We start from the raw sequence: 57128 nt of genomic DNA on the forward strand, positions 1-57128 counted from the left end.
GGCGCTCTCGCGGATGACACTGGCGGCCCGCACGACCTCCTGCCGGGGCGCGTCGGGCCGGAACTCCAGGGCTCCGGCGTGCACGCTGAGCAGGGTGAGCCGGTGGGCGAGCACGTCGTGCATCTCGCGGGCGATGTCCTCGCGCGCGAGGCGCTGCGCCTGCTCGGCGCGCAGCCGTGCCTCGGTCTCCGCCCGGTGGGCCCGGTCCCTCAGGCTCAGCATCAGCAGCCGCTTGGAGCGGACGAACATGCCCCAGCCGACGACGCAGACGGTGAGCAGCAGCGCGAAGACGAGGGAGGCCGAGTACGGCAGGCCCTTGTCGGGGCGCAGCCAGTAGTACAGGGGTGCGAGGGCGAGGCTGGTGCCCGCGATCCAGGCCACGTACCGGAACGGCCGGTGCACGGCGACGGTGAACACGGCCGCCAGGAAGGCCCAGCCGGAGGTCGAGGAGACGAGGCCGACCGCGAGCAGCGCGACGGCCAGGCCGACCGGCCGGCGGCGGCGCAGCCAGACGGCGAGGCAGGACAGGGCGCCCAGCAGCACGTCCGCGACGATGAGGCCCTCGGGCACGTCCGGGTGCTGAACCAGGGGCACGGCGGTCACCAGGTACAGCAGGACGACCAGCAGGAAACAGCAGATGTCCACGGCCCAGTCCCGGGCCGTCCGCCGCGCAGGGCGGCCCTCGGGGGCCGCGTCCGGGTCCAGTTCCCTGACCACGGCCGAGGGGAGCATCCAGCGGCGCAGCCCGTCCCCGGGGGCGGGGGCCGGCTGGGGTCGGTCTTCACTCACGGTCGTCAAATCTACGCAGCGTCCGCTGCCGTGACGGTCCTTCACGCGCGATCGGCCACCGGATTCGCGGCCCGTGGGCCGAAGTCCCGGGCCGTCGGCTCTCGTACGCCCTTCGGACGTCCTTCGTGCGTGGCGGCACCTCGCCGGGCCGCCCGTTCGTACGCGGCCGGGGCGCCGGATTCCCGTGCGCCGCGGGCCCGCCGGCCCGCGGCGGCTGTCGTGCGGCGAGCGCCGGTGTCCGGGCCGGTGCCGGCCCGGACGCCGCTCGCCCTGCGGCCCTGGGTGGGGGGCCGGCCGCGGGGCGAGGGGCCGCGTGTCACACCTGTCGCGCTGTTCCCTCGGGTCCTGGTCTCCGGCTCAGCAGCCGAAGTCGACCAGGTTGAACGTGGCGTAGTGGTCGGAGGTGTAGTAGTCCTCCTGGGACGCCTCTCCGGTGACGATGCGCCGGGCGCCGCGCGTGGAGGAGCCCGGGGTGATCACCGTGTACTCGTGGTAGTACCCGCTGGGCTCGCTGGGCAGGACGCCTTCACGGTTGGAGAAGACGGTGCCGTCCTGCGAGTACGGGTACGGGCCGCCCTTGGCGATCAGGTCCAGCGTGTCGTGGGCCTGCGACGGCAGGGCGCTGTAGCAGATGCTGCCGGCCGAGTCGGCGGCGGCGTTCGCCGTGGTGGCGGACACGGTGCCGCCGACGACGAGGGCGGACAGGAGCGCGGCTGCGGCGCTGATACGAGTTGCGCGTGGGGGGAATCTCATGTCCCCCATGATGACGCGCGTAGACGTTGGCATGTCAACGACAACGTTGAAGATTTTCCCTTCAAGTCCGATGAGTTTTCAGGAAGTTAACCTGCCGTCCTGCGCCCCCACGCGGTCCCCGCAAGCACCAGGACGCCACCCGCGAGACCGGGTGCGCCGAGCCGTTCCCCGCCCAGTGCCATGCCGGCCGCGGCGGCCCACAGCGGTTCGGTGCCGAGCAGCAGACCGACGCGGGACGGGGACGTGCGGCGCACCGCCCACATCTGCACGAAGAACGCGAACACCGTGCACAGCACGGCCAGGAAGAGCAGCCCGGCCCAGTCCCGCACGCCGAGGCCGGCCGCGACCGTCCAGGGCGCCGGGGTGCCCGGGAGGGCGGACAGCAGGGCGAAGACGGCGACGCACGCGCCGAGTTGGACCGTGGTGAGCGGCAGCGCGGCGGCACCCTGGACGGCCCTGATCCGGGACATGGCGAGGACGTGCGCGGTGCGGGCGAGCGCGGCGAGCAGCATCAGCAGGTCGCCGGCCGAGGGCCGGGTGAAGCCGCCGCCCTGGGTGAGCAGGACGACGCCGAGCACCGACAGCAGGGCCGCGCCGAGGAAGGCCGGGGTGGGCCGGGTGCGGGTGACGGCGGCCTCGGCGAGCGGCGTGAAGATCATGGTGAGGCTGATGATCAGGCCGGCGTCGGTCGCGCAGGTGTGGACCACGCCGTAGGTCTCCAGCAGGAAGATCCCGCTGAGGATCAGCCCGAGCAGGGCCGCGCCGCGCCACTGGGCGCCGGTGAGCGAGCGCAGCGCGCGGCGTCCGGCGACCGCCAGGACGGGCACGGCGAGCGCGAACCGCAGCACCAGGACGGCGAGCACCGTAGGGGCGGTGGTGATGTCCTTGGCGGCGAGGTAGCTGGCGCCCCAGCACACCGCGACGAGCAGGACGGGCAGGTCGGTGTGCCAGGCGCGGCGGGGCAGGGCGGCGGCGCCCGGTACGGCGAGCGAGGACATACGAGCGGCTCTCCCGGTCTCCGGAAGGAGTGCGGAGACATCGGCGGCTCGCACGGGGCGCGCTCACCGTACCGGCGAAGACGATCTTCGGCCAGGGTTTTGCGTGCGCCTCAGACGTCCTCGGGGAGTTCGTACGACCCGTACTCCGGGTCGCCCGCGAGGTCGTAGGTCTGCAGGCTGACGCCCGCGCCGGTGATCCGGCCGCCGGTGTGCCGGAAGCGGGTGGGGAGCGTGCCCTCGGTGAACAGGCGGTGGCCGGTGCCGAGGACGACCGGGAAGGTCAACAGGTGCAGGGTGTCGAGGAGGCGCAGGTCGATCAGGGAGCGGACCAGGGCGCCGCTGCCGTGCACCTGGAGTTCGCCGTCCGTGCGCTCCTTGAGGGCCTGGACCTCCTTGGCGAGGTCGCCGCCGATCACCGTCGTGCCGGACCACCCGGGCGCCTGGAGAGTGGCGGAGACGACGTACTTCGGCAGGGCGTTGAGCCGGGAGGCGATGGGGTCGGCCGGGTCGGTCACCCTCGGCCAGTGCGCGGCGAAGATGTCGTACGTACGGCGGCCGAGCAGGAAGGCGCCGGCGCGGTCGAAGACCTCGGTCACGAACGCGCCGAAGCCCTCGTCGCCGTAGCGGAAGCTCCAGCCGCCGTGGGTGAAGCCGCCCCTGGTGTCCTCCTTGGGGCCGCCTGGTGCCTGGTACACGCCGTCGAGAGTGACGAAGACGGTGGAGACGAGCTTGCCCATGGCGGGTGCCTTCTTCCGGGTGCGGGATCTGCTGTCATCAGCTCAGACCCCGCACACACCCGCAACTCATCGGTTCAGCCGGCGTGGGTCGAGAACAGGCCGCCGGTCGGGCCCTGCTTGTCGCCGCCCTGGGCCTTCTTCAGGGCGTTGGCGAGGCTCTCGATGGTGAGGGACTGCAGGATCACCCGGCCGTTGCCCTCCAGGGTGGCCAGGGACAGGCCCTCGCCGCCGAAGACGGCGTTCATGATCCCCTGGCGGTTGAGGCCACCGATGCGCTGGACGCCGTACTCGATGCCCTCCTCGAAGGCGACCACACAGCCGGTGTCCACCTCGATACGGCCGCCGAAGTCGGCCGGGTTGAGGTCGATGAAGTTGCCCGCGCCGGCGATGATCACCGTGCCGTGCCCGGTGAACTTCTCCAGGATGAAGCCCTCGCCGCCGCTCATGCCGGTGCGGCCGCCGGCGAAGGCGATGCCGAAGTCGACGGTGGACTCGGCGGCCACGAAGGCGTCCTTCTCGGCGAACCACGCGCGCCTGCCGTCGAGTTCCAGCGCGCGCATCTCGCCCGGGAGCACGCCCGCGAAGCCGACCGTGCCCGCACCGCCCTGGCAGGTGAAGTACTGGAACGCCAGCGACTCGCCCGCGAGCATGCGCTGGCCGACCTGCACGGCGGTGCCCATGGCCTGGCGCAGCAGGCCGCCCATGCCGCCGCCCGGGCCGCCCTGCGCCTGCTGGCCGCCGCCGTTCGCGGACGGGCCGGACAGCCGCGTCTCCATGGTCACGTTCGTCGTCTTGAACAGGAACTTCCCGGCCTCGCAGTACACGGTCTGGCCGGGCTGCAGGCTGACGACCGCCATCTGCATGGCGTTGCCGACGATCTCTTGCTGAAGGGTCACGCGGGAAGAACGCGGGAGAGCCAGCGTTGAGTTCCTGGCGGCCGCGAACCGGGTCCGCACGGGTGACACGCGGGGCGCCCGGTGCTGTCCAGGCCGGGGCGCCCCGCGCGCGTGCGGGGGTGGGTCAGCCGCCCAGTTCCTGGTGGCGGGCGGCGAGGCCTGCCGCGCCCTGCCCGGTCAGGGAGCCGAACAGCCTGAGGCGGGAGATGCCGCCGTCGGGGAAGATGTCCACGCGCGCGTGCGTGCCGACGGCGGGCTCCGGGAGCACGAACCGGTGGTTGGTGTCGGGCTGGAGGCGGGTGCGCGGCAGGATCTCGGTCCACTCGCCGTCCTCGCCGTCCTTGACCGAGACCGAGGCCCAGCCCGCGCTGTTGCCCTTCAGGTAGGCCGTGTCGATCTCGATCGCGCGGATCTGCGCCTGGGCGGCCAGCCGGTAGCGGATCCAGTCGTTGCCCTGGTCACGGCGGCGGCGGGTCTCCCAGCCGTCGTCCATCTTGCGGGAGCGGCCCGGCTGGACGGTGTTGGTGGCCGGGGAGTAGAAGAGGTCGGAGGCGTCCTCGACCCGGCCGCCGTTCTCCAGGGCGACCACGTCGAAGGTGCCGAGGGCCGCGAGCCACTCGGGGTCCGGGACGACGTCGCCGTACACGCGCAGGCGGGCGATTCCGCCGTCGGGGTGCTGGTTGACGCGCAGGTGCGTGAAGCGCTGCTCGACCGATACGCAGAAGCCGTTCGCCGCGTGGCCGCCGACCGGGGTGCGCGGGACGAGGGTCGTCCACTTCACGTCGCCGGCGAGCAGTTCCTCCGGCGCGGGCGAGCCCGTTACCGAGGCGGCCTCGATGGAGACGGCCTGCGGGTAGTTGCCGCGGAAGTGGGCGGTGTCGACGACGATGCCGCGGATCACGCCGGGCGCGCCGAGGCGGACCAGCGCCCAGTCGTGGTCCTCGGCGGCCGGCCAGGGGTGTTCGGCCGAGGCGCCGCGCCGGCGGCGGGTCTCCCAGCCGTCCATGATCTTGCCCTTGTGCCCGAAGTGCTCGGGGTCGAACTCGGCGCGCTCGGGCACCAGGAGGTTCTCGCGCTGGGCGAAGAACTCGTCGTTGGCGGCGACGACACCGGCGCCGAGCTGCCGGTCGGCGAGGTTGGCGTACTGGGTGAAGGGAAAGTCGGCGGTGCGGTAGTCCGCGTACGGGTCGCCGCCTTTGTAGGGGTTCGCGTCGCCGGTGAAGCCTGGTGTCGCCGTCACGGTGATCAGGGGGTCCTTTCTGGAGTCGGCCGGGTGCGGGTGCGGGGGGCTTACTGGGGGCGGGCGAGCAGCGTGCCCTTCGGCTCGGTGAACTCGCCTTCCGCGACGATGCGTTCGCCGCGCAGCCAGGTGGACTTCACGACGCCGTACAGGGTCTTGCCGGCGTACGCGGTGACCCGGTTGCGGTGCTGGAGGGCGGCCGGGTCGACGGTGAAGGTCTCGTCCGGGGCGAGGACGGCGAAGTCGGCGTCACGGCCGGGGGCGATGGCGCCCTTGCGCGCGTCGAGGCCGACCAGGGCGGCGGTCTTCGTGGACATCCAGCGCACGACGTCCTCCAGACCGTGGCCGCGCTTGCGGGCCTCGGTCCATACGGCGGACAGGCTGAGCTGCAGGCCGGAGATGCCGCCCCAGGCGGTGGCGAAGTCGTCGGTCTTCAGGTCGGCGGTGGAGGGCGAGTGGTCGGTGACGACGCAGTCGACGGTGCCGTCGGCCAGCGCCTGCCAGAGCAGGTCCTGGTTGGCGGCCTCGCGGATGGGCGGGCAGCACTTGAACTCGCTGGCGCCGTCCGGGACTTCCTCGGCGGTGAGGGTGAGGTAGTGCGGACAGGTCTCCACGGTGATCTTGACGCCGTCCGCGCGGGCGGCGCGGATCAGCGGCAGCGCGTCACTGGAGGACAGGTGCAGGATGTGCACGCGCCCGCCCAGCCGCTTGGCCTGCGTGATCAGGGCGGCGATGGCGGTGTCCTCGGCGTCGCGCGGGCGGGAGGCGAGGAAGTCGGCGTACCTGGGGCCGCCGTGCTGCGGGGCGGCGGCGAGGTGGTGCGGGTCCTCGGCGTGCACGATCAGCAGGCCGTCGAAGCCGGCGATCTCCGCCATGGACCGGGCGAGCCGGTCCTGGTCGAGGTGCGGGAACTCCTCCACGCCGGACGGGGACAGGAACGCCTTGAAGCCGAAGACGCCGGCGTCGTGCAGCGGGCGCAGGTCCTTGACGTTGTCCGGCAGGGCGCCGCCCCAGAAGCCGACGTCGATGTGCGCCTTGTCGGCGGCGACCTGCTGCTTGACCCGCAGGTTCGCCACGGTCGTGGTCGGCGGGAGGGAGTTGAGCGGCATGTCGACCAGCGTGGTGATGCCGCCGGCCGCCGCCGCGCGGGTGGCGGTCCAAAAGCCCTCCCACTCGGTGCGGCCGGGGTCGTTGACGTGCACGTGGGTGTCGACCAGGCCGGGCAGCAGGGCGTGGTCGCCGACGTCCTCCAGCCGGGCGCCGGCCGGGACCTCGGCATCGTACGGCAGGACGGCGGTGATCCTCCCGGCGGACACGGCGACCGAGGCGGCCCGTGTCCCTTCCGGAGTGATGACGCGCCTCGAGCGCAGGACCAGTTCAGCGTCGGACACCCGAACCCCTCTCTGTACCGCCGTTTTACGCCCAGGAAAACGGGATTTACACCCACGTAACGGAATTCAACGTTCTGTTGAAGGAGTCTTCACTCCCGCTCCCCCGCCGTCAAGGGGCACACTTCTGGGCAGCAGGCGACCCGCATCCACTCTGGACGTTTCCACAAAGCGGAATTAGAATTCCAGCAAGCAGAACGTAGCTACGTACAAGCGGGGAGTCAACCGACTGCCGGGTAGGCTTCTGCCCTCCTGCCAGCCCCGAAAGGAACGCGCCGTGCCGACGTCCAGCGCCAGCACCACCGACTCCGCCAAGTCCGCCGCCGGCGGCGGTGTCCAGTCCCTCGAGCGCGCCTTCGACCTGCTCGAGCGGATGGCGGACGCGGGCGGCGAGGTGGGCCTGAGCGAGCTGTCCGCGACCAGCGGGCTGCCGCTGCCGACCATCCACCGGCTGATGCGCACCCTGGTCGCCTGCGGTTACGTCCGCCAGCAGCCGAACCGGCGCTATGCGCTCGGCCCCCGGCTGATCCGGCTCGGCGAGTCGGCGTCCCGGCTGCTGGGCACCTGGGCACGGCCGTATCTGGCCAGGCTGGTCGAGGAGACCGGCGAGACGGCGAACATGGCACTGCTGGACGGCGACGAGATCGTGTACGTGGCACAGGTGCCGTCGAAGCACTCGATGCGGATGTTCACGGAAGTGGGCCGGCGGGTGCTGCCGCACTCGACCGGGGTCGGCAAGGCGCTGCTGGCGGGCGTTCCCGACGAGGAGGTGCGGGCGCTGCTCTCGCGCACCGGGATGCCGGCCGCCACCGAGAAGACGATCACCACGCCCGAGGGCTTCCTGGCCGCGCTCGACGACGTACGGCGACTGGGGTACGCGGTCGACGACAACGAGCAGGAGATCGGGGTGCGGTGCCTTGCGGTGTCCGTGCCGGAGTCTCCGACGGCCGCGGCGATCTCGATCTCCGGGCCCGCCGGGCGGGTGACGGAGGCGGCGACCGACAAGATCGTGCCGGTACTGCAGGAGATCGCCCTCGAGCTGTCCCAGGCTTTGGCGAGTTCGGGCGCCTAGCCGGGCGCCTGGCCGGGTGCCGCCGGGCAGGACGGCCCGGACCCCCCTTTCACGGCCGCGGTGATTCCCCGAAGAGATCCACTGCCGCGCGCACGTCCTTGAGGCCCCGCGCCAGGGCGCTCACCGATCCGATCGCGCCTGCGATCAGTAACAGGGAGCTGCGCAGGCGGGGGATCTCCGGGTGGCCGCCGGTGGCCATCGCCGCCAGGGCCGCCAGTTCGTCCTCGGCTATGGCGCGATCGGGGAACTCGGACGGAAGCGTGGCGAGTTCGCGGCGCAGCCGGGACACGGCGGTCCGCAGTTCCGCCACCCTCGGGTCCTCGTCGCTGCCGATCACCGGTGTCTGCCCCAAGCTCCGCAACACAGCCCTCCCCCTCACACGCCGTCGTGCGCGGGTCAGTAAACGCCACCGCGTCCGGGAGCGCCACAGCGTGGACCGAAATTCAGCCCAAGGGAACGCCCCGGGGAACGCGCCGTTGCCGTCCGCGTCAGGTATGCAGGACACATGACGGACATGCATCACGAGGAGCACACGGAGGTCGCCGGGCTGCTGCTCGCCGCCGGAGGGGGACGACGGCTCGGCGGGCGCCCCAAGGCTTTGCTGGAGCACCGGGGGCGGCCCTTGGTGGAGCACGCGGCCGGGGTGCTGCGGGCGGCCGGGTGCGTCCGGATCCATGTCGTGCTGGGGGCGCAGGCCGAGGAGGTCCGGGCGCGGGCCGAACTGCCCGGCTGCGTGCTCGTGGACAACCCCGGCTGGGCCGAGGGCATGGGCTCCTCGCTGCGGGCCGGGCTGGCCTCGCTCGAGGGCACGGGGGTGCGCGCGGCCCTGGTGAGCCTGGTCGACCAGCCGGGCATCGGGCCGGCGGCGGTGGCGCGGGTGCTCGGCGCGTACGAGGACGAGAAATCGCTGGTCTCGGCCGCCTACGACGGCACGCGCGGGCATCCCGTGCTCTTCGGCGCGGCCCACTGGGCGGACATCGCGGCGACCGCCACCGGGGACCGCGGGGCACGCGCCTACCTGAAGGGGCACGAGAGCGGGATCCGGCTCGTGGAGTGCGCGGACGTGGCCGAGCCGTACGACATCGACACCGAGGCCGACCTGCGCCACCTTGAGTGAAGGCGGTGGCACTGAGCGCCACCTTGCCTCGACTCAGAGAATCTCGACATCAACAAACCATTGAAGTTCCACAATGAGGAAACTACTATCCACTGTTCAGAAGCGCCCGCCCGCACAGTCGGCGCTGTTCGCCCTGTTCGTGCCACTAGGCACCCGGTGCCACCGCTGAAGGAAGTGACAGCTCATGTCCGCACCAGCGCCGTCCCCGCTGGCCATCGTCGACGCCGAGCCCCTGCCCCGGCAGGAAGAGGTCCTCACGGACGCGGCGCTCGCCTTCGTGGCGGAGCTGCACCGGCGGTTCACCCCGCGCCGTGACGAACTCCTCGCCCGCCGGGCCGAGCGCCGCGCCGAGATCGCCCGCACCTCCACGCTCGACTTCCTGCCCGAGACGGCCGCGATCCGCGCGGACGACTCCTGGAAGGTCGCCCCGGCCCCGGCCGCGCTGAACGACCGGCGCGTCGAGATCACCGGCCCGACCGACCGCAAGATGACCATCAACGCCCTGAACTCGGGCGCGAAGGTCTGGCTCGCCGACTTCGAGGACGCCTCCGCGCCCACCTGGGAGAACGTGATCCTCGGCCAGGTCAACCTGATCGACGCCTACACCCGCAGCATCGACTTCACCGACCCGGGGTCCGGCAAGTCGTACGCCCTGCGCCCGAACGAGGAGCTGGCGACGGTCGTCATGCGCCCGCGCGGCTGGCACCTGAACGAGCGTCACCTGGCCGACGCCGACAGCCGCGCCGTCCCGGGCGCCCTCGTCGACTTCGGCCTGTACTTCTTCCACAACGCCCAGCGGCTGCTGGACCTCGGCAAGGGCCCGTACTTCTACCTGCCGAAGACCGAGTCGCACCTCGAGGCCCGCCTCTGGAACGACGTGTTCGTCTTCGCGCAGGACTACGTCGGCATCCCGCAGGGCACCATCCGCGCGACCGTCCTGATCGAGACCATCACGGCCGCGTACGAGATGGAGGAGATCCTCTACGAACTGCGCGACCACGCCTCCGGGTTGAACGCCGGGCGCTGGGACTACCTGTTCTCCATCGTCAAGAACTTCCGGGACGGCGGAGCCAGGTTCGTCCTGCCCGACCGCAACGCGGTGACGATGACCGCCCCGTTCATGCGGGCCTACACCGAACTCCTCGTCCGCACCTGCCACAAGCGCGGCGCGCACGCGATCGGCGGCATGGCCGCGTTCATCCCGTCCCGTCGCGACGCCGAGGTCAACAAGACCGCCTTCGAGAAGGTCCGTGCCGACAAGGACCGTGAGGCCGGCGACGGGTTCGACGGCTCATGGGTCGCCCACCCCGACCTCGTCCCGATCGCCATGGAGTCCTTCGACAAGGTGCTCGGCGACCGGCCGAACCAGAAGGACCGGCTGCGCGAGGACGTCCACGTCGAGGCGGCCGACCTGATCGCGATCGACTCGCTGGACGCGAAGCCCACGTACGCGGGTCTGGTCAACGCCGTCCAGGTCGGCATCCGTTACATCGAGGCCTGGCTGCGCGGGCTCGGCGCGGTCGCCATCTTCAACCTGATGGAGGACGCGGCCACCGCCGAGATCTCCCGCTCGCAGATCTGGCAGTGGATCAACGCGGGCGTCGAGTTCGAGAACGGCGACACGGCCACCCCTGAGCTGGCCCGCAAGGTCGCCGCCGAGGAACTGTCCGCCATCCGCCAGGAGATCGGCGAGGAGGCCTTCGCGGCCGGCCACTGGCAGGAGGCGCACGACCTGCTGCTGACGGTCTCCCTGGACGACGACTACGCCGACTTCCTCACCCTGCCGGCGTACGAGCAGCTCAAGGGCTGAGCCTGGTCGGACACGGGCGGCTCCGGGCTCCTCCCGGGGCCGCCCGGCCGCTTTCCCGGCCGAGGACCACTGCGTCAGCCCAGGTGGGCCGACCAGTCCTGCTGGGCGGCCGGTTTGCCGTGCAGGTCGGGGACGCGTTTGAGCCAGTCGGGGCGGCCCGCCTGGGTCTTCGCGGCGCGGGCCGCCTCCTCGGCGGCGAGCTGCTCGCGGCTCGGGAAGTCGGTGGGCAGCCACTCCGGCGACCGGCGCACCCGGGCCAGGAGGTAGTCGACGTAGGCGGCGCGGACGTCGTCGGGGGTCGCGAAGCCCGCGTCCTCGGCCAGCCAGGCGTCGGGGACCTCGGCGACGATGCTCCGCAGCAGTTCCCCGGTCACCTTCGGGGCCAGCTCGGCGTCGGCCGCGCGGACGTCGGGGCCGTAGTGGCCGAGGGCGTGGTGCCGGAAGTCGTACTTCTTGCCCGGGGCCGTGGTGTCCCAGCGGTGGTGGAAGACGAGGGCGGCGCCGTGGTCGATGAGCCACAGGCGCGGCGGTGCGGTGCCGAGCGTGGGCCAGACCATGAGGTTGGAGCTGTGGACCGTGCGGTCCACGTTGACGGTCAGCGCGTCCAGCCAGACGATCCGGCCAGCCTCCAGCGGGTCCACCGGGAAGACCTTCGCGATCTCGGGGGTGAAGTCGGCGGCGCCCGGCAGGTGGTCCATGCCGAGGTTCACGCCCGCGCTGGCGCCGTGCAGCTCCCGGACCTCCTGGTGGGGCTCGTCCGCGGCGATCTCCGGGTCGAAGTGGACGAGCACCAGCTCCGGGAAGCGCAGGCCCAGCGCGCGGGCGAGTTCGCCGACGATCACCTCGGCGACCAGCGCCTTGTGCCCCTGCGCCGAGCCGGTGAACTTGACGACGTACGTGCCGAGGTCGTCGGCCTCGACGACTGCGGGCACGGAGCCGCCGGACCTCAGCGGGGTCACGTATCGAACAGCAGTCACGTCGCGCAGCACACCGGCCAGCGTAAGCGCTCGCCGGGCCGGGATGCGTGGTGCCGGCCTCCTCGGGACCATCAGTAGTGGCTGTTCATGGCGGCACGCACCTCGGCGAGCGTGGTGTCGGCCACGGCCCTGGCGCGCTCGTTGCCCTCGCGCAGGGTCCGGCGCAGGAAGGCCCGGTCCTCGGCGTACTCGATGCGGCGTGCCCGGATCGGGGCCAGGTACTCGTTGACCGCCTCGGTCACGGTCTTCTTCAGCGCGGCGGCGCCCGCGGAGCCGATCTCGTCGGCCACCTCCTCGGGGGTCCGGTTCTGGCACAGGGCGGCCAGCAGGAGGAGGGAGGACACCTCGGGGCGGGTGCGGGGGTCGTAGGTGATGTGCCGCTCGGAGTCCGTCCTGGCCCCCTTGAGCAGGCGCGCGGTCTCGTCGGCGCCGGCGGCCAGGGTAATGGCGTTGCGGCGGCTCTTGCTCATCTTGGTGCCGTCCGTGCCGAGCAGCGAAGGGGCCCTGGAGAGCAGGGCGTCGGGCTCGGGGAACACGGTGGCGCCGTTGCCGTAGCGGTCGTTGAAGCGGCGGGCGATGGTACGGGTGACCTCGAGGTGCGGGAGCTGGTCCTGGCCGACCGGGACCAGGTTGCCCTTGCAGAAGAGGATGTCGGCCGCCTGGTGGACGGGGTAGGTGAACATCAGGCCGCTGACGGCGGACCGGCGCGCGTGGGCGATCTCGTCCTTGACCGTGGGGTTGCGGCTCAGTTCGGCGACGGAGACGAGGCTGAGGAAGGGCAGCATCAGCTGGTTGAGGGCGGGGACCGCGCTGTGCGTGAAGATCGTGCTGCGGGCCGGGTCCACGCCGGCGGCGAGGTAGTCCAGGACGAGGTCCTCGACGTGCCCGGTCAGGTTGTCCGCCACGTCACGGTCGGTCAGGACCTGGTAGTCCGCGATGATGACGTACGTCTCCACGCCGAGGTCCTGGAGCCGTACGCGGTTGTGCAGCGTGCCGAAGTAGTGCCCGAGGTGCAGCCGGCCGGTGGGCCGGTCGCCCGTCAGCATGCGGAATCGTCCGGGGTCCTTGCGGATCAGCTCTTCCAGTACCGCGCTGCGGGCCTGCGCGGCGGTGGGCTCGAACGCGTCGGCGAAGGGGGCGGCGGCGTCGGTGTCCGCGGCCCGGGGCGTGGTGTTCACGGCGTCTCCTGGTGGGTTCGTCTCTCGCCGACTCAAACGGCACGAGCCCTGGTCCAGGGGACACGAAAGGGCCGTCCATCCGAACGGCCCGGTCATGCCTGCGAGGTGGCCGCTCCTACCCGGAGCGCCACCAGCTCAGACACGACGAAAGATGCATGCGCACAGCATAGCGTCAGCCGCCGGCCAGCGGGCTCGGCAGAGGCTGATAGCGGGCGTCCGCGCCGTCCGCGCCGGTCCAGCGCAGCAGCAGGTTGGTCTTGCCGGGCAGCGTGGGCGAGGCGAGCAGGGCGGGGATCTCCGGCAGGTCGTGCCGGGCGAGCGCGCGGCGGACGGCGGGCCAGGGGTCGAGGCCCGGGTGGTGCTCGGCGAGGGCCGCGGCGATCTCGCCGAGGTGGTTCACCACCAGGCAGTACACGAGCCGTTCCCAGCCCGCGGCCCGGGTGACGTCCGGCAGCAGTTTGACGCCCTCGGCGTCCCGGAACAGCGCCTGCACGGGGGTGCCGGCCGCGTCCACGGCGACGAGGGTGTTCTGCAGGTGGGCCTCGAGGACGACGCCGTGGTCGTCGAACGCGGTGAGGGCGGGCGGCACGACCTGGCGCAGGTACGCCTCCCACCAGGCCGCCGGGTCGGCCGCGGCGGCCAGGGGGCTGCCGTCGAAGCCCTCCGCCAGCCCGGCCGCGAGCAGCGGGGTGGCGCCGGGCAGGAGGTGGCCGCCGAGGCCGTCACGGACGAGCACCGCCAGTTCCTCGAAGGCGAAGGCGGCGGTGCGGTACCCGCGGTCGCTCAGCCAGGCCGCGGGCGGGCCCATGGCCGCGAAGGCGTGCCGCACGGCCGTGTCGGTACGGCGCAGCCGGCTCAGGTCGTGGCGCCACAGGCGGCGGATGTCGTTGGTGATGCGGACGTCCAGCGAGAACTTCAGGAACAAATCGCGCCGGGGTGCGTGGACGGTGCGGATCGCCGCCGTCGGCCAGACGTCGAAGGCGGTGCTGCCGATCCGGATCAGCCGGCCGTCGGCGAAGGCCGGGGCGAGGCCGCGGCCGAGGAGGTCGAGCTGCCAGGGGTGGGCGGGCAGCAGCCGGTAACCGGGCGGGGCGGTGCCGAGGGTGTCCAGGGCGCGGGTGTCGCCCTCCTCGGCGACCTGGTCCTCGCGGACGCCGAGCAGCACCAGCGGGAACCGGGCGTGCGCCTCGGGGGCGTACGGCAGCCAGGACGCGACCGGGCCGCCGCCGCGCGCCTTGGGGGCCGGGTGGTAGGGGTGACCGGTGATCAGGGACTGCTCGGAGCGCAGATAGGGGTCGGCGGGCGGGGCCGTACGGGCGCGGGCGGCGAGCAGCGCGGCGACCGCGTCCCGGCTGTCGAGCATCTCGGCGGGCAGGTCGCCGCCCGGCAGCCCGGTGTGCCGGCGCAGTTCCTCGGCGACCAGTTTGACCAGTTCCGGGTGGCCGACCGCCTGCCAGGTGCCGGCCGTGCGCACCTGGGGGGCGGCGGGGTGCCGCCCGGCGCGCACCCGCAGCAGCCGTCCGCTCGGCAGCCGGTGCACCCGCCACGCACCGGGGTCCGGCGCCGGGAGCGGCTCGGCGACCTCGCGCAGCAGGCAGTTGAGCAGGGGCGCGGCCGCGTAGGCGTCGGCGCGGCGGCCGACGGCTGCGGTGAGGGGTGTGAGGTCCACGCGATCCATTCGTTCTTCGTCCAGGGGGCCGGGCACGCCGTCCATTGTCCGGCGGGGCCGCCCCCGGCGTCGCGGTACGCCCGCCCCGTCTCCGGCCTAGTGCCCCGGCAGGGGTGCGCCGCCGGTCTCGTGGGCGGCGCCTCGGGGAGCCGGTCGCGATCAGTATGGCTGCCGTCACGCACAATCGTGCCCCGAGTCCGGGCCCCGTGCCCCCGCGTACCCGAGGAGCCGACCGTGCACCGTCCCCCCGCCGCCGAGGCCGAGATCGCACGGGAGCTGGCCGCCGTCCGGCCCGCCCTGCTGTCCCGGTACGCGCAGGAGCTGCCCGGTGCCCGCGCCGCCGTGCTGACCCGGCTGTGGCGGGCGCTGGCCCATGAGCCGCTGCCGTGGATCACCGGCCGGGTGCGCGGGGCGCACAGCCTGGCCCTCAGGCTCGCCGACGGCCGCACGCTGCACGGCCCGCACGCGGACCCGTACGCCACGAGCGCCTACGTCACCTCCGTCCGCCTCGGCCGGGACCGCCATGCCGATCCGGCCGTCCTGATGTCCGCGCTCGGGGTGCCGCACGCCGATGCCTTCGTGGCCGAACTCGCGCACAGCACCGCCTCGTTGGCGCTGTCGCGGGCCGACGCGGATCACCCGAAGGAGTGGCCGGTTGAGGTGTCCCCGGCCGACGGCCGGGGGCAGGAGTGGGAGTGGGAGCAGCGGGTGACCGACGGGCATCCGTACCACCCGGGCTGCCGTTCGCGGCCCGGGTTCTCGGTGGCGGAGCAGCTGGCGTACGGCCCGGAGCACCGGCCGGTGGTGGAGCTGGGGACGGTGCCGGTGCCCGCGCGGGAGTGCCTCGTGAGCGGCGAGTGGCCGGACGAACTCCGGGACGGCGGGCGGCTGCTGATTCCCGTGCACCCCTGGCAGAGCGCGCACGTCCTCACCCGCCCGCATGCCCCCTGGCGGCCGGCTCGTCCCCTGCTCTCCCTGCGCACCCTCGCGCTGGACGGCGGACCGCATGTGAAGACCGCGCTGAGCGCCCGGCTGACCTCCTCGGTGCGGGACATCTCGGCGTACTCGATCCGCTCCGCCGCACCGCTCGGCGACCTCGCCGGACACCTGGCGGCGCGCACCGGCGGCCTGCTCCACATCACCCGGACGCTGGGCGCGGTCACGGCGGACTCGCCCGGCCTGGCGGCGCTGCTGCGGGAGCCGCCCGAGGTGTACGCGGGCCCGGACGAGCGGGTCCTGCCGGTGGCCGCGCTGCCCGGTACCGGCCTGCCCGAATCCCCCGGCTGGCTGGCCGAGTTCGCCCGCCTGACGCTCACGGTGGGCCTCGGCCTGCTCGACCTCGGCGTGGCCCTGGAGGCGCACGGCCAGAACCTGCTGGTGATCCTCTCGGCCGACGGCCGGCCCCGGCGCCTGGTCTACCGCGACCTGGCCGACATCCGCATCAGCCCCGCCCGCCTGACCCGCAACGGCCTCACCCCGCCGCCGCTCACCGGCCGTCTGGTCACCGACGACGAAACCGCCCTGCGCCGCAAGCTGTTCGGCTCCCTGGTGGCGGGCGCGCTGGCCGCCACGGCAGGCTCCGCGGCCCTGCTCGCGGCGGCCCTGAGCGCCGCCGTACCCCATCTCCCGCGCACCCCCGACCTGCTCGCACTGACCCGAGCTCCGCTGCCGGCCAAGGCGTTGACCCTGATGCGGCTGTCCCCGCGGACCCCCGGCGACCAGTGGACGGCGCTGCCGAACCCGCTCGTTTTGGAGCCCGGCGGCTCTGATCAATAGGATCCGGCGATGATCAGAAGACAACGGCTGGCGGCGGGCGTCTGTGCTCTGCTCGCCGCCCTGGCGGCCGGGATCGCGTTCCCCGGCGGGGCTGCCGCCGACGGGACACAGGCGGCCGCGCCCAAGGTCGAACTCGTGCTGGACGTCAGCGGTTCCATGCGCACGCGGGACATCGACGGCGGCTCCCGGATGGCCGCGGCCAAGCAGGCCTTCGACGAGGTCCTCGACGCCACCCCGCAGGACGTCCAGCTCGGCATCCGTACGCTGGGCGCCAACTACCCCGGCAACGACCGCAAGGAGGGCTGCAAGGACACCGCGCAGCTCTACCCGGTCGGGACGCTGAACCGGACCGACGCGAAGACCGCGGTGGCCACGCTCCAGCCGACCGGCTGGACGCCGATCGGGCCCGCGCTGCTGAAGGCGGCGGACGACCTCAGCGGCGGCACCGGAACGCGCCGTATCGTCCTGATCACCGACGGCGAGGACACCTGCCCGCCGCTCGACCCCTGCGAGGTGGCGCGCGAGATAGCCGCCAAGGGCGTCGGAATGACCATCGACACCCTGGGCCTGGTGCCGGACGCCAAGACCCGCGACCAGCTCAGCTGCATCGCCGACGCGACCGGCGGCACCTACACCGACGTACGGCACAAGCAGGAACTGACCAGCCGCGTCGGGCAGTTGGTCCACCGGGCCGCCGACCCGGTGGTGACACCGGTGGCCGCCGAGGGCGCCGACCGGTGCGAGAGCGCGCCGCTGCTCAAGTCCGGGCTGTACACGGACCGTGCCGCGTTCGGGCAGCAGCGCTGGTACAAGGTCGACGTCGGTCCCGGCAAGGAGCTGCGCGCCTCGGTGAGCGTGGCCGACGACCGCGCCGTGAACCCCGACTACGGGGTGCTGCTGCGGGCGGTGACCGTCCACGGCCGCGAGATCGTGCGCGGCGAGGCCGCCGGCACCGGCCGTACGGATGCCGTCTCCACCGGGCTGCGCTACCCGAGACCGAAGAGCGACGACGACAACGCGCCCGCGGAGACCGTCTGTCTCCAGGTCAGCCACTCCTTCTCGGCCGCCGCCGGTGTCAAGAGCACGCCCGGCCTGCCGCTCGAGCTGACGGTCGACGTCGTGGACGGGCCGTCCGGGCACCACGACGTGGCCGCCTTCGGCCTCGGGCGCGGCTGGTGGCTGCTGGGCGCGCTCGTGCTGACCGGGTTCCTGGCCGGTCTGCTGTGGGGCTGGCTGTCACGGTGGCGGGTCGCGGTCTGGAGGACGAACTGATGCGTGTCACACGTGCGCTGAGCGCCGCACTGCTGGCCCTGGGCCTGGCCGCCGGACCGGCCCTCGCGGACTCCTCCGCCCCGGGCCCCACGCCCAGTCCCTCCGGGAGTGCGTCGTCCGACGGCTCGGCTCCCGCCCAGGCGGGCACCTCCTTCCGTACCGCGGCGGAGATCAAGCAGGGCCAGGCGGCCACCGCCTCCGGCTCGACCGGTGACTACCTGTACTGGTCCTTCCCGGCCGACATCGGTGAGCGGCCGACCGTCAAGGCGAGCGTGAAGCTCCCGCAGACGCACGGGTCGCAGACCTGGCAGCTCGATGTGTACGACGGGCTGCGGCGCCGGCAGGCCTGCCAGTACGGCGCCAACACCCGCACGGCGGCGCCGGACGCCTCGCAGGTCGAGCTGGCCTGTGTGCTGCGCACGGTGCGCGGCTGGTCGGAGCCGTGGGCCGACGATCCGCTGCCCGGCACCTACTACATCCGCCTGACGGTGGTCGACCTGGGCGCCTCCGACCTCGGCCTGCCGGTGAGCGCCGAAGTGCGCGCCGACTCCAAGGACATCGGCGGCGCGGCGGCCGTGGACGGCTCGCTGGCCAAGCCGCTCGTCCCCGGGATCGCCGTCAAGGCCGGGGGGAACGACGAGGGCGAGGGCGGCGCGAAGAAGGCGGTGCTGTCCAGCTTCGGGTCCGACGACGGCTGGTCCTCCGGCTGGTGGTCCGACCGCTGGGTGTGGACCGCGATCGGCGGTGTGCTCGCGGCCCTCGCCGGCATCGGCGGGTACGCGCTGACGCGGGGGTCGGGGCGGCCGTCCCGGGTGCCGCCGGGCGTCTGAGCCGTCCGGCCCCGCAGTTGTCCTTGAAGGCCCGCCGCCCCGGCGGGCCTTCGCCTTCTCACGCCTCCTGCAGCGCCTTCGCGAGCGTGCCCTCCCCTGTCACCGTCACCCGCCCGGCCCGCACGGCGTCCGCCAGGCTCACCTCCCCGCGGGCCAGGGCCTCGCAGGTCCCGGCGTCCATCACGAGGCGCGCGTCGGCCTCGCCGGGCGCGGGTCCCTCGCCGTGCACCGGCCCCTGCTGCGCACCGACCCGCAGATGGAACTCGCCCTCCTCCAGGCGGACTTCGACCAGAGCCTCCCCCGCCCCCGCCTCCCGCAGGGACCGCAGCAGCGGCAGGGCGAACCAGTGGGCGCGCACCGCGTCCGTCGGACGGCGTTCACCCAGCTCGGGTGCGCCCCACGCACTCAGGGCCTGGAGGACGGGCAGCAACTCCCGTCCGCGTCCGGTGAGTTCGTACACGAAGGCCGCGCCGGGCGGGGACAGCCGGCGGCGGGTGGCGAGGCCGGCCTGCTCCATGTCCTTCAGCCGTGAGGCGAGTACGTCCGTGCTCACGCCGGGCAGGTCCGCGTGCAGGTCCGTGTAGCGGCGGGGGCCGGCCAGCAGCTCCCGGACGATCAGCAGGGTCCAGCGGTCGCCGACGAGGTCGAGGGCGCGGGCTGCGGAACAGTACTGGTCGTAGCTTCGGCGAGGTGACATGCGACGCAGTCTAGACAAGTTGTTGGACTTTCCAAGCGCCTACTTGGTAAAACCAAGCAACACAAGTTTCCGGAGGGGCGCATGGAGTTCCGGCAGTCGAACAAGCTCAGCGAGGTCTGTTACGAGATCCGCGGCCCGGTGATCGAGCACGCCAACGCCCTGGAGGAGGCGGGGCACAGCGTGCTGCGCCTGAACACCGGCAACCCCGCGGCCTTCGGCTTCGAGGCGCCGGAGGAGATCCTCCAGGACATGATCCGGATGCTGCCGCAGGCGCACGGATACACCGACTCGCGCGGCATCCTCTCCGCCCGCCGCGCGGTCGCCCAGCGCTACCAGAACCTGGGCCTCGACGTCGGCGTGGACGACGTCTTCCTCGGCAACGGCGTCTCGGAACTGGTCTCCATGGCCGTGACCGCGCTGGTCGAGGACGGCGACGAAGTCCTCATCCCCGCCCCGGACTTCCCGCTGTGGACGGCCGTGACGACCCTGGCCGGCGGCAAGGCGGTGCACTACCTGTGCGACGAACAGGCCGACTGGAACCCGGACCTGGCCGACATGGCCTCGAAGATCACGGACCGCACGAAGGCCGTGGTCATCATCAACCCCAACAACCCCACGGGCGCGGTGTATCCGAAGGAGGTGGTCGAGGGCATCCTCGACCTCGCCCGCCGGCACGGCCTGATGGTGTTCGCCGACGAGATCTACGACCAGATCCTGTACGACGACGCCGTGCACCACTCGGCCGCCTCCCTCGCCCCCGACCTGGTGGTCCTCACCTTCTGCGGTCTGTCGAAGACCTACCGGGTGGCGGGCTTCCGCTCCGGCTGGCTGGTCGTGACCGGCCCGCGGCAGCACGCGAAGGACTACCTGGAGGGCCTGACGATGCTGGCGTCCATGCGGCTGTGCGCCAACGCACCCGCGCAGTACGCCATCCAGGCCGCGCTCGGCGGCCGCCAGTCCATCCGCGAACTGACCCTGCCCGGCGGCCGGTTGTACGAGCAGCGCAACACGGCCTGGGAGAAGCTGAACGAGATCCCGGGCGTCACGTGCGTGAAACCCAAGGGCGCGCTGTACGCGTTCCCGCGCATCGACCCCAAGGTGCACCCGATCCACGACGACGAGAGGTTCGTCCTCGACCTGCTGCTGCGCGAGAAGATCCAGGTGGTCCAGGGCACGGGCTTCAACTGGCCCTCCCCCGACCACTTCCGCATCCTCACCCTGCCGCACGCGGAGGACCTGGAGGCGGCGATCGGGCGGATCGGGCGGTTCCTGGGCGGGTACCGGCAATAGCCCGTTTCACTCGTTCGCGTGCTTGTGCGAAGATCACCCCGCATGACCGGGGGGACCTCCGCGCGGGGCGGCACCGCAGGCTCTGGGTGCGCGCTCGACCAGCGCCGCACCACAGCTCCCCCTGGTCCGGTTCCGGCAGACCAGGGGGAGCAGCGTTGTTCTCGTACAGAAAACCGTCCTCGGCACGCATACGCCAGGTGACCGTCGCCGCGGTGTGCGGCGCCGCCCTCGGCGGTGGGATCCCGGCCGCACAGGCCCAGGCGGCCGTCTCGCCGGGGCCTTCCGCCGGCCAGGAGGCCCGGCAGGCCGCCCGGTTCTGGACCGCCGAGCGCATGGCGGCCGCGGGGCCGCTGGACGGGGAGCGCAGGGCACCCGGCACGACGGGGCCGGGGGTCGCGGCGGCCGGACGGCCGCAGGGCACCCTGTTCAAGGGGACGCCGCTGGTCGGGACGTTCTTCGGGTCCGACGGGCCGGGCGGCACCACCTGGCACTGCACCGGCAGCGTCATCGACACCTCCGTACGCAGCGTCGTCCTCACTGCGGCGCACTGCGCGCTGAACATGAAGGGCGACTACGTCTTCGTCCCTCAGTTCGTGCAGGGCGCGGGCCCCGACCAGCAGCCGTACGGCATCTTCCACGTCCAGCACGTCTACACCGACCCCCGCTACACGCCCGACAAGGGCTCGTCGACCACCAAGGGTCCCTCCTCCGACCTGGACACCGCGTTCGCCCGGGTCTCGGCCAACCAGAAGGGCCAGAGCCTTCAGGACGCGGTGGGCGGCGGACTGACCTTCACCCGCCCCGGCGGCTACACGCAGCAGAACGTCACCGTCGTCGGTTACCCCTCCTACCAGCACAACAGCACGGGACAGGCCGTCAAGTGCACCGTGCCGACGGCCCAGCTCCCCGGCTACCGGCAGATGTCCATGACCTGCGGCGGCTACTTCGGCGGCACGTCCGGCAGCCCCTGGATCACCGACTACCAGGACGGCGCCCTCACCGGCCATGTCATAGGCAACCTCGGCGGCTACAACGGCGGCGGCAACGACGCGAACGTCGACTACCTCAGCTACGCACCGGCGTTCGGCGCCGACGCCGCGAACCTCCTCGCCGACGCGGTGGCCGGCCAGGACCCGCCCGCCGGCCTGCCGGTGTACCAGGGCCTGCAGTTGCCCGGTGGCGCGGCCCGCTGGAAGAACGCCACGCTGATGGCCTCGGCCGACTACACCGGCGACCACCTCGGCGATCTGCTCGTCGTCTGGTCCGACGGCGGGGTCACGCTGTATCCCGGGGACGGCCAGGGCGGGTTCGGGGCCGAGCAGCGGCTGCTGGCGGCCAACTCCACCTGGCAGCACGCCCGGAGCATCACCGGCGGGACCTTCGGCGGCACCCAGCCGGGCCTGCTGGTGCGCTGGTCCGACGGCGAGGTCACCCTGTACCCGGCCGTCGGCGCCACCGGGGTGGGCCGCGAGGTGCAGATGGCCAAGCCCAACTCCGACTGGAAGAACGTCGTACAGCTCACCGCCGGGCAGTTCCACGGTGCCAAGGGCGCCACCGACCTGCTGGCGTGCCGGTCCGACGGCAGCCTGGTCCTGTACACCGGGATCCGCTCCGGCTCCTTCGGCACCGGCAAGCGCCTCGTCGGGGCGAACGGCACCTGGACCAAGGCCGCGCTGCTGAGCGGCGGCGCCTTCCAGGGCGCGGGCGGCGCGGACCTGCTCGTGCGCTGGTCCGACGGCTCGCTCGACAGCTACTCCGGCATCTCGGCCGCCGGGCTCGGCACCCGCTCCCGGCTGGTCGGCCCGAACGGCACCTGGCAGCACGCCCAGGTCATGAGCGCCGGCGACTTCACCGCCGACCACACCGGCAACGATCTGGTCGTGCGCTGGTCCGACGGTGAGACCTCGCTGTACGCCGAGACCGGCGCCAAGGCCCTCGGCACCGAGAACACGCTGGTCCTGCCGGGTACCTGAGCGAGGCGACGGCCCCCTGTCCCGGCCCGGCACCGGCGCGCCGGACCCGACCGCGCGGGCGATCCGGGGGGAAGGCCGTCCGGCCCAGTCCGTCCTGCGGGCGGCGGGCCCCGTGTGCCACGGTGGGGACGTGGGTGACCTGTACCTCGTCCGGCACGGTGAGACCGAGTGGTCGCGCTCCGGACGGCACACCGGCTGGACCGACGTACCCCTGACCGAGCACGGCCGGCAGGAGGCACGCCGGCTGGTGCCGCTGCTGCGCTCGCACCGGATCGGGGCGGCCTTCGTCAGCCCGCTCCAGCGGGCCCGGGAGACCGCCGAACTCATCGGGATCCACGGCGCCCGCGTCGACTCCGACCTGTGCGAGTGGGACTACGGCGGCTACGAGGGCGTGACCACCGAGGAGATCCAGCGGAGCCGGCCCGGCTGGTTCCTGTTCACGGACGGGGTCGCGCCGGGGCCGCCGGAACACCCGGGCGAGACCCCGGAGCAGGTCGGCGAGCGCGCCGACCGGATGCTGGCCAAGGCCGACGCCGCCCTCGGCGACACCGAGGGCGCGGTCGTCCTGATCGCCCACGGCCACTTCCTGCGCGTCCTCACCGCCCGCCGCCTGGGTCTGCCGCCCCAGCAGGGCGCCCTCTTCCAGCTGGCGACGGGCGCCCTGTGCCGCCTCGGCACGGAGCACGCGCGGCCGGTGGTGGCGGGGTGGAACATCCGGCCGCGGCAGGACTAGTGCCCCGGCAGGCAACGTTTGCCCGTCAAGGAGCGGCGTCCGGTGCGTGCTCTCGGCGTGCCGGCCGGATGCCCTCGTACTGGACGTACTTGGGCTTCCGGGCGGTGCGGCGAGAGGGCGTGCCGGGCGTCGCGACGGGGCGAACGTTGCCTGCCGGGGCACTAGCGGGCCGTACCTCCCCCGGCTGCCCGGAACCCGTTGTCGGACCGTCGCCGTACGCTGCGAACAGCACCGAAGGAGTGCGGAAGCGGTGCGGGGGGAGTACGGAGGGAGTACGGCTGTGACGCGACCGCCCAGTGCCGCGCAGCGGCGGGTGATCGAGGGGGCCGATCCGGTCACCGGGCGGCTCAGCGCCACGCCGGCGCAGCTCGCGGCGCTGGTGAAGCAGGGGCTGGCGTTCCGGCATCCGCGGCCGCCGCACGACCACTTCCTGACCCCGGCCGGGCACCGGGTACGGGAGCCGGCGCCGGAGCCTCAGGCGCAGGCGCAGGCGGCCCCGGAACGGGCGCCCGGCGCGGGGGTGTTCGCGGCGCGGGCCGGCGGCGAGGCGGAGCCGCTCGTGGCCGGCCCGGCCCGGCGGCGGGAGGTGCACAGTGCCTGGCAGGGGCTGCTGGAGCTGCGCCGGATGACCAACCCGGACAGCGCCGTGGACCGGCCGTGCGGCTGGGAGCGGGCGCATCTGGTACGGGCCGCGGCGCTCGCCCTGGAGGCGGCCGGGCACCGTCCCGCGGGCGGGGACACGGGCGGCTACCGGGTGCGGGCGACCCCGCAGCCTGAGGCGGTGGCCGTGTACGCGCCGGACGCCCGGGCCCTGGCGGCCTGCGCGGCCACGCTGGAGCGGGCGGGCTGGCAGGCGGGCGAGTACACCGAGCCGCGCACGAGGACGCGGTATCTGCTGGCCTCGCCACGCCGGGTGTGAGCGGCGTGCCAGGATCGGAGGGTGAGTGCGTCGTACACGAGAAGCGGCACGAGCCGCAGAAGTCGTGGACGGCGTACCCGGACACGTCGTAGAAGCAGTACACGAACAAGGGGAGACCGTGAGCGAGCCGTTTTCCGTGCGCGTGACCGTCCGCGGCTACGAGACCGATGTGCAGGGCCATCTCAACCAGGCGGTGTACCTCAACTACGCGGAGCATGCCCGCTGGTCGCTGCTGAAGGCCGCCGGGATCAGCCAGGCCGAGCTGGTGGCGCGGGGCGTGGGGCCGGTGGCGCTGGAGACGACCATCCGCTACCGGCGGGAGCTGCTGGCCGGCGACGAGGTCGATGTGACCTGCGCGTTCGAGTGGGGAGAGGGCAAGACCTTCCGGATCGTCCAGGAAGTGCGCAGGGCGGACGGCACGGTGGCGGCCGAGATCACCGCGGTCGGCGGCCTGCTGGATCTCGGGGAGCGCAGACTGGTCGCCGACCCGGGTGCGACGTTCAAGGAACTGGGCGCCGATCCGGACCTGTTCGGCCTGTAGGCACCCGCCGTGCGGCCACGCGTCGGCCGGCGTCGGGGCTGCTCAACACCACGCAGACGGCGGGCGGTTCACCGGGCCGCGCGGTGCGGAGCACGCCGGCTTCCCCCTTGTTCAGGCCCGTTCAGCCGGCGCCGAAGGCCTCCTTGTGGTCCTCGGCCCACTGACGGTACGAGCGGGCGGGCCGGCCCAGCGCCTCCCGCACGTCCTCGGTGACCGTCGTGTTGCGGCCGTCGCGGAGGTAGGCGATCCCGGTCAGGACGCCCTCCACCCCGGCCTCGCCGATGCCGTAGGCGCTGCGGAGGAAGTCGCGGGTCTCCTCCTGCGTCAGGTTCCGGACGGTGAGCGGGCGGCCGAGCACCTCGGCGAGGACGGCGACCTGGTCGGGGGTGCTGATCGCCGCCGGCCCGGTCAGCGTGTACGTCCGCCCCGCGTGCCCGGCTCCGAGCAGGGCCCGCACCGCCACTTCGGCGATGTCGCGCGGGTCGATCACGCCCGACGCCCCGTCGGCGGTCATGTTCGGCACCGGCTCGCCCCGGCGCACCGCCTGCGCCCAGGCAAGCGTGTTCGAGGCGAACGACGACGGCCGCAGGACCGTCCACTCGGCACCGCTGTGCCGGACCAGCCGCTCCCCCTCCCCGTGCCAGGCGACGGTCGGACCCGTCGCGGGATCGTCGCTGCCGATGGCCGACAGCTTCACCAGCCGCCGTACGCCCGCCGCCTGGGCCGCCGCGACCAGCGCCGTGTCGTGGGCGGCGCCGGGACCGGGCGGGCACACCAGGTACGCGGCCGTCACGCCCGCCATCGCGGCCGCCAGGGAGCCGGGATCGGCGTAGTCCCCGCGGACCGTCTCCACCCCGGCGGGCACCTGGGCCCTGGCCGGGTCGCGGGTCAGGGCGCGGACCTTCTCGCCGCGCGCCGCGAGCTGTCGTACCACTTCGCTGCCGGTGGTGCCCGTGGCACCCGTCACCAGAATCATGCGGTCCACGATGGGCGCGAGGCGGCCGGGGTCTCTTGGAAATTCCGGCACGGTTCGCCCGCCCGCCGACGGTGCCGGCGGCTTACCGTGGAGTGATGCCGAACACCGTCGCCGAGCAGGCCCTGACCACGCCCGAGGTGCTGCGCCCCTGGATCGCCGGGGTGCGCACGCTGTCCGTGTCCCTCGCCGAGCCCGCCGAGGAGCCCTTCGTGCGGCTGCCCGCCGCGGTCACCAAGGTGGTGCTGCGGGTGGGGGCGGACGGGCGGCGCGATGTGCTCGCCTCCGGGCCGCGGGTGCGGGCCTCGTACCACGCGGGCAAGGCCCACCTCCGCTGTGTCGAGCTGCACCTCGCCCCGGGAATGACCCGCCCCCTGCTCGGGGTGCCGGCCGCCGAACTGGTCGGACGGCTCGTGGCGTTGGAGGAGCTGCCGGGCGCGCTGCCCCGCCTCCTCGCGGCCCGGTTGCGCCGGCTGGACCCCGAGGAGGCGGTGCCGTACCTCGCCGGGACGCTCCCCGGTCTGCTGTCGGCCGCCGTGGACCCGGCCCGTACGGCACTGCTGCGCGCGGGCGTCGACGCGCTGTCGGTCCGGCCGGACCACAGCCCCGCGCAGGTGCGCGAGGTGGCTCGCGAACTGGCCGTCAGCGAACGGCAGTTGCGCAATCTGTTCACCGAGGGCGTCGGGGTCTCGCCCAAGCACTACGCCCGCATCGACCGTGTCCGCACGGTCGTCACCCGGGCCGGGCACGCCCCCTGGTCCCAGCTCGCCGCCGCCACCGGCTACTTCGACCAGTCGCACATGACGTCCGACTTCCGTGCCCTGATGGGCGTCCCGCCACGCTCGTACGTCACCGGCCGGCTGCCCGCCCTGACACCCTGTCAGCAGCTGCCGCGCCGCTGAGCGGACCGGCTCACGGCGTGGCACGGTCACGGCGCAGCGGCACCGGGACCTGGTTGAAGCCGTAGTAGAGGGCGAGCAGACCGTGGGCCGCCAGGGTGAGGGGTGCGGAGACGAAGGCGAGGGCCACGGTCAGCGGGTAGCCGAGGGAGCCCAGCGCGAAGCGGGCGCGGGTCGCCCTGGCCGCCGCCGTGTCCACGCGCGCGTCGAAGAGGTGGCCGGTACGGGTGAGATGCCACCACAGGGCCTGGAAGGTGAGCGCCATGGCGACCATGACGAGGCTGTAGACGGCGGCCGCCGCGTGCGAGGCGGTGCCCTCGCGCAGGTACTCGGCGAGCATGGCCGTCGGCCAGGGTACGGCGGCCACGACCATCAGGACCAGCAGGTTCAGGAACATCAGCGGCCGGTCGACCCGGGCGACGTAGCTGAACAGCTGGTGGTGGTTGACCCACATGATCCCGATGACCAGGAAGCTCACCACATAGGCGGCGTAGGACGGCCATTGCGCGCCGATCGCCTGCCACAGGCCGCCGTTCTCACCCGCCTTCGGCACCTTGATGTCCAGGATGAGCAGGGTGATGGCGATGGCGAACACGCCGTCGCTGAAGGCCTCGACCCGGCCGGACTCGTTCATGCCTCTCAGCCTGCCGCACGCGGCGGCCCGGGGCACGGTATCTGCCCTGCCCCGGGCGGGTGTTCAGGGTGAGGGCGTGAGTTCCTGGCCTGCCTCCATCGGGTGGGTGACGTCCTCGGCGTCGCGGTCGCGGCCGAGGTGGTTGAAGACCAGGTTGAGCAGGACGGCGGTGACGCAGCCGGTGGAGATGCCCGAGCCGAGGACGATCTTCGCGGTCTGGGGGAAGGCGTGGTAGAAGTCCGGCGCGGTGATCGGGATGATGCCGACGGCGAGGGAGACGGCGACGATCAGGACGTTGTTGTCCTTCTCCAGGCCGGCCCGCACGAGGGTCTGGATGCCGCTGGCGGCGACCGAGCCGAACAGGACGACGCCGGCGCCGCCGAGGACCGGGCGGGGGACGACCGCGATGAGGGAGGCCGCAGCCGGACACAGGCCCATCAGGACCAGGAAGCCGCCGCCCACGGCGACGACGAAGCGGCTGCGGATCCTCGTCATGGCCACGAGGCCGATGTTCTGCGCGAAGGCGCTGCACATGAAGCCGTTGAACAGCGGGCTGAGGGCGGAGCCGAGGGTGTCGGCGCGCAGTCCGGCCGCGATGGTCCGCTCGTCCGAGGGGCGTTCGACGATCTCGCCGAGGGCGAGCATGTCGGCGGTGGACTCGGTCATGGAGACGACCATCACCACACACATCGACAGGATCGCCGCGAGGTGGAAGGTCGGGGCGCCGAAGTGGAAGGGGGCCGGGAAGCCGACCACGGCCGCCTTGGTGACGGGGGTGAAGTCCGTGGCGCCGAAGGGGATCGCTATGAGGGTGCCCGCGACCAGGCCGAGCAGGACCGCGATCTGCTTGACGAACCCGCGGGTGAAGCGGCGCAGCGCCAGGACGATCAGCAGGGTGAGGCCGGCCAGGGCGAGGTTGGTCGTCGAGCCGTAGTCGCTCGCTCGGGCGTCGGGGCCCTGGGCCCACTCGAAGGCGACGGGCAGCAGGGAGACGCCGATCAGGGTGATGACCGACCCGGTGACGACGGGCGGGAAGAAGCGGACGGCCCTGCTGAAGAAGGGGGCGGCGAGGAAGCCGAGCAGACCGGCGACGATCACCGCGCCGAAGATCATCGGCAGGGCGTCGGACTTGTCCTTGGCGGAGGCGACGATGGCCGTCATGGGGGCGACACCGGCAAAGGTGACGCCGTTGACGAAGGGCAGCCGGGCGCCGATCTTCCAGAAGCCGAGGGTCTGGAGGAAGGTGGCGAGGCCGGCCGTGAACAGACAGGCTCCGGTGAGGAAGGTGAGGTCGGTGCCGGAGAGGCCAACGGCCGCGCCGACGATCAGGGGTGGTGCGACGACTCCCGCGTACATGGCGGCCACGTGCTGCAGGCCGCTGGTCGCCATTTTGAGGGCGGGGAGTTTCTCGTCAACAGGGTGGGCGGCCACGGCGGCTCCTCCGGTCGGGTAACACGTCGTCTTCGGCGCGGGTTTCATGGAGGTGGTGCGTGTGGTCGTGCGGGACCGGGACGGAAGCGCTCGGGCGGTGAGGGGTGAGCGCAAAGCGGTGACCGTTCCGGGGCGGGTGCGTGCGCACGCGCCCCGGAACGGCTTCCGTGGACCCCGCTCGGGTCCACGGTTCCCGGCCGGGAGCCGTCCCTCCCGGCCGGATTGTTCCGGCAGGCCGGCCGCATGTTCCGGCCTGCCGAGTCTTTGGGCGAACGCCCGTACGGGGCGGGCGCCGGGTGTGCCGGGGGCCGCCTGTGCAGGGCGGTCGGCGGGGCTTCGGCTGTTCGCTGCGCGCGGCTTCGCCGAAGGTGTCCGGTGGACCGGCCGTCGGCACGGCCGGCCGCCCGGACGGCTGTGGTGGATCAGGCCTGGGCGGCGATCCGGGCGAGGCGCTGGGCCTCTTCGCGGGTGGAGCGGGCGATGGCGTCCTCGTCGACGGTGAGCAGGCGGTCGTTCTCCACGATCTGCCGGCCGTTGACGAAGGAGGCCGAGACGGGGGCCGCCGCGCCGAAGACCAGCGCGGTGACCGGGTCGGCGATGGAGGCGTGGGCGAGGGTGTCCATCTTCCACAGCACCACGTCGGCCAGCTTGCCCGGCTCCAGCGAGCCGATCTGGCCGGCGCGGCCGAGGACCTGGGCGCCGCCGTGGGTGCCGAGGCGCAGCGCCTGGCGGGCGTTCAGCGCGGCCTCGCGGTGGGTGCCGAGGCGGTTGATCAGCAGGGCGTTGCGCAGTTCGGTGTGGAGTTCGCCGGACTCGTTGGACGCCGTGCCGTCGACGCCCAGGCCGACCGGGACGCCGGCCGCCAGCATGTCCGGGACGCGCGCGATGCCCGCGGCGAGCCGGGCGTTGGAGGACGGGCAGTGCGCGACGCCGGTCTTCGTACGGGCGAAGGCGGCGATGTCGGAGTCGTTCATGTGGACGCAGTGCGCCATCCACACGTCCTCGCCGAGCCAGCCGGTGGACTCGAAGTAGTCGGTCGGGCCCATGCCGAACAGTTCGTGGCAGAACTTCTCCTCCTCCACGGTCTCCGAGCCGTGGGTGTGCAGCCGGACACCGAGACGGCGGGCCAGCTCGGCACCCTGGCGCAGGAGTTCCGTGGACACGGAGAACGGCGAGCAGGGGGCCACGGCCACCTGGGTCATGGCGTCGAAGGAGGCGTCGTGGTGCTGCCGGACCGTCTCCTCGGTCGCCGCGAGCGCACCTTCCAGCGTCTCGACGGCGAAGTCCGGCGGCAGGCCGCCGTCCTTCTCGCTGCGGTCCATCGAGCCGCGGGCCAGCGTGAAGCGGACGCCCATCTCGGCGGCGGCCCGGATGATCGACCCGGACAGGTCGCCGGAGCCGTGCGGGAAGACGTAGTGGTGGTCCATGGCGGTGGTGACGCCGCCGCGGGCCATCATGGCGAGGGAGCCCTGCGCGGCCGCGTACGTCATCTGCTCGTCGATGCGCGCCCAGGTGGGGTAGAGGGCGACGAGCCAGTTGAACAGGTTGTGGTCGGTGGCCAGGCCCCGGGTGATCCACTGGTAGAAGTGGTGGTGGGTGTTGACCAGACCGGGCGTGGCCAGGTGGCCGCTCGCGTCGATCCGGCGCACGACGTTCTCCAGGTCCTCGGGGGCCCGGCCCGCGCCGACCGACTCGATGCGGTTGCCGGCGAGGACCAGGTACCCCGAGGCGTACTCGGTGTCACCCGCGTCCACGGTCGCGATCGCACAGTTCTCGATGACGGTGCGCTGGTCTGCCGATGGTGCCATGGTGCTTCCTTGTCTTTCAGTGGCGGACCCGTGAACAGGGGGCCGGGGAGGCGGTGTCCGCGGGGAGGGCACGGCAGGACCCTAGGAGGATTTGAGTGCCGGGGCGGGGCTGCCACTCCGGGTGCCGAGGTGGTGGAAGAACAGGTTGAGCAGGACAGCGGCGAACGCGCCCGCGCCGGTCCCGGTGCCGGGCACGGCCTGTGCCCGGCACCGGGAAGCCGTGGTGTGTCCCCGGCCCGGTGGGCGGCTGCGGGGACACGCGTGCGCGTCAGAGGTTGGTCAGGTCGACCGGGATCTTCGGCTCGCAGCCGTCCCTGAGGACGGTCGCCTCGATCAGGCCGTAGGGCCGGTCGGCGGCGAAGTAGACCTCGTTGTCGTTCTTGAGCCCGAACGGCTCGAGGTCGACCAGGAAGTGGTGCTTGTTCGGCAGCGAGAAGCGGACCTCGTCGATCTCGCCGCGGTTGTTGATGATGCGCGCACCCATCTGGTACAGCGTCTGCTGCAGGGACAGGGAGTAGGTCTCGGCGAAGGCCTGGAGCATGTGCTTCTTGACCTGCTCGTAGGACTTCTCCCAGTTGGGCATCTTCTGCTCGTCGTCGGTCCAGTTGAACCGCCAGCGGCCGGAGACCGAGGTCGCCAGGATGCGGTCGTACGCCTCCTGCAGGGTCGTGTACTTGTCCTTGACGTAGCCCCAGAACTCGGAGTTGGTCGAGTTCATCACCGTGAGGTCCTTCAGGCCGGAGACGACCTCCCACTGCTCACCGTCGTAGGTGATCTGCGCGACGCGCGTCTCCTGGCCCTTGCGGACGAAGGAGTGCTTGACCTCGTCCGCGCCGATGAACTTGGAGTTGGCGTCGGAGGTCTCGATCCGCTCCCAGGCGTACTCCTCGATGCGGATCCGGGCGCGGTGGATCGCCGGCTGCGAGGTGACGAAGTGGCGGGCGAGGTGGATGCCGAACTGCTCGGCGGACTCGATGCCGTGTTCCTTGGCCTTCGCGAACACCGTGTTCTTGGTGGTGTCGGTCGGCAGCACGTTGGCGTTGGAGCCGGAGTAGTGGACCTCGTCCATGTCGCCGCTCAGCGCGACGGAGACGTTGAGGTCCTTGATGTGATGGGTGGCGCCGTCCCGCGTGATCTTGACGACTCGGTTCTCGGCCTTGCCGTACTGGTTCTGTCCCAGGATGGTGGGCATTAGCTAGCTCCCTCGGTAAACGGAGTAGCCGAACGGGTTGAGCAGCAGCGGTACGTGGTAGTGCTCGCCCGGTACGACGGCGAACGTGATCGCCACCTCCGGGAAGAACACCCCGCGCCCGCTGTCCCGATTCGCGGGGGCGTCCTGCTGCGCATCGGCTTGCTTGTTCTCGGACTGCAAGAAGTACTGCTCGACCGCGAAGTCGAGCCGTACGTGTGTGGTTGCCTCCGGCAGGGCCGGCAGGTCCTTGCACCGCCCGTCCGCGTCGGTCGCGGAGCCGCCGAGCGTGTGCCATCGTGCGTCACGCCCGGACCGGGCGGAGAGCTGGACGGCGACGCCCCCGGCGGGGCGGCCGATCGAGGTGTCCAGGATGTGCGTGGACACGGAGGCGGTGGTGCTGGTGCTCATGGTGTCAGGCGTCCTCTTCGACGAGTCGGGCCAGGCGGATACGGTTGATCTTGCCCAGCTCGGTGCGGACGATCTCCCGCTCCTGCTCCGGCGCGTTCCCGATCCGCTCCCTGACCGCGTCGCGCATCTGCTCGCCGGTGCGGCCGGTGGCGCAGATGAGGAAGACATGGCCGAACTTCTCCTGGTAGGCCAGGTTGAGTTCGAGCATCTCGGCCTTGAGTTCCTCGGCGGCCCCGGCCATGCCGGCCTGCTCCCGCGCGGAGGTGGGGTCGCCGGGCCTGGGCCGCCCGATCGGCGGGTGTCCGGCCATCGCCTCCTCGAGATCCCCTGCCGTCAGCTCGGCCATGGCGGCGTCACTGGCGGCGTAGAGGTCCTCCGCGGCGGCGTACGGACGGGCGGCGGTGAGGCGCCGGGCCCACTCGGTGGAGGCACACGCCTCGTGGAGGGCGGCGAGGGCCTCGCGCTCCTCCAGGTGATTGAACCGGGCCAGGCCCGGGGGCGTGGAAGTCGTCGTCACGGGAGCCTCCGTGGCCAAAAACGGCCTTCGTGCTGAACGGGCTGCCGACAGCTAACGCCCCCGGAAACGCCACGTCAACACTTTGTTGAAAAATCCGCGTAACAAGCAGGGTGCTCCGGGGGCGGTCCGGCCGGCCCGCCCCTTGGCCGATCACATACCCTTCTCCCGGTTCAGGTAGTTGTAGACCGTGAAGCGGCTGACGCCGAGCGCACCGGCCACCGTCTCCACTCCGTGCCGGACGGCGAACGCGCCGCGCGCCTCCAGGGTCCGCACCAGCTCCTGCTTGGCCTTGCGGTCCAGATCGGCCAGCGGCCGCCCCTGCCGGCGCTCCATGGCCGCCAGGATGTGGTCGAGGGAGTCGGCGAGCTGGGGCAGGCGTACGGCGACGACGTCGACGCCCTCCCAGGCGAGCACGACGTCCTCGGGGCCGGCCTCGTCGGGCGGGACCATCTCCGCACCCATCGCGTCGACCAGCGGCTTCACGGCCGCGATGAAGGGCTCTTCCCCGCTCATCTGCCCCCCTGCCCGAAACCGTCGTCGATCACGTTGACCTGGAGCGAGATCCGGGTGGCACCGGCCTTCAGGCTCCGGCGCAGCAGCGCGTCCACGGCCGTGAGGACCCGGTCCGCACCGCCCTCGGCCGTATTGCCGAACGGGCCGACGTCCACGGCGTCCAGCTCGGCCGTCTCGATGACCTCGCGCGCCGCCAGGGCGTGCGCGGGCGCCTCGTCCAGATCGAAGGGTTCGGTCGTGAACTCCACTCTCAACCGCACAGTACCCCCAAACACCCTTCTGACCTGCACTTTCACCCCGACCACCCGCCGAGGGGCGCATCGGGGCACACTGAGGACACAGCGACCGACTGCGCCGCACTCGCGATCTACCGCAGGCCAATCGATTTCACGCGACGGAGCCTTTTCGTCCGCCACGAGGCGACCCTAGCCGACCGGAGCGCCCAGGCACCCTGCGCGCGGACCGGAATCCCGCCGGAGCACTCCCTGTGCGGCGGCCCGCACCGGCACGTCCTCACCCCTGCGGGGCCGCGCGCACCGCGGCCTCGGTCAGCGTGGCCGCCGTCCGTACCGCGCTCGCGACGGCGGCGTCGGGGGCGAGGCCGCACAAGTCGGTGAGGGTGAAGAGGGCTTCGGCGCTGACGACCACGGCGAGGTCCCGCTTCAGCTGGGCGAAGGCTTCCGGATCCGTCGCCGCCAGCGTTTCCCCGAGGGGGGCGAGCGCGTGGTCGATCAGCCCGAACCGGACACCGGGCCGCTCGGCCGCCGCCCCGGGGCGGGCGATGGTGGCCGCGATCATGGCGCGCACCGCCCCCTGGCGCCGGAGTATGCCGCGCAGCAGGAACTCGCAGGCGAAGGCGACTCGTTCGGCGGGATCGGTGGAGTCCGCGACCGGGGCGAGAGCCTCGGCGGGGGGCGGCCAGGCGCCGGCCAGGGCCTCACTGATCAGCGACGGGAGGTCGGGGAAGTACCGGTAGGCGGTGGGCTCGGAGACCATGGCCGCTCGCGCGACCGCGGGCATGCTCACCTCGCCGCCCGCCTCGATGAGGTTGCTCGCGGCCTCGACGATCGCGGCACGCGTGCGCCTCTTCTGGTTGCTGCGGCCGGTGTCGATCGGCGTCGTCATCGGTGCGTCCCCTTCCCTGCCCGTCCCGTTCACGGCCACTTTATCAGTGTGGACTCTCGTCATGAGGGTCCACTTGCACGAAGTGGGCCGACCCCTCTAGTCTCGTTCCTGAGAGTTGGCTCTCACGAAGGAGACTGCGATGACACAGGCTTCCGTGGTCGGCCCGGACGACGGCGAGACGATCCGCCTGGGACCGGCACAGATCCGCATCCTGGAAGACGGCAGCACCACCGGTCACCGGATCGGGATCGGCGAGATCACCCTCGCCCCGCACAGCGAAGGGCCGCCGCAACACCGCCACGCACAGCACGACGAGGGCTTCTACGTCGTCTCCGGCACCGTGCACTTCACCGTCGGCGAGACGACGCACGTCGCGCCGGCCGGCACGCTCGCGATGATCCCGCCCGGCGCACCGCACACCTTCGCCAACCACGGCGACGAGCCCGCGGTCATGCTCAACACCTTCACGCCCGACCTGTACGTGCAGTACTTCCGCGATCTGCGGGACATGATCGCCGGCGGCCAGGAGCTGACCCCCGAGGCGACCGTCCAGGCGATGAGCCGCTACGCCACCGTTCCCGCCACCGACCACGCGTGACGGCCCGGGCCGCCGACCACACACACCAGCAACCGATCCGGAGCCTGCCATGACCAGCAGCACACGCACCGTCACCCTCACCCCCACCCGCGACCGCGGCGACGCCGGTCTCGACCTCACCGTCGACGAGCGGGGTGAGGGCCGTCCCTTCCTGCTCCTGCACGGCGGCGGCGGCCCGCAGACCGTCGCCGGCTTCGCCGGGCTCCTCGCCGGGAGCCGGCCGGCCCGGGTCATCACTCCCGTCCACCCCGGTTTCGGCGGCACCGCCCGGCCCGACCGGCTGACCGGCGTCCGCGCCCTCGCCGAGGTCTACGTACGGCTGCTGGACGAACTCGGCCTGGACGGCGTCACCGTCGTCGGCAACTCCATAGGCGGCTGGATCGCCGCCGAGATCGCCCTGCTCCACAGCGAGCGGGTCAGCGGCGTCGTCCTCGTCAACGCCGTGGGCATCCACGTCCCCGGCCACCCGGTCGCCGACCCCGCCACCCTGACACCTGCCGAACTGTCCGCCCTGGCCTTCCACGACCCCGCGAAGTTCGCTGTGGACCCGAGCACCTTCTCCGAGGCGCAGCGTGCGGTCGCGGCCGCCGACCGGGCCGCGCTGCAGGTCTATGCGGGCCCGGACACGATGTCCGACCCCACCCTGCGCGAGCGCCTGGCCAAGGTCACGCACCAGGTCCTCGTCGCGTGGGGCGAGAGCGACCGGGTCGTCGACACCGCGTACGGACGCGCGTACGCCGCCGCCGTTCCCGGTGCCCGGTTCGAACTCCTGCGCCGCACCGGTCACATGCCCCAGATCGAGACCCCTGAGCAACTCCTCCCCGTCGTATGGGACTTCGCCGCCTCGCAGGCCGTCGACCGGCCCAACGGCTGACAACCCAGTACGCCACCGAGGACCGGCCCGGCCGTCTGCCGCCCAAGCGTGCTGCCGGTCAGCCTCGCCGTCACTGTCCTCGACGTCGCGCTGCCCTCGACGCAGCAGGACCCGCGGCTGGTGGCCTCCCGCGTGGTGCAGGCGGCGGGCGGCAGCATGCTCTGCGAGCGCGGCCGGCCCGACCGGTACGTCCAGCCAGAACCCCGGTCGCCGCCCGGCCGATTCCACCAGTACGCCGCCGAGGACCGGCCCGGCCGCCATGCTGAGGCCGGCGGTCCCGCCCCGGATGCCCTTGCCGCGCTGCACGTGCCAGAGTCCCATGCGCCGCGCACCCGACGGGCGGACCCGGTGGGGCAACTCCTGCTGACCACCCCGCTCGGCACACTGACGTACGCCGTCATCGAGGCACCCGACCGGGCCGGCCGCGCCGCCGACCGTGGCCTGCCCGATCGCCGCGGCGTGCGCCCTCGCCGCCTTCGTGCCGCAGGAGAACCGGCGCGCCGAACCGCTGGTCGAACCGCGGCCCTTCCGCAGCGCACCCTTCAGCGCAGCCACCGCCACAGCGGCCCTCGCCTCCGCCGCGCCCGGTGGCTTCCTCTTCGCCTGCCGCACCGCACGTACACGCTGTCCGGCCCCGGATCCGGCTTCGTCGACGCGCCGATCACCTGCACGGCGGTGTCCGGCATGCCGCGCGCCCAGGCCGGGGGCGCCGCCGCCGTCGCCGCGACCAGCCGTCAGACCGGCTCCTCGCTTACGCCCCGCAGGAGACCGCCGCGGCCGCGGGACGGCGGGCGCGCCCGCCGCCAGGCAAAGCAGCTGTGATCGCCCGGGCGCACCTTCGCACGCGCACAACCCGACGCCAGAGGGCGCTTTTCGGGCGGACGGTGACCGACCCCTCTTGACAAGCCCCGACACACAACGGCAATCTTCCATTACGCAGAAACGAACTTCCGCTATACGGAATCTCAAGCACGGAAGGGAGCGCGGCCCCCGATGGGATTCGCAGACCAGCGCTTCAACGTCAACCTGTCGATCCTCTTCACGGAACTCCCGCTCCTGGAGCGTCCCGCGGCCGCCGCCGCGGCGGGCTTCACGGCGGTCGAGCTGTGGTGGCCCTGGGTCGACTCCCCCACCCCCGAGCAGTCCGAGCTCGACGGCCTGAAGAAGGCGGTCGAGGACGCGGGCGTGCAGCTCACGGGGCTGAACTTCTACGCCGGACAGCTGCCGGGCCCGGACCGCGGCGCCCTGTCGGTGCCGGGCGAGGAGTCGGAGAGGTTCCGCGCCAACATCGAGGTGGCCATCACCTTCGCCCAGTCCCTCGGCTGCACGACGTTCAACGCCCTGTACGGCAACCGCGTCGAGGGCGTGGACCCGGCCGAGCAGGACGCGCTCGCCCTGGAGAACCTGGTCCTCGCGGCCCGCGCCGTCGGCCAGGTCGGCGGGACCGTCCTGATCGAGGCCCTCAACCGGCCCGAGTCGCCGAAGTGCCCGATCGTGAGCGCGCCCAAGGCGATCGAGATCGTGGACAAGGTCAACGAGGCGACGGGCCTCGGGAACGCGAAGTTCCTGATGGACCTGTACCACCTGTCCATGAACGGCGAGGACCTCCCGTCGGTGATCGAGGGTTACGCGGCCAAGACCGGCCACGTGCAGATCGCCGACAACCCCGGCCGCGGCGCCCCCGGCACCGGCTCGCTCCCCCTGGAGGAGCTGCTCGACCAGCTGAGGAAGGCCGGTTACGACGGCTGGGTGGGCCTGGAGTACAAGGCCGGCGACCGCCCGAGCGCCGAGACCTTCGGCTGGCTCCCGCGCGAAGCGCGTGCGGCGCGCTGAACCCCCCGACTTTGCACAGCAGTTGAGAGAGGCACCCCAACCATGAGCAGCAACCTTCCCAAGATCGCGTGGATCGGCCTCGGCATCATGGGCTCCCCCATGTCCGAGAACCTGATCAAGGCGGGTTACCGGGTCACCGGCTTCACCCTGGAGCAGGACAAGCTGGACCGCCTGACCGCCGCCGGCGGCACCGCCGCCTCCTCGATCGCCGAGGCCGTGCGCGACGCCGACGTGATCATCACCATGGTGCCCGCGTCCCCGCAGGTCGAGGCCATCGCCTACGGACCCGACGGCATCCTGGAGAACGCCAGGCAGGGCGCCCTGCTGATCGACATGTCCTCGATCACCCCGCAGACCTCGGTCGACCTGGCCGCGGCCGCGAAGGACAAGGGCATCCGGGTCCTCGACGCCCCGGTGTCCGGCGGTGAGGCCGGCGCCGTCGAGGCCGTACTGTCGATCATGGTCGGCGGCGAGCAGGCCGACTTCGACATCGCCAGGCCGATCTTCGACGCGCTGGGCAAGACCATCGTGCTGTGCGGCCCGCACGGCTCCGGCCAGACCGTGAAGGCCGCCAACCAGCTGATCGTCGCCGTGAACATCCAGGCCTGCGCCGAGGCCGTGGTCTTCCTGGAGAAGTCGGGCGTGGACCTCGCGGCCGCGCTGGACGTCCTGAACGGCGGTCTGGCGGGCTCGACCGTGCTGACCCGCAAGAAGGACAACTTCCTGAACCGCGACTTCAAGCCGGGCTTCCGCATCGACCTGCACCACAAGGACATGGGCATCGTGACCGACGCGGCCCGCAACGTCGGCGCCGCGCTGCCGGTCGGCGCCGTGGTCGCCCAGCTGGTCGCCTCGCTGCGCGCCCAGGGTGACGGCGGCCTGGACCACTCCGCCCTGCTGCGGGCCGTGGAGCGCCTGTCCGGCGCCCAGGTCTGACACTCCCGAGACTTCCGGGCCGCGGCGGCGCTGACACCTGTCCTGTCGCGCCCAGGCGCCGCCGCGGCCCGGAACACATCCCCCGGCCCGGAGCTTCAACAAACTGTTGACGCCTGAAGGGCCCGAACTTAGGCTCCACAAAGCGGAAACAGCTTTCCGCTGCCCCTCGTACGGAAGGTCCACGATGTCGAAGCGCGTGCTCACGACAGAGTCCGGCGCCCCTGTCGCCGACAACCAGAACTCCGCCTCCGCCGGCGTCGGCGGCCCGCTCCTGCTCCAGGACCAGCACCTCCTGGAGAAGCTCGCGCGCTTCAACCGCGAGCGCATCCCGGAGCGTGTGGTGCACGCCCGTGGCTCCGGCGCGTACGGCCACTTCGAGGTGACGGACGACGTCACCGGCTACACCCACGCCGGCTTCCTCAGCGAGATCGGCAAGCGCACCGAGGTGTTCCTGCGCTTCTCGACCGTCGCCGACTCGCTCGGCGGCGCCGACGCCGTCCGCGACCCGCGCGGCTTCGCCGTGAAGTTCTACACCGAGGAGGGCAACTACGACCTCGTCGGCAACAACACCCCGGTGTTCTTCATCAAGGACCCGATCAAGTTCCCCGACTTCATCCACTCGCAAAAGCGCGACCCGTTCACGGGCCGTCAGGAGGCGGACAACGTCTGGGACTTCTGGGCACACGCCCCCGAGGCCACGCACCAGGTGACCTGGCTGATGGGCGACCGCGGCATCCCGGCGTCGTACCGCCACATGAACGGCTACGGCTCGCACACCTACCAGTGGACGAACGCCGAGGGCGAGGCCTTCTTCGTCAAGTACCACTTCAAGACCAACCAGGGCATCCGGTCCCTGAGCAGCGAGCAGGCCGCGGAGCTGGCGGGCAAGGACCCCAACTCGCACCAGACGGACCTGCTCCAGGCGATCGAGCGCGGGGTGCACCCGTCCTGGACCCTGTACGTGCAGATCATGCCGGCGGCCGAGGCGGCGGACTACCGCTTCAACCCGTTCGACCTGACCAAGGTGTGGCCGCACAAGGACCACCCGCTCCAGCGCGTGGGCCGTCTGGTCCTCGACCGCAACCCGGACAACGTCTTCGCCGAGGTCGAGCAGGCCGCGTTCTCCCCGAACAACTTCGTTCCGGGCATCGGCCCCTCCCCCGACAAGATGCTCCAGGGCCGCCTGTTCGCCTACGCGGACGCGCACCGCTACCGCCTGGGCGTCAACCACACCCAGCTCGCCGTGAACGCCCCGAAGGCGACCACCGCGCAGAACTACGGCCGCGACGGCCTCATGGCGGTCAACGGCCAGGGCCGCGACGCCAAGAACTACGAGCCGAATTCCTACGACGGCCCGGCGCAGACCGGCCGCCCGCTGTCGGCCCCGCTGGCGGTCTTCGGCCACACCGGCACCCACGAGGCGCCCCTGCACACCAAGGACGACGACTTCTTCCAGGCGGGCGAGCTGTACCGCCTGATGTCCCCGGAGGAGAAGTCCCGCCTCGTCGCGAACATCGCCGGCGGCCTCTCGCAGGTCTCCCGCGACGACGTGATCGAGAAGAACCTGGCCCACTTCCACGCCGCCGACCCGGAGTACGGCAAGCGCGTGGAGGAGGCGGTCCGCGCCCTGCGCGAGGACTGAGCGACCGGCAACACCTGGACGGCGTACGGAATCTGACGTGAGGTCAGGAATTCCGCACGCGGCCCGCGCAGGACGCCCGGCGGCCCGGATGAGGGGTGGCCGGCGGGCGGAGGGCCCGGGCAGGGCGAGGACCGCGGCGGCGTGTGAGCCAGTGCGGTGGTGAAGGATCCGCGTCCCCTTCTCGACCAGAGGGAAGGGGAACCGGCTTCCGTCGCACCCGCCGCGGTCCCCACCCGGACCCCCGCTCACGGGGGTCTCCACCAGCCCCGTCCGGCGGCGCGAACGACCTGTCGCGCCCAGCCTCGCGCCGTCGGACGGCTGTCAGACCACCTGAGCAGCGCCCCCTGGATCCACCTGGTCCAGGGGGCGCTGCCGTGCGCGTGCGGGGTGGCTGCCGGGCGTCGTCGGTCCGGCGTGCGCGGCGGGCGCATCCGCAGGAGGCTGAGGGCATGGGCAATCCGACGCAGTACCCGCACATCGTGGTCCACGCCCCGGCCCTGGACGGCTCCCGGCGGGTCACCGAGGGCGACGTGATGCTGGGGATCGCCTCCCACCTGGACGACGTCGTGGAGATCCTGCGGCTCGCCGACCTCGACCGCATCGAGGTGGAGGAGAGCGATCTGATCGAGTGGCAGGGCGGCGGCCCGGAGGACTGGCCGGGGCTGTCCGAGCACGAGGTGTAGGGCGCGGCCCCGGGGACGACCGTACGGGAGCGCGCAGCGGCCGTACGCGGGTCACGCACGCCCGGACGCCGAAGGGCGGCCCGTCCTTCCGGACGGGCCGCCCCTGCTCGTGGTGCCGCGGCTGTCAGACCTTCAGCGGCTTGACCGACGTCGGCGCGTGGCCCGGCTCGGTGGCCAGGTCCTCGAACTCGGAGATGTCGCTGATGTCCATGGTGCGGCTCATCGAGATGTTGGTGATCCGCTCCAGGATCGCCTCGACGACGACCGGCACCCGGTGCTCCGCGGCCAGTTTCTTCGCCTGCTCGAAGGCCGCGCCCAGCTGCTCCGGCTCGGTGACCCGGATCGCCTTGCAGCCCAGGCCCTCGGCGACCTTGACGTGGTCCACGCCGTAGACGCCGATCTCCGGAGTGTTGATGTTCTCGAACTCCAGGTTGACCTGGAAGTTGATGTCCAGGCCGATCTGCGCCTGGCGGATCAGGCCCAGGTAGGCGTTGTTCACCAGCACGTGGACGTAGGGGATCCGGTGCTGGGCGGCGACCGCCAGCTCCTCGATCAGGAACTGGAAGTCGTAGTCGCCGGACAGCGCGACGACCGGGGCGTCCGGGTCCGCCTTGGCGACGCCGATCGCGGCCGGGATGGTCCAGCCGAGCGGGCCGGCCTGGCCGCAGTTGATCCAGTGGCGGGGCTTGTAGACGTGCAGCATCTGCGCGCCGGCGATCTGGGAGAGGCCGATCGTGGTGACGTACCGGGTGTCCGGGCCGAAGGCCTTGTTCATCTCCTCGTACACGCGCTGCGGCTTCATCGGCACGTTGTCGAAGTGCGTACGGCGCAGAAGGGTCGCCTTCCGCTCCTGCGTCGAGGCGACCCAGCCGGCGCGGTCGGGCAGCTTGCCCGCGGCCTTCAGCTCCTTCGCCACCTCGATGAACAGCTCGAGGGCGGCCTTGGCGTCGGAGACGACACCGTAGTCCGGCGGGAAGATCTTGCCGATCTGGGTGGGCTCGATGTCGACGTGGACGAACTTGCGCTCGCCGCGGTAGACGTCGAGCTTGTAGCCGGTGTGGCGGTTGGCCCAGCGGTTGCCGATGCCGAGGACGAAGTCCGACTCCAGGAAGTTCGCGTTGCCGTAGCGGTGCGAGGTCTGGACGCCGACCATGCCGGCGTTCAGCTCGTGGTCGTCGGGCAGGGCGCCCCAGCCCATCAGGGTCGGGATGACCGGGGTCTGCGTCAGCTCGGCGAACTCCACCAGCAGGCCGGCGGCGTCGGCGCCGATGATGCCGCCGCCGGCGACGATGACCGGGCGCTCGGAGTCGAGCAGGAAGGAGATCGCCTTCTCGATCTGGGCGCGGGTGGCGGCCGGCTTGTAGACCGGCAGCGGCTCGTACGTCTCCGGGTCGAACTCGATCTCGGTCAGCTGGACGTCGATGGGCAGGTCGATCAGGACCGGGCCGGGACGGCCGGAGCGCATCAGGTGGAAGGCCTGCTGGAAGACGCCGGGGACCTGCGCGGCCTCCAGGACGGTGACCGCCATCTTCGTGACCGGCTTCGCGATCGAGGCGATGTCGACGGCCTGGAAGTCCTCCTTGTGGATCACGTGGGTGGGCGCCTGGCCCGTGATGCACAGGATCGGGACGGAGTCGCCGATGGCCGAGTACAGGCCGGTGATCATGTCGGTGCCCGCCGGGCCGGAGGTGCCGATGCAGACGCCGATGTTGCCCGGCTTGGTACGGGTGTAGCCCTCGGCCATGTGGGAGGCGCCCTCGACATGGCGGGCGAGGGTGTGGTTGATGCCGCCACCCTCCTTGAGCGCCTTGTAGAAGGGGTTGATCGCCGCGCCCGGCACACCGAAGGCGTCGGTGACGCCCTCGCGCTTGAGGATCTCAACTGCCGCGCGGGCAGCGGTCATACGAGCCATCGAGTACTCCTGCCTCGGCTTCTCGGATGCGTACTCCCGTCGCGCCCCGCGGTGAGCACAGTCTCCAGAGTGACTACTTCCGCGCTACTTCCGTATTGCGGAAATTAACTTCTGCTATCTGGAAACAATGTAGGGGGACGTGCGGACGCCGTCAAGAGAGGCCAAGTGGGGGACAAAGGGAGTGCGGCAGGAGGACGATGAGGGCGTCCGTCCCGACGTGACACCGCTGGAGTGGGTGGGGCCATGCCCGAGAGCGTCCAGGTGCGCTGTCCGGCCTGCCGGCGCGAACACCTCTACACCGCGCCGTCCTACCCTTGCGCATGCGGGGCCCCCACCGCCCCGCGGCTGGATCCGGCCGCCGAACCGGTCGTCGCGGCACACCGAGCCTGGGACGACGAGTGGCTCACGCTGCCCTGCCCGGCCTGCGGCCGCCTGAGCCAGTGGCCGCAGCCGGAACTCGGCTGCCCGTGCGGCACGGTCCTGCGCATCCCGGTGACCGGACCGGCCCCGCCGCGGCCCCCCGCGCCTGGGCCGCGGGCGGCCCCGGCGGCACGCCCGCGGCCGGCTCCACGGTCCGGGCCCGCCACCGGTTCCGGGGCGGATGCCCCGCGCCCCGCCTTCCGGCCCCGGCCCATCCACACCGCCCGGGACGCCGTCACCAACGCCGCGCTGTATCTGCGCTGGCTCGGGTACCGGGACATCCGCCGTGCCGACCAGCGCCAGCCGCGGGGGATCGGGCTGGCCGCCCGGGGACTGCTGGCGCAGGTGGACCCGGCCGTGCGCCCGGCCGCGCCGCGGGACGTGGAGTGCCTGTGGCTGACCGCGATGACGGAGTCCGCGGGCTGTGTCTACTTCTCCCTCGCCGGCTACACCGACGACGCCCGCAGCCGGGCCGACGCCCTGCGCGTGCCCCTGTTCGTCCTCGACCTCACGGGCACTCCGCACCCGGTCAACACACCGGCGGGTGAACTCGGCGCCGCCGAGCCCTGAGCACATGCCACAAGGCGCCGCAACTTTATTTAGAGGAGGTCAAGTCGGCGCATTTTCGGTCTAGTTCGGTTGTGATTCTGTCAGTTCGCATCACCGAGACCATGCGCCTCGAAAGGTGATCATGACGACGGAAACGACCCGGACTGAATTGGACCTCCCTTCGTTCCCCTTCCCGCACGACGACATGCTGCAGCCGCCCTGCCCGTACGCGCAGTTACGGCGTGCGGATCCCGTCACCCAGGTCCGGCTGCCGAGCGGTGACCTCGCCTGGCTGATCACGCGCTACGACCACGCCCGCACGGCCTTCGCGGACAAACGTTTCATCCGGATCGGCGAGGACGCGGCGCGGCTCACCGAGGACGGCGGCTTCGACGACACCATGAACGCCCGCCCCGCCCAGCTCTCGGACCACGAGCGCTGGCGGAAGATCGTCAGCAAGGCGTTCACCCCGCGCTACGTCGAGACGCTGCGCCCCCGGATGCAGGAGATCGTCGACGGACTCCTCGACGCCATGGAGGAGCAGGGACCGCCCGCCGACCTGGTGGACGCGTACCACTTCCCGCTGCCCATGGAGGTCATCTGCGAGCTGCTCGGGGTGCCCAACACCGACCAGGACCGCTTTCGCAAGTGGGCCCGCGACTCCGTGGCGCTGACCGGCCGCTCCTCCGAGGACATCGCGCAGCTCAACGCCGACATGGAGGGCTTCTTCAAGGAGCTGGTCGAGCGCAAGCGCCACGAGGACGGCGACGACCTGCTCACCCAGCTCGTCCATCTGCACGACTCCGACGCCGGACGGCTCACCGAGGCGGAACTGCTGGTGACGGCGCACGGGCTGTTCATCGCCGGTTACGAGACCACCGGCAACGCCCTCGGCAAGGGCATGTTCGCCCTGTTCCGCAATCCCGGGCAGCTGGCGGCGCTGCGGGCGGACCGCTCGCTGCTGCACAGCGCGGTCGAGGAGATGCTGCGCTACGCCCCGCTGGACTCCGGGTACGGCATCCCGCGCCAGACCCTGGAGGACGTGCCCCTCGGCGGCACCGTGATCCCCAAGGGCGCGACCGTGATCGTGCCGCACTTCGCGGCGAACCGGGATCCGGAGCAGTTCGGCGATCCCGACGAGTTCCGCATCGACCGCCGGCCCAATGCGCACCTCACGCTGGGACACGGGCGCTATTTCTGCATCGGCGCTCCACTGGCGCGCGTGGAGATGCAGATCGCCGTCGGATCGCTCCTCGACCGTTTCCCGAGGCTGCGGCTCGCGGTCCCGCCGCAGGAGATACGGGCCCACCAGAACCTCATCACGGAAGGTCCGGTCGCGCTCCCCGTGGAGTGGTGACGGACGGCGGTGACCGGCCCGACGTGCCGTGGCCCGGCCGGAACCGGACCACGGCGCGTTCCGCCCCCCTCGGCCGGGCGGCCGCGGGCTGCCTCGCGGGCTACTTCACCGTGATCGCGCGCAGGCTCTCGCGCAGCGAGCCCATGGTCGCGAGCACCGCGCTGGGCTCGTAGCCGCAGTGCGCCATGCAGTTGTCGCACCGCGGGTCCTTGCCGCGGCCGTACTTCTCCCACTGCGTGTTCTGCAGCAGTTCACGGTAGGTGGCGACATGGCCGTCGGCCATCAGATAGCAGGGCAGCTGCCAGCCCTTGAGGGAATACGACGGGATGCCCCACGGCGTGCACTCGAACTCCACCTTGCCCTCGAGGAAATCGAGGAACAACGTGGAGTGGTTGAAGCGCCACTTCTTGCGGCGGCCGTCGGCGAACGCCTTGCGGAACAACTCGCGGGTCTGCTCCACCCCCAGGAAGCGGTCCTGGTCGGGAGCCTTCTCATAGGCGTATCCCGGGGAGATCTCCATGCGGTCGACGCCGACCTCGTCGTTGAGGAACGTGAGGACGTCGATCACCGTCTGGGGCGAATCGGTGTTGAAGAACGTGCTGTTCGTATACACCTGGAAGCCCTTGGACTTGGCGAGTCTGATGGCCTCGACGGCCTTGTCGAACACACCCTCCTTGCTGACGGCCGCGTCGTGCTGCTCCCGCATCCCGTCGATGTGCACCATCCAGGCGAAGTTCTTGTCCGGCCTGAACTTGTCGATGTGCCTGGGCAGCAGCAGCGCGTTGGTGCACAGCACCACGAATTTCCTGCGCTTGACCAACTGCCTGACGATCTCGTGGATCTGAGGGTGCATCAGCGGCTCGCCACCGGACAACGCCACCATCGGCGCACCGCACTCCTCGACGGCTCCGACCGCCTGCTGCACGGGCATCCGCTGCTTGAGCACGTCGTGCGGATGCTGGATCTTCCCGCAGCCGGCGCAGGCGAGGTTGCAGGCGAAGAGGGTCTCCACCTCCACCAGCAGCGGGAACTTCTCCACCCGCCGGATCTTCTGCTTGATCAGATGGGCGCCGAGCTTTAACGACAGGTGCAGCGGCAGGCTCATACCGTTCTCCCCAGTCCCACGCACGAAGCTCTTTCAGGCTTTCAGGTGTGCCCAGTGCATCGTGCACGCACACGTCGCGCGGGACAGGTCCAGGTCACGAATTGGCGTACGCCTCCCTCAGTTCGATCTTGCGCACCTTTCCGCTCACCGTCATCGGAAAGGCATCCAGAATCCGCACACTGCCCGGGATCTTGTAGTGCGCGAGCCGGCCCTCGCAGAAGGCGCGCACCTCGTGCAGAGTGGGCGGGTCGGCCGCGTCCTGCGGGATCACGCAGGCCAGGACCTCCTCGCCGTACTTCTCGTGCGGCACCCCGACGACCTGGACGTCCTTGATCTTCGGGTGGGCGTGGAGGAACTCCTCGATCTCGCGCGGGTAGATGTTCTCGCCGCCCCGGATGATCATGTCCTTGATGCGGCCGACGATCTCGACGTATCCGTCCTCGCGCATCACCGCCAGGTCCCCGGTGTGCATCCAGCGGCCCGCGTCGATAGCCTCGGCGCTCTTCTCCGGCTCGTTCCAGTAGCCGAGCATCACGCTGTAGCCGCGGGTGCACAGCTCGCCTGCCGTGCCCCGGGGCCGGGTGACGCCCGTGGCCGGATCGACGACCTTGACCTCGAGGTGGGGCAGGACCCGGCCGACGGTGGCGGTGCGGTGTTCCAGGTCGTCGTCGATGCGGGTCTGCAGCGAGACGGGGGAGGTCTCGGTCATGCCGTAGCAGATGGAGACCTCCGCCATGTGCATCTCGGCGACGACCCGCTTCATCACCTCCACCGGGCAGGGCGAGCCCGCCATGATGCCGGTGCGCAGGGTGGAGAGGTCGTACGACGCGAAGTCGGGGAGGTTCAGCTCCGCGATGAACATCGTCGGCACGCCGTACAGGGACGTGCAGCGCTCCCGCTGCACCGCCTCCAGGGTGGCCGCCGGGTCGAAGGAAGGCGCCGGGACGACCAGGCAGGCGCCGTGCGAGGTGGCCGCGAGGTTGCCCATCACCATGCCGAAGCAGTGGTAGAAGGGCACCGGGACGCAGATCCGGTCCTGCTCCGTGTAGGAGAGCAACTCCCCTACGAAATAGCCGTTGTTGAGGATGTTGTGGTGGGAGAGGGTGGCGCCCTTCGGGAAGCCGGTCGTGCCCGAGGTGTACTGGATGTTGATGGGGTCGTCGCAGGACAGTTCCTCGTACCGGGCGTCACCGGTGCCCCGCGCGAGGAACGCCTCCCAGCTCGGGTCGCCCACGTACACGACCTCGCGCAACTCGGGGCAGCGGCCGCGCACTTGGCCGATCATCGCCCGGTAGTCGCTGGTCTTGTGGCTGAGGGAGGCGAACAGCAGGCGGATGCCCGCCTGGCGCAGGACGTACTCGGCCTCGTGGGTGCGGTAGGCCGGGTTGATGTTCACCATGATCGCGCCGATGCGGGCGGTGGCGTACTGCACCAGCACCCACTCCGGGCAGTTGACCGCCCAGATGCCCACCCGGTCGCCCTTGGCGACCCCGGCGGCGGCCAGTGCCTGCGCCAGCTCCTCGACGGCAGCGCCGAACTCGGCGTACGTCCAGCGCCGTCCCGACGGCACGTCGACCAGCGCCTCGCGGTCGGGCCAGGCCGCCACGGCCCGGTCCAGACTGGCGCCGATGGTGTCGCCGAGCAGTACGGTCGGACTGGTCCCGTGCGTGTACGACAGCGGAGCGCTCACCGGAAGTCCTCCTCGCGGTACTCGTTCGCGGAGCCCTGGGCCGTGGCCTCGCGCAGCTCGATGCGGCGGATCTTGCCGGAGACGGTCTTGGGCAGGGCGCCGAACTCCAGCCGGCGGATGCGCTTGTAGGGGGCGAGCACCTGACGGGAGTGCTCGAAGATGACCTTCGCGGTGTCCGGGCCGGGCTCGTGGCCCTCGGCGAGGACGACGTACGCCTTGGGCACCGCGAGGCGCAGCTCGTCCGGTGCGGGCACCACGGCCGCCTCGGCCACCGCCTCGTGCTCCAGCAGCGCGCTCTCCAGCTCGAACGGGCTGATCTTGTAGTCGGAGGCCTTGAAGACGTCGTCCGCGCGGCCGACGTAGGTCAGATATCCGTCCGCGTCCCGGGAGGCGATGTCCCCGGTGCGGTAGTAGCCGCCGGCCATCGCCTCGGCGGTGCGGTCCGGGTCGCCGTGGTAGCCGGTCATCAGGCCGACCGGACGTTCGGACAGGTCCAGGGCGATCTCGCCCTCGGCGGCGCCGGGCGCGCCGGAGACCGGGTCGAGGAGTTCGACGCGGTAGCCGGGGCTGGGCCGGCCCATGGAACCGGTCTTGAGCACCTGGCCGGGGCTGTTGGAGACCTGCACGGCGGTCTCGGTCTGTCCGAACCCGTCCCGGACGGTGACGCCCCAGGCCCGCCGGACCTGCTCGATCACCTCGGGGTTCAGCGGTTCACCGGCGGCGACCGCCTCGCGGGGCGGGGTGGCGAGCCGGCCGAGGTCGGCCTGGATGAGCATGCGCCACACGGTCGGCGGGGCGCAGAAGGTGCTCACGCCGGCCCGGTCCATCTCGGCCATCAGCCGGGACGCGTCGAAGCGCGTGTAGTTGTACAGGAAGACGGTCGCCTCGGCGTTCCACGGCGCGAACAGGTTGGACCAGGCGTGCTTGGCCCAGCCGGGCGAGGAGATGTTCAGATGCACGTCGCCGGGTTTCAGGCCGATCCAGTACATGGTCGCCAGATGCCCGATCGGGTACGAGGTGTGGGTGTGCTCGACCAGTTTGGGGCGGGCGGTGGTGCCGGAGGTGAAGTACAGCATCAGCGGGTCGTCGGCCAGGGTCGGGCCGTCGGGCACGAACGCGGCGGGCGCGCCGTACGCGTCCTCGTAGGCCTCCCAGCCCTGCGCCGCGCCGCCCACGGCGATGCGGGTGTAACCGCCCGGAACCCCGGCGAACTTGCCGGTGTCCGCGGCCCGCGCGATCACGTGCCGGATGCGGCCGCGGTCCACCCGGTCGCGCAGGTCGGCCGGGCCGAGCAGCGGGGTGGCGGGGACGACGACCGCGCGCAGCTTCATCGCGGCCAGCGCGGTCTCCCACAACTCGGCCTGGTTGCCGAGCATGACCAGGATCCGGTCCTCGGCTCCGACGCCCCGGGCCCGCAGGTGGTTCGCGACCCGGTTCGACCGCTCGGACATCTCGGCGAAGGACAGCCGCGTCTCGCCGCCGTCCTCCTCGACGATGTGCAGCGCGGTGCGGTCGTTGCCGGCGGCGATCGCGTCGAACCAGTCCAGCGCCCAGTTGAAGTGCGCGGGCCGCGGCCAGGCGAAGCCCCCGCAGGCGCCGGCGTAGTCCTCGCGGTGTTGCAGCAGGAAGTCCCGGGCGTTGCGGAACTCCTCGGTCGCCGTGCTCATCGCATACTCCTTGCTGTTCCGGACCATTGCCGGGCGGCTCTCTGGCATCGTCTAATCCGTGATGCAGGTCTCACTACCCCCGAACGGGGGTGTGGACGGCCGGAAGGGCGGACCAGGTGACGGCAGAGGCGGCGGGGACAGTGGAGATCGGTGGTGCGCTGGCCCGGCTGCGGCGGGCGACGGGCCTGCCGGTCGCGTTCGGCGGGCTGCTCGAGTCGGGCCGGCCGCGGATCCGCATCAGCGAGCTGAGCGGCACGCACACGGCGTCGCTGCGCGCGCTCGCGGTGACCTCCGGCAACGGGCTCGGCGGCAAGGCGGTGGCGCTGGCCCGGCCGTGCGCGGTGACGGACTACTCCAGCTCCCGGCAGATCAGCCACGAGTACGACGTCCAGGTGGCCGCCGAGGGCATCCGCTCGGTGCTCGCGGTGCCGGTGGTGGTCCGGCGCCGGGTGCGCGGGGTGCTCTACGGCGCGCTGCGCTCGGCCCAGCCGCTCGGCGACCGCACGCTGGGCGCGGCCATGGCCGTCGCGCGGGACGTGGAGCAGTCGCTGGTGGTGCGGGACGAGGCGCGGGGGCTGCTGGCGGCGGCCCGGCCGGAGCCGGCCGACGGCTCCCGGGCGGCCGCCTGGGAGCAGGTGCGCGAGGCGCACGCCGCGCTGCGGGCGCTGGCGCCCCGGATCACGGACCCGCAGCTGCGGGCGGAACTGCTGGCCGCGTGCGGGCTGTTGACCGCGCCGCGCCCGGCCCAGGGCACGGCTCTGGCGCCGCGCGAACTGGACGTGCTGTCCTGGGTGGCGGCGGGGGCCACCAACGCGGCGGTGGCCGAGCGCCTCGGTCTGCGCCCGGAGACGGTCAAGGGCTATCTGCGCTCCGCGATGCGCAAGCTGGGCGCCCACACACGAGGGGAGGCGGTGACGGCGGCCCGCAGGGGCGGGCTGCTGCCGTAGTCCCTCACGGGCCGGACACGACAGCAGTAAACGAACCTGCCGATCCAAGCGGGAAGCCCCTGATTTTCCCCAGGGCTGCACTCCTGTTATTTCCCTCACCACGGCATCCGTCTGAATTTCAGGGATCGTTGCCTAGAATTTGGCTCGAACACGACACACGAGGGGAGCGGTGACCGTGCGACGGGACTTCCAGGAGCCTGCCAGGTGCCGTCCCGACCTGCTCATCGGCCGCGAGGAGCTGTTCTCCGGCGCTCGTGACCAGCTCGCCTCGGGCGGCAGTGTGCTGCTCCACGGTCCCGCCGGAATTGGGAAATCGACCGTCCTGCGGGCATTGGCCGAGGAATACGGCGCCGGCGCGCGCACCGTGTTGCGCTGCTCGGCCACCGAGTCCGAATCCCACCTTCCCTTCCTGGCCCTCGCCGACCTCTTCGGGCTGGTCCTCGACGACGTCTCCGCCCGGCTGCCCGCCGCCCAGCGCACCGCCCTGGAGTCGGCGCTCACCGGCCGCGGCGAGTCCAGCCTCCAGCGCGACGGCCTCGCCCTGCGCCTCGCCGTGCTCTCCGCGCTGCGCGCGCTGGCCGCCCGGGGCGGCGTCCTCGTCGTCGCCGACGATCTGCAGTGGCTGGACCCGGCCAGCGCCGAACTGCTCGGCTTCGCCGCCCGGCGCCTGGAGGGCACCCCGGTGCAGCTGCTGTGCGCGGTGCGCACCGAGGGCCAGGAGAGCCAGGAGTACGACCGGCACCTGCGCGCCTGCCCGCCGGGCACCCTCGCGATCCGGCTCGGCGCGCTGACCCGCACCCAGGTCGCCCAGCTGCTCGACCACCGCGGTCACGCCGGGCTGCCCCGCTCCACGGTCCGCGAGATCCACCGCACCTCCGGCGGCAATCCGCTGTTCGCCCTGGAACTGGGCCGGGCCCTCGCCGACAGCCCCACCCCGCCCCGGCCGGGCGAGCCGCTGCCGGTGCCGACCTCGCTGCGCGCGCTCGTCCTCAGCCGCCTGGACATGCTCTCCGTCGAGGCCCGCCGCACCCTGCTGGTGGCCAGCGCCGGCGCCCGCCCCACCCCGGCGCTGCTGCACGCGGCCGGCCGGACCAATGCCGAGGCCGAGTGCGCCCAGGCCGCCGAACTGGGGCTGCTGGCCACCGAGCCCGACGCCCCCGCCGTACGGTTCGCGCACCCGCTGATCTCCGCCGCGCTGTACGCCGAGGCGCCCGCGCCCGAGCGGCGCGCCGCGCACGCGGCCCTGTCCACCGCCGCCTCCGACCCGATCGAGCGGGCCCGGCACCTGGCGCTGGCCACCGTGGGCACCGACCCGGAGGTGGCGGCCCGGCTCGCCGGGGCCGCCGCCCTCGCCCGGGACCGGGGCGCCCCCTCCGTCGCGGCCCAGCTGGGCCTGCTCGCCACCCGGCACACTCCCGCCGACGGTGTGCCGAGCCAGGAGGAGCGCCGGCTGCAGGCCGCCGAGGACGCGATCACCGCGGGCGAGCTGGACCTGGCCCGCGACATCGCCCGCGAGGTGCTCGCCCGGGCGGCCGTGCCCGCCGACCGGGTGCGGGCCTGGATGATCGTCATCGACAGCGCCGGGCACACCATGTCCGAGGTGGACGCTATCTTCCCGCAGGCCCTCGCCGACGCCGGCGACGACCCCCGGCTGCTGGCCCTGGTGCACTACCAGCTGGCCTGGCGGGCCCTGATCGTGGAGGGCGACTTCACCGAGGCCCGCGAGGCCGCCGCGCACGCCGCCGAGCTGGCCGCGCGCGGCGGGGAGAGACGCACCGAGCTGCTCTCCCTCGCCTTCCAGGCGCAGACCGAGACCCTGATGGGCCACCCGGAGGCGCCCCGCACCATCAAGCGCGCCCTGAAGGAGCCCCAGGACCCCCGGGTGGCCTGGCACCACAACGGGGCGCTCAGCGCCCGGTTCCGCTGGCTGGTCATGGGCGACCAGCTGGCCGAGGCCCGGGCGACGGTGACCGCGCTGCTGCGCGAGGTGCGCCGGCGCGGCTCGGTGGAGAGCGAGGTGCACTTCCTGCGCGGCCTCGCCGAGACCGAGCTGCGCGCCGGGCACTGCGGGCGCGCGCTGGAGCTGGCCCGCGACAGCCTGCGCCTGGCCCGGGACTCCGGGATCGGCGAGACCGCCTCGGCGATGCTCACCTCGCTCGCGGAAGCCTCCGCCGGCGACGTCGACCGGGCCCTGGCGCTCGCCCGGGAGGCGGTGCAGCACGCCGAGGAGGACGGCGACCAGATGTATCTCTCCCGGGCCCTGGGCGCGCTCGGGTACGCCCAGCTGGTGGCCGGGGATCCGGCGGGCACGGTGCGCTCGCTGCGCCGGGTGCGCCGGCTGGAGCTGGGGCTCGGCATCACCGACCCGGCGCGCGGCCGCTGGCAGGGCGACCTGGCCGAGGCGCTGGTGCGGATCGGTGAACCGGCGGAGGCGCAGGACGTCATCGACGCCAGCCGTGAGCACGCCCTCAGGCTCGGCCGGGAGAGCGTCCTCGCCGTCCTGGACCGCTCCGAGGCGCTGGTGCGGGCCGCCCAGGGCGAGCTGGAGGCCGCCGTGGGCCAGCTGACGTCCGCTCAGGACCGGCTCGGCAAGCTCGGCTACGGGCTGGAGGAGGCGCGGGCCGCGTTCGCGCTCGCCCGGCTGCGGCCGCGGCGCCCCGCGGCAGGCGCGGAGGGGGCCGGGGCCCGGCGGCAGACGGCGGCCTTCGACGAGGCCACCCGGATGTTCCGCCGCTGCCGGGCGCTGCCCTGGCTGCGCCAGGTGGACGAGGCCCTCACCGCCCCCGAGCCGGAACCGGCGCCGGCCGCGGCGGACGCCCTGGACGCACTCGGCGTGCTGGCCGCGATGGAGCGCCAGGTCGCCGCGCTGGTCATGGAGGGCGCCACCAACCGGGAGATCGCCGCCCGGCTGTTCATCAGCGTCAAGACGGTGGAGGCGACCCTGACCCGGGTCTACCGCAAACTGGGGATCCGGTCGCGGGTCGACATCGTCCGATTGGCGGCGGCCCACCGCGCGAAGTGACGGTGCCACCGGTTAACTGAACCGGACCGAGGGTTTTCCCTCACAACACCCGCTAGGGGGTTCCCTCATTGGGAGCCGACGGTTCCGGGTCCTAGCGTAAAGGACGTGCCGCTCGCCCGGGCACACGGGGTTCGGTCCCTTCCCCGCTCTCGGCCTGCGCCTAAGTGGTGGGACCCCCGCCCCGTGCACACCACCCGCCCGTGCGACCCCCCACCGGTACAACCCCCACTGAGGAGACTCATGTTCGGCCTCACACGTGCCAGACAGACCGCCGCGATCCTGGTGGCCACGGCCGCCGCCGCGGCGACCGCGCTCATCGCCTCCCCCACGGCGAACGCGGCTCCGCAGCCCATCGTCGGCGGTACGACCACCACGACCACGGCGTACCCGTTCGTCATGCAGATCACCGACGCCTCCGGCAACCAGTTCTGCGGCGGCACCCTGGTGGCTGCCAACAAGGTCGTGACGGCCGCGCACTGCATGGCCGGCGAGTCGACCGGCAGTGTCCGCGTGGTCGGCGGCCGGACCTATCTGAACGGCACCGACGGCACGGTCAGCAACGTCAGCAAGATCTGGATCAACCCGTCGTACACGGATGCCACCAGTGGCAACGACGTGTCCGTGCTGACCCTGTCGACGCCGATGCCGTACACCACGGCGAAGTACGTCTCCTCGTCGGACACCGGGGTGTACGCGGCCGGCGCCACGGCCCGGATCCTCGGCTGGGGCACCACCTCGGAGAACGGCAGCTCCTCCAACCAGCTGCGGACCGCGACCGTCCCCGTCGTGGCCGACTCCAGCTGCAAGAGCTCCTACGGTTCGGACTTCGTCCAGTCCGACATGGTTTGCGCCGGATACACCTCCGGTGGCGTGGACACCTGCCAGGGCGACAGCGGCGGTCCCCTGCTCATCGGGGGCGTCCTGGCAGGGATCACTTCCTGGGGCGAGGGGTGCGCGGAGGCGGGTTACCCGGGTGTCTACACCCGGCTGACCCACTTCTCGGACCTGGTGACCACACAGGTCAAGTCGTAGTCCCGAGTCCCGGAAGAAGAACACCTGAGAGTCCCTCAGGTAGATGCCAGGGGGACGTTGCGAGCCACCACGAGCGGCCCGCAACGTCCCCCTCTCCATCACGGTGCTGAGCGGCCGGGGGGCCGCTCAGCGCCGTACGACGCCGCCGAACCGGATGTCGTACGGCGTCCCCGGGTGCAGCACGGCCAGCGTCCGGGCGCCCTCCTCGGCCACCTCGTCCCGCTGGGCCTTCGTCAAGGGCCCGAAGGGCTCGATCACGAGGGTGCCGCCGTCGGCCTTCCACAGCCCGGCGAGGAAGCCGTCGACCAGGAAGGTACGCAGGGCCTGGTTGCCCTGCCCGTTGCGGCCCCGGTGCTCGGGCGGCACGACACGGCTGCGGTCGGCGTGGGAGAGCAGCAGGTTGTCGTACTCGGGCAGGAAGCGGGGCGGGGCCGGGGTGTCCGGGTCGGGGCGGGGAGCGTCGGGCAGGTCGAACAGTTCGACTCCGTTCGGGTCCCGGAAGGTGAGCAGGTCCGGGCGCAGCCGCTCGAAGGCGTCCCGCAGCCGGGTGAGTCCGGCCCAGGCCTGCATGTCCTTCACCGAGGCCGGGCCGAAGGCGGCCAGATAGCGCGGGACCACGTCGGCCGGCCCCATGGGCTCCCCGGCGGGGCGGCCCAGCCAGTGCTCGGCCGTGGTGAGGGCGACCCGGCCGCTGCGGCCCCACAGGCCGCGCGGGGTGACCTGGACCAGGGGCAGTGTGCAGCGGGCAGCCACGGCGAGGGCCCGCGGGTCGGCGCCGGGCCACTCGGCGCCCAGCGCCTGCCGCAGCTGCGCCATGGTGCGCGGCTCGGCCTCGACCAGCGCGCGGGCGAGGCAGGCCAGCCGGTCCAGGTCGACGCCCGCGAGGCCCGCGCGGAAGGCGGCCAGCTCCCGGTCCCGGGCCGGCTGGGCCAGCGGCCGCAGGCCGAGGCAGTCCTCGGCGGTGTGGGTGTGCAGGGTGGAGCGCAGGGTGACGATCCGCACGGCCTCGCGCTCGGCCATGGGCCCGGCCAGCAGCTCGGGCGCGAAGCCCTCGAGGCGGGCGGCGAGCGCGTAGTAGGGCGGGTTGACGTTCTGCGCCTGGAGCCCGGCCAGATGGCGCAGGGCGTCCAGGACGGACCGCCCGGAGCGGCGCAGCAGCAGCTGCCGGGCGAGGGTCGCGCGGTTCAGCGCGCGGGTGCCGAGGACGGGGGCGGTGCTGCTCTTCGTCATGCCCGCACGCTAGTGCTGCGACCGGAAAGGTTCACCGGCTCGCGACGCCCGGCACGGCACCTCGCCGCGTTGTCGCATCACCCGAGTACATCCAGTACACGGGCGATGCTCCGCCTTGCGATGCACCGCACCGGACGCCGCGAGCTTTCCGGCAAACCTTTCCAGCCACAGCACTAGCTGGGACGGCGGACACGGGCTGTCCGCTTTCCGCGGCGGCCCGGCGGGAGCCGGGCCGGGTCAGCCCGTGCCCGGCAGGCGGTCGCACACCGACTGCAGCCAGGTCAGGCCGGGAGCCAGGCGCAGCAAGTCCAGGTTCTTCAGCAGGGCGTCCAGGTGGCCGGGGTGGGCGAGGAACTCGATCGTCGCCTCGGCGAAGGCGTCGCGCACCGAGGGCGGCATCGCGTCGGAGGCGTCGAAGCAGTGCACCGCCCGGTCGTCCAGGAGGGTCGCGGCGAGGCTGCGGTGCCAGGCGGCGCCCGCGCCGGCGGGGGCGGACTGGGCGGCGGGGCTGACGGAGAAGCCGGACTCCCGGGCGTTCCAGGCCCGTTGGACGTCGGCCGAGGCGAGGTACCGGATCAGGGTCCTGGCCTCGCCGGTGGCGTGCAGCAGGGCGACCAGGTCGCCGGAGACCTCCCAGGCGCCGGTGGTCCTCGCGCCGGGGATCAGCCGGGCCGAGGGTTCGTAGCGGCCGTCAGCGCGCTTCCAGGCGTCGGCGGTGCGGATGAACGACCCCTGGTGCTCCAGCGTGCAGCCCCGCGGGGTGCGGGTGACCGGCACGGAGGCGTTCTGGTACGGCGTCTTCAGCGCCCGCCGCACCAGGTCCGGGTCGCCTCCGGCGCCCAGCATGCGGCCCCAGGTCGTCCAGGCCCCCTTCACCTGCGCCGACCGCCAGGGCAGGGTGCCGCGCGCCCACCGCTGGTAGGCGTCCGGGCCGGACTGCTGCAGCAGGATGTCCTCGATCCAGTCGGTGCCGGGCCAGCCGCTGGTCGCCCCGGACCCCATGCCGACGCACCACTGGCCGGGCTCGCGCGCGGCCCCGGCCAGCGCCCGCCCGCCGGTGCCGGCCGGGTACCAGACGATGCTCTTCAGGTCGGCCTTGAGCGGGAACCAGTACACGTGCCCGTCCAGCGCGGTGGTCCAGGACGCGCCGAAGCCGCCCCGGGGCACGAGGTCCTCCAGCGGTTTCAGCCGGCCCTGCCGGGCGTAGGCGGCGAGTTCGCCGGGCCCGGTCAGCACCACCACGTCGGGCGGTGTCCCGGCCTCGACGTCGGCGCCGAGCACCTGGCTCTCGGCGGAGCTGCCCTGGTAGTCGACGTGGATGTGGTGCGCGCGCTCGAACGGCTTCAGGACCGTGTCGCGGAAGTCGCGCTCGTCGGTGCCGGTCCAGTTGGCCAGCAGGGTGACGGTCGGCTCCTGTCCGAGGGCGCGTACGCCGGCCACGAGGGCGGCCGCGAGCAGGATCAGACAGCCCGCCAG

Annotated in this window: 51 protein-coding genes and 1 pseudogene (2 of these 52 cut by a window edge); 24 read left to right on the forward strand and 28 right to left on the reverse strand. The window is 72.4% G+C overall.

Annotation, left to right across the window (positions count from 1 at the left end; all coding sequences use genetic code 11):
• From A6P39_RS10670 to allB, 7 genes are all read right to left on the reverse strand, one after another.
• A protein-coding gene (locus tag A6P39_RS10670) for a sensor histidine kinase (protein ID WP_067055253.1) crosses the window boundary here: on the reverse strand, window positions 1–732 show its 5' portion. The gene continues 471 nt to the left of window position 1, outside the view; only the first 732 of its 1203 coding nucleotides appear in the window; the start codon lies at window positions 730–732; the stop codon falls past the left edge of the window.
• 414 nt (window positions 733–1146) lie between these two features.
• Window positions 1147–1542 (reverse strand): ribonuclease, encoded by a 396-nt coding sequence (locus A6P39_RS10675; RefSeq protein WP_067055249.1) that lies wholly within the window; start codon window positions 1540–1542, stop codon window positions 1147–1149.
• 86 nt (window positions 1543–1628) lie between these two features.
• Complete coding sequence (locus A6P39_RS10680; protein ID WP_067055246.1) at window positions 1629–2540, reverse strand: DMT family transporter; 912 nt, start codon at window positions 2538–2540, stop codon at window positions 1629–1631.
• 110 nt (window positions 2541–2650) lie between these two features.
• A complete protein-coding gene (locus A6P39_RS10685; RefSeq protein ID WP_067055243.1) occupies window positions 2651–3277 on the reverse strand; it encodes a dihydrofolate reductase family protein in 627 nt (208 codons plus the stop codon).
• A 74-nt stretch (window positions 3278–3351) separates the two neighbouring features.
• Window positions 3352–4173, reverse strand: coding sequence for an AIM24 family protein (locus A6P39_RS10690; protein WP_079133801.1), 822 nt, complete (start codon window positions 4171–4173; stop codon window positions 3352–3354).
• Window positions 4174–4297: 124 nt separating this feature from the next.
• The gene (gene alc / locus A6P39_RS10695; RefSeq protein ID WP_067055239.1) at window positions 4298–5413 is read right to left on the reverse strand and encodes an allantoicase; all 1116 of its coding nucleotides are present in this window, start codon (window positions 5411–5413) and stop codon (window positions 4298–4300) included.
• 50 nt (window positions 5414–5463) lie between these two features.
• A complete protein-coding gene (allB, locus tag A6P39_RS10700; RefSeq protein WP_067055236.1) occupies window positions 5464–6804 on the reverse strand; it encodes an allantoinase AllB in 1341 nt (446 codons plus the stop codon).
• A gap of 274 nt (window positions 6805–7078) precedes the next feature.
• Between allB and A6P39_RS10705 the strand changes: the two genes are divergently transcribed.
• Window positions 7079–7873 (forward strand): IclR family transcriptional regulator, encoded by a 795-nt coding sequence (locus tag A6P39_RS10705; protein ID WP_067055233.1) that lies wholly within the window; start codon window positions 7079–7081, stop codon window positions 7871–7873.
• 49 nt (window positions 7874–7922) lie between these two features.
• Here A6P39_RS10705 and A6P39_RS10710 read toward each other — a convergent pair whose 3' ends face one another.
• Window positions 7923–8237, reverse strand: coding sequence for a DUF5955 family protein (locus tag A6P39_RS10710; RefSeq protein WP_079133800.1), 315 nt, complete (start codon window positions 8235–8237; stop codon window positions 7923–7925).
• Window positions 8238–8378: 141 nt separating this feature from the next.
• Here A6P39_RS10710 and A6P39_RS10715 point away from each other — a divergent pair, with 141 nt between their 5' ends.
• Complete coding sequence (locus tag A6P39_RS10715) at window positions 8379–8990, forward strand: nucleotidyltransferase family protein (protein ID WP_067055226.1); 612 nt, start codon at window positions 8379–8381, stop codon at window positions 8988–8990.
• A 184-nt stretch (window positions 8991–9174) separates the two neighbouring features.
• On the forward strand, window positions 9175–10800 hold the full coding sequence (gene aceB, locus A6P39_RS10720; protein WP_067055223.1) for a malate synthase A: 1626 nt from the start codon (window positions 9175–9177) through the stop codon (window positions 10798–10800).
• Between the two features lie 74 nt (window positions 10801–10874).
• Here the strand turns inward: aceB and A6P39_RS10725 are convergent, their stop codons facing one another.
• The 3 genes from A6P39_RS10725 to A6P39_RS10735 form a co-directional block, all read right to left on the reverse strand.
• Window positions 10875–11789, reverse strand: coding sequence for a HipA family kinase (locus A6P39_RS10725; protein ID WP_067055220.1), 915 nt, complete (start codon window positions 11787–11789; stop codon window positions 10875–10877).
• A gap of 59 nt (window positions 11790–11848) precedes the next feature.
• Window positions 11849–12955: a tryptophan--tRNA ligase gene (gene trpS / locus A6P39_RS10730; RefSeq protein WP_067055217.1), complete on the reverse strand. Its 1107-nt coding sequence runs from the start codon at window positions 12953–12955 to the stop codon at window positions 11849–11851.
• A gap of 172 nt (window positions 12956–13127) precedes the next feature.
• Window positions 13128–14633, reverse strand: coding sequence for an IucA/IucC family protein (locus A6P39_RS10735; RefSeq protein ID WP_067055214.1), 1506 nt, complete (start codon window positions 14631–14633; stop codon window positions 13128–13130).
• 225 nt (window positions 14634–14858) lie between these two features.
• Between A6P39_RS10735 and A6P39_RS10740 the strand changes: the two genes are divergently transcribed.
• Genes A6P39_RS10740 through A6P39_RS10750 form a run of 3 tightly spaced genes read left to right on the forward strand, consistent with a single transcriptional unit; the run spans window position 14859 to window position 18502 of the window.
• Window positions 14859–16400 carry an IucA/IucC family protein gene (locus tag A6P39_RS10740; RefSeq protein ID WP_067055211.1) on the forward strand — a complete coding sequence of 514 codons (1542 nt, stop codon included), beginning with the start codon at window positions 14859–14861 and terminating at the stop codon, window positions 16398–16400.
• Window positions 16401–16409: 9 nt separating this feature from the next.
• Entirely contained in the window at window positions 16410–17672 is a 1263-nt protein-coding gene (locus A6P39_RS10745) for a VWA domain-containing protein (RefSeq protein ID WP_067055207.1), read from the forward strand.
• The gene (locus A6P39_RS10750; RefSeq protein WP_067055204.1) at window positions 17672–18502 is read left to right on the forward strand and encodes a hypothetical protein; all 831 of its coding nucleotides are present in this window, start codon (window positions 17672–17674) and stop codon (window positions 18500–18502) included. The genes A6P39_RS10745 and A6P39_RS10750 overlap by 1 nt, the downstream gene beginning before the upstream one ends.
• A gap of 58 nt (window positions 18503–18560) precedes the next feature.
• On the opposite strand, the gene A6P39_RS10755 is transcribed toward A6P39_RS10750, so the two are convergent.
• Window positions 18561–19199 carry a winged helix-turn-helix transcriptional regulator gene (locus tag A6P39_RS10755; protein WP_067055201.1) on the reverse strand — a complete coding sequence of 213 codons (639 nt, stop codon included), beginning with the start codon at window positions 19197–19199 and terminating at the stop codon, window positions 18561–18563.
• An 81-nt stretch (window positions 19200–19280) separates the two neighbouring features.
• Between A6P39_RS10755 and A6P39_RS10760 the strand changes: the two genes are divergently transcribed.
• From A6P39_RS10760 to A6P39_RS10780, 5 genes are all read left to right on the forward strand, one after another.
• Window positions 19281–20489, forward strand: coding sequence for a pyridoxal phosphate-dependent aminotransferase (locus A6P39_RS10760; RefSeq protein WP_067055198.1), 1209 nt, complete (start codon window positions 19281–19283; stop codon window positions 20487–20489).
• A 155-nt stretch (window positions 20490–20644) separates the two neighbouring features.
• Complete coding sequence (locus A6P39_RS10765; protein WP_234379238.1) at window positions 20645–22462, forward strand: trypsin-like serine peptidase; 1818 nt, start codon at window positions 20645–20647, stop codon at window positions 22460–22462.
• Window positions 22463–22592: 130 nt separating this feature from the next.
• Window positions 22593–23195, forward strand: coding sequence for a histidine phosphatase family protein (locus A6P39_RS10770; RefSeq protein ID WP_067055195.1), 603 nt, complete (start codon window positions 22593–22595; stop codon window positions 23193–23195).
• Window positions 23196–23475: 280 nt separating this feature from the next.
• Window positions 23476–24114 carry a hypothetical protein gene (locus A6P39_RS10775; protein ID WP_067055192.1) on the forward strand — a complete coding sequence of 213 codons (639 nt, stop codon included), beginning with the start codon at window positions 23476–23478 and terminating at the stop codon, window positions 24112–24114.
• A 118-nt stretch (window positions 24115–24232) separates the two neighbouring features.
• Entirely contained in the window at window positions 24233–24655 is a 423-nt protein-coding gene (locus A6P39_RS10780) for an acyl-CoA thioesterase (RefSeq protein WP_067055189.1), read from the forward strand.
• A gap of 121 nt (window positions 24656–24776) precedes the next feature.
• Here the strand turns inward: A6P39_RS10780 and A6P39_RS10785 are convergent, their stop codons facing one another.
• Window positions 24777–25631 (reverse strand): NAD(P)H-binding protein, encoded by an 855-nt coding sequence (locus tag A6P39_RS10785; RefSeq protein WP_067055322.1) that lies wholly within the window; start codon window positions 25629–25631, stop codon window positions 24777–24779.
• A gap of 95 nt (window positions 25632–25726) precedes the next feature.
• Here A6P39_RS10785 and A6P39_RS10790 point away from each other — a divergent pair, with 95 nt between their 5' ends.
• Window positions 25727–26530 carry an AraC family transcriptional regulator gene (locus A6P39_RS10790; protein ID WP_067055185.1) on the forward strand — a complete coding sequence of 268 codons (804 nt, stop codon included), beginning with the start codon at window positions 25727–25729 and terminating at the stop codon, window positions 26528–26530.
• A gap of 10 nt (window positions 26531–26540) precedes the next feature.
• Here A6P39_RS10790 and A6P39_RS10795 read toward each other — a convergent pair whose 3' ends face one another.
• The 9 genes from A6P39_RS10795 to A6P39_RS10835 form a co-directional block, all read right to left on the reverse strand.
• Window positions 26541–27161, reverse strand: coding sequence for a TMEM175 family protein (locus A6P39_RS10795; protein ID WP_067055182.1), 621 nt, complete (start codon window positions 27159–27161; stop codon window positions 26541–26543).
• A 63-nt stretch (window positions 27162–27224) separates the two neighbouring features.
• Window positions 27225–28592 (reverse strand): nucleobase:cation symporter-2 family protein, encoded by a 1368-nt coding sequence (locus A6P39_RS10800; RefSeq protein WP_067055179.1) that lies wholly within the window; start codon window positions 28590–28592, stop codon window positions 27225–27227.
• Window positions 28593–29014: 422 nt separating this feature from the next.
• Entirely contained in the window at window positions 29015–30400 is a 1386-nt protein-coding gene (locus A6P39_RS10805) for an 8-oxoguanine deaminase (RefSeq protein WP_275883842.1), read from the reverse strand.
• Between the two features lie 268 nt (window positions 30401–30668).
• Entirely contained in the window at window positions 30669–31592 is a 924-nt protein-coding gene (gene pucL, locus A6P39_RS10810; protein ID WP_067044842.1) for a factor-independent urate hydroxylase, read from the reverse strand.
• Window positions 31593–31595: 3 nt separating this feature from the next.
• Window positions 31596–32000 carry a hydroxyisourate hydrolase gene (gene uraH, locus A6P39_RS10815; protein WP_067044845.1) on the reverse strand — a complete coding sequence of 135 codons (405 nt, stop codon included), beginning with the start codon at window positions 31998–32000 and terminating at the stop codon, window positions 31596–31598.
• A 4-nt stretch (window positions 32001–32004) separates the two neighbouring features.
• Window positions 32005–32517, reverse strand: coding sequence for a 2-oxo-4-hydroxy-4-carboxy-5-ureidoimidazoline decarboxylase (uraD, locus tag A6P39_RS10820; protein WP_067044848.1), 513 nt, complete (start codon window positions 32515–32517; stop codon window positions 32005–32007).
• A gap of 150 nt (window positions 32518–32667) precedes the next feature.
• Complete coding sequence (locus tag A6P39_RS10825; RefSeq protein WP_067044851.1) at window positions 32668–33030, reverse strand: helix-turn-helix domain-containing protein; 363 nt, start codon at window positions 33028–33030, stop codon at window positions 32668–32670.
• Window positions 33027–33290, reverse strand: coding sequence for a hypothetical protein (locus tag A6P39_RS10830; protein ID WP_079133319.1), 264 nt, complete (start codon window positions 33288–33290; stop codon window positions 33027–33029). The genes A6P39_RS10825 and A6P39_RS10830 overlap by 4 nt, the downstream gene beginning before the upstream one ends.
• Before the next feature lie 253 nt (window positions 33291–33543).
• Window positions 33544–34155: a TetR/AcrR family transcriptional regulator gene (locus A6P39_RS10835; protein WP_067044857.1), complete on the reverse strand. Its 612-nt coding sequence runs from the start codon at window positions 34153–34155 to the stop codon at window positions 33544–33546.
• Between the two features lie 139 nt (window positions 34156–34294).
• On the opposite strand from A6P39_RS10835, the gene A6P39_RS10840 reads away from it, so the two are divergent.
• From A6P39_RS10840 to A6P39_RS10870, 7 genes and pseudogenes are all read left to right on the forward strand, one after another.
• Window positions 34295–34753, forward strand: a complete 459-nt coding sequence (locus A6P39_RS10840) for a cupin domain-containing protein (RefSeq protein WP_067044860.1) — start codon at window positions 34295–34297, stop codon at window positions 34751–34753.
• Window positions 34754–34802: 49 nt separating this feature from the next.
• On the forward strand, window positions 34803–35627 hold the full coding sequence (locus A6P39_RS10845; RefSeq protein ID WP_067044863.1) for an alpha/beta fold hydrolase: 825 nt from the start codon (window positions 34803–34805) through the stop codon (window positions 35625–35627).
• 282 nt (window positions 35628–35909) lie between these two features.
• Window positions 35910–36380: pseudogene (locus A6P39_RS10850) on the forward strand (MFS transporter); the annotation flags it as partial.
• Window positions 36381–36620: 240 nt separating this feature from the next.
• Window positions 36621–37460 carry a TIM barrel protein gene (locus A6P39_RS10855; RefSeq protein WP_067044869.1) on the forward strand — a complete coding sequence of 280 codons (840 nt, stop codon included), beginning with the start codon at window positions 36621–36623 and terminating at the stop codon, window positions 37458–37460.
• A gap of 42 nt (window positions 37461–37502) precedes the next feature.
• Entirely contained in the window at window positions 37503–38396 is an 894-nt protein-coding gene (locus A6P39_RS10860) for a 2-hydroxy-3-oxopropionate reductase (protein ID WP_067044872.1), read from the forward strand.
• Between the two features lie 184 nt (window positions 38397–38580).
• Window positions 38581–40038, forward strand: coding sequence for a catalase (locus tag A6P39_RS10865; RefSeq protein ID WP_067044875.1), 1458 nt, complete (start codon window positions 38581–38583; stop codon window positions 40036–40038).
• A gap of 449 nt (window positions 40039–40487) precedes the next feature.
• Entirely contained in the window at window positions 40488–40721 is a 234-nt protein-coding gene (locus A6P39_RS10870; protein ID WP_067044878.1) for a hypothetical protein, read from the forward strand.
• A gap of 124 nt (window positions 40722–40845) precedes the next feature.
• Here the strand turns inward: A6P39_RS10870 and gcl are convergent, their stop codons facing one another.
• Entirely contained in the window at window positions 40846–42633 is a 1788-nt protein-coding gene (gene gcl, locus A6P39_RS10875) for a glyoxylate carboligase (protein ID WP_079133320.1), read from the reverse strand.
• Window positions 42634–42876: 243 nt separating this feature from the next.
• Here gcl and A6P39_RS10880 point away from each other — a divergent pair, with 243 nt between their 5' ends.
• Window positions 42877–43623, forward strand: coding sequence for a hypothetical protein (locus tag A6P39_RS10880; RefSeq protein ID WP_067044884.1), 747 nt, complete (start codon window positions 42877–42879; stop codon window positions 43621–43623).
• A gap of 121 nt (window positions 43624–43744) precedes the next feature.
• Window positions 43745–44959, forward strand: coding sequence for a cytochrome P450 (locus A6P39_RS10885; RefSeq protein ID WP_067044887.1), 1215 nt, complete (start codon window positions 43745–43747; stop codon window positions 44957–44959).
• A 100-nt stretch (window positions 44960–45059) separates the two neighbouring features.
• Here the strand turns inward: A6P39_RS10885 and hpnH are convergent, their stop codons facing one another.
• The 3 genes from hpnH to A6P39_RS10900 form a co-directional block, all read right to left on the reverse strand.
• Entirely contained in the window at window positions 45060–46064 is a 1005-nt protein-coding gene (gene hpnH, locus A6P39_RS10890; RefSeq protein ID WP_067044890.1) for an adenosyl-hopene transferase HpnH, read from the reverse strand.
• A gap of 94 nt (window positions 46065–46158) precedes the next feature.
• Entirely contained in the window at window positions 46159–47754 is a 1596-nt protein-coding gene (locus tag A6P39_RS10895; RefSeq protein WP_067044892.1) for an AMP-binding protein, read from the reverse strand.
• Window positions 47751–49421: an AMP-binding protein gene (locus A6P39_RS10900; RefSeq protein ID WP_067044894.1), complete on the reverse strand. Its 1671-nt coding sequence runs from the start codon at window positions 49419–49421 to the stop codon at window positions 47751–47753. The genes A6P39_RS10895 and A6P39_RS10900 overlap by 4 nt, the downstream gene beginning before the upstream one ends.
• A 116-nt stretch (window positions 49422–49537) precedes the next feature.
• On the opposite strand from A6P39_RS10900, the gene A6P39_RS10905 reads away from it, so the two are divergent.
• The 3 genes from A6P39_RS10905 to A6P39_RS10915 all read left to right on the forward strand — a co-directional run bounded on the left by A6P39_RS10905 (window position 49538) and on the right by A6P39_RS10915 (window position 54422).
• Entirely contained in the window at window positions 49538–50368 is an 831-nt protein-coding gene (locus A6P39_RS10905; protein WP_067044897.1) for a helix-turn-helix transcriptional regulator, read from the forward strand.
• A gap of 169 nt (window positions 50369–50537) precedes the next feature.
• Window positions 50538–53390, forward strand: a complete 2853-nt coding sequence (locus tag A6P39_RS10910; protein WP_067044900.1) for an ATP-binding protein — start codon at window positions 50538–50540, stop codon at window positions 53388–53390.
• Between the two features lie 240 nt (window positions 53391–53630).
• Window positions 53631–54422 (forward strand): S1 family peptidase, encoded by a 792-nt coding sequence (locus tag A6P39_RS10915; protein ID WP_067044903.1) that lies wholly within the window; start codon window positions 53631–53633, stop codon window positions 54420–54422.
• A gap of 126 nt (window positions 54423–54548) precedes the next feature.
• Here A6P39_RS10915 and A6P39_RS10920 read toward each other — a convergent pair whose 3' ends face one another.
• Window positions 54549–55652: a winged helix DNA-binding domain-containing protein gene (locus A6P39_RS10920; RefSeq protein WP_067044906.1), complete on the reverse strand. Its 1104-nt coding sequence runs from the start codon at window positions 55650–55652 to the stop codon at window positions 54549–54551.
• A 237-nt stretch (window positions 55653–55889) separates the two neighbouring features.
• Window positions 55890–57128, reverse strand: partial view of an ABC transporter substrate-binding protein gene (locus A6P39_RS10925; protein WP_067044909.1) — the 3' portion only. It continues 75 nt past the right edge of the window; the window shows 1239 of its 1314 coding nt (coding positions 76–1314); the start codon falls outside the window, past its right edge; its stop codon occupies window positions 55890–55892.

The organism is Streptomyces sp. FXJ1.172, from assembly GCF_001636945.3.
GTDB lineage: Bacteria > Actinomycetota > Actinomycetes > Streptomycetales > Streptomycetaceae > Streptomyces.

Bases quoted from the DNA above. Each gene is read 5' to 3' on its own strand.
- A6P39_RS10785 (WP_067055322.1), bottom strand. From the start codon at position 25,631: ATGATTCTGGTGACGGGTGCCACGGGCACCACCGGCAGCGAAGTGGTA.
- A6P39_RS10860 (WP_067044872.1), top strand. From the start codon at position 37,503: ATGAGCAGCAACCTTCCCAAGATCGCGTGGATCGGCCTCGGCATCATG.
- A6P39_RS10865 (WP_067044875.1), top strand. From the start codon at position 38,581: ATGTCGAAGCGCGTGCTCACGACAGAGTCCGGCGCCCCTGTCGCCGAC.
- uraH (WP_067044845.1), bottom strand. From the start codon at position 32,000: ATGAGCACCAGCACCACCGCCTCCGTGTCCACGCACATCCTGGACACC.
- A6P39_RS10745 (WP_067055207.1), top strand. From the start codon at position 16,410: ATGATCAGAAGACAACGGCTGGCGGCGGGCGTCTGTGCTCTGCTCGCC.
- A6P39_RS10855 (WP_067044869.1), top strand. From the start codon at position 36,621: ATGGGATTCGCAGACCAGCGCTTCAACGTCAACCTGTCGATCCTCTTC.
- A6P39_RS10885 (WP_067044887.1), top strand. From the start codon at position 43,745: ATGACGACGGAAACGACCCGGACTGAATTGGACCTCCCTTCGTTCCCC.
- A6P39_RS10825 (WP_067044851.1), bottom strand. From the start codon at position 33,030: ATGAGCGGGGAAGAGCCCTTCATCGCGGCCGTGAAGCCGCTGGTCGAC.
- A6P39_RS10880 (WP_067044884.1), top strand. From the start codon at position 42,877: ATGCCCGAGAGCGTCCAGGTGCGCTGTCCGGCCTGCCGGCGCGAACAC.
- A6P39_RS10920 (WP_067044906.1), bottom strand. From the start codon at position 55,652: ATGACGAAGAGCAGCACCGCCCCCGTCCTCGGCACCCGCGCGCTGAAC.
- A6P39_RS10675 (WP_067055249.1), bottom strand. From the start codon at position 1,542: ATGAGATTCCCCCCACGCGCAACTCGTATCAGCGCCGCAGCCGCGCTC.
- A6P39_RS10685 (WP_067055243.1), bottom strand. From the start codon at position 3,277: ATGGGCAAGCTCGTCTCCACCGTCTTCGTCACTCTCGACGGCGTGTAC.
- A6P39_RS10750 (WP_067055204.1), top strand. From the start codon at position 17,672: ATGCGTGTCACACGTGCGCTGAGCGCCGCACTGCTGGCCCTGGGCCTG.
- A6P39_RS10790 (WP_067055185.1), top strand. From the start codon at position 25,727: ATGCCGAACACCGTCGCCGAGCAGGCCCTGACCACGCCCGAGGTGCTG.
- A6P39_RS10795 (WP_067055182.1), bottom strand. From the start codon at position 27,161: ATGAACGAGTCCGGCCGGGTCGAGGCCTTCAGCGACGGCGTGTTCGCC.
- gcl (WP_079133320.1), bottom strand. From the start codon at position 42,633: ATGGCTCGTATGACCGCTGCCCGCGCGGCAGTTGAGATCCTCAAGCGC.
- pucL (WP_067044842.1), bottom strand. From the start codon at position 31,592: ATGCCCACCATCCTGGGACAGAACCAGTACGGCAAGGCCGAGAACCGA.
- A6P39_RS10760 (WP_067055198.1), top strand. From the start codon at position 19,281: ATGGAGTTCCGGCAGTCGAACAAGCTCAGCGAGGTCTGTTACGAGATC.
- A6P39_RS10735 (WP_067055214.1), bottom strand. From the start codon at position 14,633: ATGGATCGCGTGGACCTCACACCCCTCACCGCAGCCGTCGGCCGCCGC.
- A6P39_RS10915 (WP_067044903.1), top strand. From the start codon at position 53,631: ATGTTCGGCCTCACACGTGCCAGACAGACCGCCGCGATCCTGGTGGCC.
- A6P39_RS10755 (WP_067055201.1), bottom strand. From the start codon at position 19,199: ATGTCACCTCGCCGAAGCTACGACCAGTACTGTTCCGCAGCCCGCGCC.
- A6P39_RS10900 (WP_067044894.1), bottom strand. From the start codon at position 49,421: ATGAGCACGGCGACCGAGGAGTTCCGCAACGCCCGGGACTTCCTGCTG.
- hpnH (WP_067044890.1), bottom strand. From the start codon at position 46,064: ATGAGCCTGCCGCTGCACCTGTCGTTAAAGCTCGGCGCCCATCTGATC.
- A6P39_RS10680 (WP_067055246.1), bottom strand. From the start codon at position 2,540: ATGTCCTCGCTCGCCGTACCGGGCGCCGCCGCCCTGCCCCGCCGCGCC.
- A6P39_RS10805 (WP_275883842.1), bottom strand. From the start codon at position 30,400: ATGGCACCATCGGCAGACCAGCGCACCGTCATCGAGAACTGTGCGATC.
- A6P39_RS10870 (WP_067044878.1), top strand. From the start codon at position 40,488: ATGGGCAATCCGACGCAGTACCCGCACATCGTGGTCCACGCCCCGGCC.
- A6P39_RS10845 (WP_067044863.1), top strand. From the start codon at position 34,803: ATGACCAGCAGCACACGCACCGTCACCCTCACCCCCACCCGCGACCGC.
- A6P39_RS10715 (WP_067055226.1), top strand. From the start codon at position 8,379: ATGACGGACATGCATCACGAGGAGCACACGGAGGTCGCCGGGCTGCTG.
- A6P39_RS10840 (WP_067044860.1), top strand. From the start codon at position 34,295: ATGACACAGGCTTCCGTGGTCGGCCCGGACGACGGCGAGACGATCCGC.
- A6P39_RS10835 (WP_067044857.1), bottom strand. From the start codon at position 34,155: ATGACGACGCCGATCGACACCGGCCGCAGCAACCAGAAGAGGCGCACG.
- aceB (WP_067055223.1), top strand. From the start codon at position 9,175: ATGTCCGCACCAGCGCCGTCCCCGCTGGCCATCGTCGACGCCGAGCCC.